Below are 42,860 nucleotides of genomic sequence, written 5' to 3'. Positions count from 1 at the left end.
ACCGGCTATTGCCGGCAACAGTTGTTCTAAGCCCATAAAAGTATCAATTATATTCTTTGATAATAATCTGTTCGTATGTGCACCACACCGTTTTTACGAAGAAACGAGGCTCCTGCCTCGCCTCTTCAATTAAACGAATGATCCGTTTTTAATACAAGAATCCTAATAGGATACCGGCAGCCACTGCAGAGCCGATCACGCCAGCCACATTGGGCCCCATGGCATGCATCAGCAAATAGTTGCTGGGTTCATATTCCAGTCCGATTACTTGCGAAATTCGGGCCGAATCAGGTACGGCAGAAACACCGGCGTTTCCGATCAGCGGATTGATCTTCTTCTCTTTCGGTAATATAAGATTGAACATCTTCACGAAGAGGATTCCTGCGCAAGTGGCAATAATAAATGAAAGCGCCCCAATAGCGAATACTTTCAGTGATTCTATCCGCAGGAAAGTAGTCGCCTGTGTGGAAGCACCTACAGTGAGCCCCAGCAGAATAGTGATGGTATCGATCAGCGGTCCGCGCGCCGTTTCGGCAAGACGGCGGGTTACCCCTGATTCTTTCAATAGGTTGCCGAAGAAGAGCATCCCCAGCAGGGGAAGTCCGGAGGGTACCAGAAAAGCTGTCAGCAATAGCCCCATGATGGGGAACAGCACTTTTTCTGTCTGTGAAACCACCCGTGGTGTCTTCATCTTGATGACCCGCTCTTTTTTTGTCGTCAGCATCCGCATAAATGGAGGCTGTATCACAGGTACCAGTGCCATATAGGAGTAGGCCGAGATGGCTACCGCCCCCAACAGGTGCGGGGCGAGTTTCGATGTGGTAAAGATGGCGGTCGGACCGTCCGCACCTCCAATAATACCGATTGCTCCTGCTTCGTTGGGAGCAAATCCCAATTGCAAAGCGATTATATAGGCTCCGAAAATCCCGAATTGGGCAGCTGCCCCGATCAGGATCAGCTTGGGATTGGCTATCAAAGATGAGAAGTCGGTCATGGCTCCGATACCGAGGAAGATCAACGGTGGATACCAACCTTGTACCACACCCTGATACAGGATATTGAAAACGGATCCCTCTTCATAAATCCCGACTTGCAGGTTGGCCGCCTCATTGAAAGGAATATTTCCGATGAGGATACCAAAGCCGATGGGGATCAACAGGAGGGGTTCATATTCCTTCTTTACGGCAAGATAAATAAAGAATAACCCCACGAGGATCATCACAATATGTCCCGTTTCGGCATTGGCAAATCCGGTGTAGCCCCAGAACGTTCGTAGATTGTCTGTTAATGATAATAATGTATTCATATTCAATCCCGGGTTTTATTCAATAACTACAAGATCGGCTCCTTCGAGAACCGAATCCCCTTTCTGGACAAGAATTTCCGTTACTTTCCCGTTTCCGTTGGCAAGGATGTTGTTTTCCATCTTCATTGCTTCAAGGATCATAAGGGTTTGCCCTTTCTTTACCATATCACCTACCTTGCAGCGAATATCTAATATAATACCTGGAAGGGGGGATTGAATGGTGTTCTTACCGGTAGGCTCGGATGGCCTTGTCACGAGAGGTGTGGTTGTACCCTGGGGCGTAGGTCCCTGGGGTATGACGCTTTGGCGTTGTACTACGGCCTTCGGTTTTTTTGTTTTCGGTGTCATTTCAACCGTATAGGGCGTACCGTTCACTTCCAGTTCCACAAGTTCGCTGTCCGATTTGGTAACCACTACCCTGTAGGGGGCCCCGTTGATTTTATAATTGAACTCTTTCATATGATTAAAATTAGTGAAAAGTGAAAAACTAAAAATGAAAAGTTTTGGATTTTCACCTGATCAATTAATTTATTTATTGGTCTTAAATCTTGAATCTTAAATCTTGAATCTATTTAGGTAATTCTCTTAACGACTGTCGCTTGGCATTCCATGGAGAGTAGTTTCTCTTTACATGCTGAATAGTGAGAATAGTAGATTCTATATCGTGCTGATCCTCCCTCATCTCGTGAATGGCAGCGGAGATCGCGGCCAGCACTTCACCGGATAAATGGGTATGGCTTCTCACGGCCGAAAGCGTACCGCTTTTGGCCACTTTTCTTTCCGACATCCTTCCGGCAATATTCCCGGATAATTTAAAAAAGAGATACAAAGCAATCAGTGCGAAAAATACCACCAGCATGGAGGTGATGGTAAGCATTCCACCCCACACGTCGGTTTCCTGAAGGCTTACCACTTTGGGGTTTTCTTCCAGAATGGCGTTATTGCTGCTGGGAGTTACCCTCTCAAGGTGGGTAGCAAGGCTTCTGCCTTCTTCATCATATTTTATACCATCCTGCGGATAGCCGTAGGTCTGATCAGTCAGCATTCCGGCCGGGACCACGATCTCGTCCAGCAATGTTTTCCCGTCGTTATCATACAGTGCGATATAGTTCTCTTTCGTGGGGTCGAGTTTGAAGCTCACATGAAACGTTCCGTTGAAAGGTTCGTCATCCGCCCAGAAAAGAGCATGCTGATGGGGAGGTATCTTAGTGAGGACATCCCCCCGGGGGATCGGGTATTTTTTCGGATTATTACGATCGTTGGTGAGGTATCGCCCTCCCAGATCCTGGGTCTTTGCCGTATTGTTGTATATCTCGATCCAGCCGTTCCGTTGTCCGAAATCATCCATATAGCTGCCTTGGTTGACAACCATGACCTCGTTGATAACCCAGGCCGGATTCCTTTGTTTGGAACTACATCCGGTGGACAACAGTACTGCGGTGAAAAGAAATAATGCTATTGTATAATTTCTCATATTCAACTGCTTTTAAAGAGGTAGATTGTCGTGCTTCTTGGGAGGGTTCTGCAATTTTTTGGTCTGCAGTTGCTGCAATGCACGAATTACACGGAAACGGGTGTTCCGCGGCTCAATCACGTCGTCGATATACCCGTAGCGTGCGGCTACATAGGGGTTGGTGAAAAGGTCGTTGTACTCTTTTTTCTTCTCTTCCTTCACAGCGGCCATTTTTTCCGGATCTTTTTCGGCGGCGATCTCCTTACTGTAAAGCACCTCAACCGCTCCGTCGGCTCCCATAACGGCAATCTCTGCCGTGGGCCATGCGTAGTTGATATCTCCCCGGAGTTGTTTGCAACTCATCACGATATGCGCTCCTCCGTATGATTTGCGTAATGTGACGGTTATCTTCGGTACGGTAGCTTCACCGTAAGCGTAGAGTAGTTTAGCACCGTGGGTGATTACCCCGCCGTATTCCTGTCCTGTGCCGGGAAGGAATCCGGGAACATCCACCAGCGAGACGATCGGTATATTGAAAGCATCGCAGAAACGGACAAAACGTGCCGCTTTGCGTGAAGCATTGATATCGAGCACACCGGCAAGGTATTTAGGCTGGTTAGCGACAATACCGACCGAGACTCCATTGAAACGGGCAAAGCCCACAATTATATTTTTCGCGTAATCGGCATGGACTTCCAGAAACTCTCCCTTGTCAATGATGGCTCCAATCACTTCATACATATCGTATGGTTTGTTGGGGCTGTCGGGGATGATATCATTGAGTCCGTCATCCAGCCTGTCGATCGGGTCATCATTGGGCTGCAGAGGTGCTTCTTCCAGGTTGTTCTGCGGAATATAGCTGAACAGTTGGCGAATCAGTTTCATTCCGTCTTCTTCGGTCTGTACCTGGAATTGGGAAACACCCGATTTGGAAGAATGTACTGAAGCGCCTCCCAATTGCTCCTGGGTAACGTCTTCACCTGTTACTGTCTTTACCACTTTGGGGCCGGTGAGGAACATATAGGAAGTTCCCTGGGTCATGATGATGAAGTCGGTGAGGGCAGGGGAGTAAACCGCTCCTCCGGCACAGGGGCCGAAAATACCCGATATCTGGGGGATCACACCCGATGCCAGGATGTTGCGCTGAAATATTTCGGCATAACCTCCCAATGCGTTGATACCCTCCTGGATACGGGCGCCACCGGAGTCGTTAATCCCAATAACAGGGGCTCCCATTTTTAATGCCTGATCCATCACCTTACAGATCTTCTGTGCATGCATTTCGGACAAGGAACCGCCGGAAACGGTGAAATCCTGTGCGAAGACATAGACAAGCCGTCCGTCAATGGTTCCGAAACCTGTTACCACTCCATCTCCCAGGAATGTGGTTTTTTCCATTCCGAAGTTGTGGCAACGATGTTCCACGAACATGTCGAATTCTTCAAAACTTCCTTCGTCCAAAAGCATGGCGAGTCTTTCGCGTGCCGTATATTTCCCTTTGAGGTGTTGCGACTCGATTCTCTTTTCGCCACCCCCTAAACGAGCTTTCTCACGCAGTTGGATAAGCTCTTTTACTTTTTCGAGTTGGTTGCTCATATAAAAATGTTGATTTAAAACGAAATAGGTTTTCGCAACGGTCTTTTTTCTTTGTACCTTACCAAAACTCAAACAAGTTTGTTTTTGGACTCGGTTTGTCGTCAGTTGAACTTTTTGCCATAGCGAGCAACTATTTCGTTAAGTGAGAGCAGAGCAAATTTATTTGCTTTACCGAGCGTTGAAATAGTAGAACAAAATTCAAATGACTAATGTAATTGAACCGTATTGCTTAACTATATTGTTTGATGTGAAAATTTTCCTAAATAATTGAACCGCTGAAAGGTTCTCGCCGGCCTATTCGGGATGTTCGCAAAGTTCGGTGAGGACACTGCCGGTAGATTTGGGATGCAGGAAAGCGATGCGCAATCCTTCGGCGCCCCCGCGCGCCTCCCGGTCTATCAATCGTACGCCTTTGTCTTCCAGTTCCTTCAAAGCTCCGTTTACATTTTTGGTTGCATAGGCGATATGATGTATTCCCTCACCTCTTTTCTCAATGAATTTGGCGATGGTACTCTCTTCATCGGTCGGCTCCAAAAGTTCGATCTTGGTCTGTCCCACCATAAAAAATGCCGTTTTTACTTTTTGATCTTCCACTGTCTCGATATTATAGCATTTCAGCCCCAGAATTCCCTCATAATAGGGTAATTGTTCTTCGATGCTCTTTACAGCTATCCCGATGTGCTCAATGTGTGTAATTTCCATATATTTATCTTCTTGTGATATTTCAGTCTGACTGCAAAAGTACGCCTTTCAGTCCTAAAAAAGAATAAAAAACGAATATTTCATGCGATTATTTTATTTCTTTCATTTCGGGGTATGGAACTTTTGATATTTAAAATAATCATTTCCTTCGGGTGTTTAAAGATTATTTTAAACATGTCGGTTTCATATGATTAATTTACTCTATGGCGTATGGAACTTTTCAGGAAAGGACGGGATAGTGATCATCAGATAGAGGAGATACGTAATACATTCAGCATTTCTTCGCTGATCTCCCTGTCTTTTTTTATAGCCCTTTTAAAGGGAACATACACTATCTCGTTCTCCCGGATACCCATCACCACGTTCCGTTGATTTTCCATTAATGCCTGTATGGCTGCAATACCCATACGGCTTGCAAGGATACGGTCCTGCGCCGTGGGTGAACCGCCGCGCTGCAGGTGTCCGAGTATGGAGACACGTACATCGTATTGGGGATACTCCGTTTTTACCCGTTCTGCTAATTTTATGGCTCCGCCGGTAACTTCGCTTTCGGTGACAAGCACCATACTGCTGTTTTTTGATTTGCGAAACCCCTGCTCAATAAGTTCTCCCAACTGGTCCTTCTCTATGCTTATCTCGGGGATGATAGCTGCTTCCGCTCCCGAAGCAACGGCACTGTTAAGCGCCAGGTAACCGCAATTACGCCCCATCACCTCTATAAAGAACAGACGCTCGTGTGAAGTGGCCGTATCACGTATTTTGTCCATTGATTGCATAATGGTGTTCAGCGCCGTATCATACCCGATAGTCGTGTCGGTACCGCTCAGGTCATTGTCTATAGTTCCGGGAAGCCCTACAATGGGAATGTTATATTCATTGGCGAAAATACCGGCACCCGTGAGAGAGCCGTCGCCGCCGATCACAACCAACGCCTCGATATCATGCTTCCGCATGTTCTCGTAAGCGAGCCTGCGTCCCTCTTCGGTCAGGAACTCCGATGAGCGGGCTGTTTTCAGCATGGTTCCTCCCTGTTGAATAATATTACTTACACTGTTGGTCTTGAATTCAATGATCTCGTCCGAGATCAAGCCCCTGTACCCTCTGTAAATTCCGTACACCTTCATGCCATTGAAGATGCCGGCACGCGTTACGGCGCGAATGGCGGCATTCATACCGGGCGCATCTCCCCCTGAAGTGAGGACACCCACGCTTTTTATGTTAGAGTCCATAATTGAAATGTTTACCTTTGAAACTTTGCCGGTTATTCATTCAGATCCCCTTTAAAGTAACAAAGCGCAAAGATAGATTTTTTTAACGATGCAACAAAAAAAAGCAGCTTAAAAAGCTGCTTTTTCAACCTGCATCTGAGGTTGTAGTTTTGCGATATTTTCGGCTACGGCCTCCATTTGCCACATAGGTGTAGAGGTGGCACCACAAATGCCGATACTGATGTCCTTTTTCAGAAGCGCCGGATCGATCTCGTCCGGATGGTGAATGAGATATGAATTGGGATTCTTTTTTTTACACTCGGCAAAGAGCACTTTACCATTGGAACTTTTCTCGCCGGCAATGAAAAAGATGAGATCATGATTTTCTGCAAACTCCTGTATATTGGGAACCCGGTTCGATACCTGCCTGCAGATGGTGTCGTAGAATTCAAATTTGGCCCCGTTCTGCATACGGGATTTGATGAGTTCTCCCACTTCGCGGAAACCTTCAAGGGACTTGGTGGTTTGGGAAAAGAGACTGATATCTCTGGTAAAGTCCAGCTTTTCTATTTCTTCTTTGTTTTCTATTACAATAGCAGACTCATCTGTCTGCCCGAGCAAACCGTTCACTTCTGCATGCCCTTTTTTACCGAAGAGGACAATTTGGGCATCGTCGCTTTCGGCGTGGGTGAATTTTTTCTTGATCCGTTTCTGCAATCCCAATACCACCGGACAAGAGGCATCAATAAGCTCTATATTGTTCTGTTTGGCAATTTCGTAAGTACTGGGCGGCTCCCCATGGGCGCGGAGTAATACCCGTACGTTTTTCAATTGCTTGAATTGCTCATGATCGATGGTGATCAATCCCATCTTTTCCAGGCGTTCCACCTCTATATTGTTATGGACGATGTCACCCAGGCAATAGAGTGTGCCTCCTTTCTGCAGTTCCTCCTCCGCTTTGGAGATAGCTTTTGCTACTCCAAAACAGCATCCGGACTGCCTGTCTATTTCAATTCTGTTCATTTTCTGTTGTGATTCTGTTAAACATATCCAATGCCCATTGGAGTTGTCCCTCAATACCGACGTGTGTATTGTTGAGTTCAATGGCATCATCGGCTTTGCGTAGGGGACTCTCGGCCCGGGTAGTGTCGCGCAGGTCGCGTTCCTTCACATTCGCCAGGATATCTTCATAAGCCGGCGGGTTGAACCCTTTGGCCTTCATCTCGTCGAAACGGCGTTGTGCACGTATTTCGGGCGGTGCAGTAATAAACAGTTTCAATTCAGCATCCGGAAAAACCACTGTACCTATATCGCGGCCGTCCATCACTACTCCCTTCTCTTTTCCCATCTCCTGTTGCTGGCGGACCAGCTCTTTCCGTACAAACCCGAGGGTACTCACCCGGCTGGCACCGTTGGCGGCCTCCAGAGAGCGAATCTCATCTTCCACATTTTCTCCGTTCAGATAAGTATCCTGCCCGCCCTGTGCATTAGGGCTGAATGTTATCTTTATCTCTGAAATATGTTTATGCAGGGCTTCTTCGTCCATCGCTGTTTCTGTGATCCAGCCTTTTCTGATGGCGTACAAAGCAACGGCCCGGTACATAGCGCCACTGTCGATATAGGTATAACCCAACTCCCTGGCCAGGTCTTTGGCCATTGTACTTTTGCCGCACGAGGAAAAACCGTCGATGGCAATATTGATCTTTTTTGCGTGCATATTCAATGAGCAATCATCTTCGTTATTCCCCGCGATAACCTGCAACGGGCAAACTTTCCGAATAGAGTAAACAATGTACAAAGATAGAATGTTTTTGTAAGAATATCTTTTAACAGAAATGGATATTTATTCTTTTGAATATGTAAGTGAAGAGATAGTGAATTTTATCGGTTAACAATGTTAAAAATCATACAGGTTTTGCATTGAAATTTTATTTTTGTATCATTACGGGCTCAATAAAGTATAGATCTTGTTGAAATAGCATAATTAAAAGAATAAGTTATGAAACCGATGTTCCAGGAGTTGCCATTTCCCGTAGATAGTCATATACATTATTATATAGAAGATCTGCCTCACTTCATTGTACCCTGGCATTATCATCCGGCTATTGAGATTATGTATATTATCAGTGGTACGGGAACGAGGTTTGTAGGTGATCATTTAGAAGGCTATGCAGAGGGAGATGTATGTATGATCGGTCCGAAACTGCCTCATGAATGGAGGAACGACGAAATTTATTTCAATAAAGAATCAGGCCTTCGCGCTACTTGTATCTGTTTGTTTTTTAAAAAAGAGATTTTCGAATCTAATTTGATCCGATTGCCGGAAATGACCAATATTCGTGATTTGATTGAGCGGTCACGCCGGGGACTTAAGTTTGTGGGTGAATCGAAAAGGAGAATCGCTTACTTTATTGAACGGTCGGCGAGAAATATGGGAGCCCGAAAGGTAGCCGAACTGATCACATTGCTGGAAATGATGGCAACTACGGAGGAATATGAAGTGCTGGCCAGTGTGGGTTTTACAGAGTCGGTCAATTCCGATGATTTTGAGCGATTCAACAAAGTATACAAATATATGGTTGCCAATTTTACGACAACCATTAAACTGGGAGACGTCGCAGCGCTTGTGGGGTTAACTCCGACGGCTTTTTGCCGTTATTTTAAAGAACGTACAAAAAAAACGTTTGTCGAATATCTGAACGATATGCGGATCGGCCATGCCAAAAAGTTATTGATCGAAGGAAAAAAGAAAATCTCTATAATTAGTATGGAATCGGGTTTCAACAATTTATCCAATTTTATCAGCCAGTTCAAGAAATCAACCAATATGCTTCCTTCTGATTTCCAGAAAGAATTCGGTACCAGGAAAAAGCAAGTATTATAATAAAATACTATAGTTATTCGGAAAAATACCAAAACATCTGCATCCTTGGATCTGCTATTTTTGCAATATGGATAATGTATTATTTATATTGTAAAAATAACGTGTATGGAAACACCAAAAATAATTGTTCCTCCTCTGTTATTTGTCCGTGACCTCCTATTAGGGGACGAAGTAACAAAAAGCAACCGGAATTTATCGGATCTGAAAGATCTTTTCCAGGATGTAAAATCCTATGAAACAATGGATCCTGAGACGTTACTCTACGAGGTATATAGCTATACCCCGGTGCAGAATGACGGAAAGACCGGCGCGCTTAACTTTGGAATCACACATATTTATCCCGGCAAAGTAGGGCAGGAATATTTCATGACCAAAGGTCATTTTCACGCACAGGACAACCGGGCGGAATATTATTGGGGAATCGAAGGAGAAGGCGTACTGATCCTGATGGACCGGAAGCGTAATGTCTGGGGTGAAAAGATGTTTTCCGGCAGTTTGCATTATATTCCGGGCGGAGTGGCCCATCGGGTGGCAAATACCGGTAACAAGGTTTTGTCTTTTGCTGCCTGCTGGCCATCGGATGCCGGACATGATTATGAAGAAATTGCCGAAAAAGGTTTTTCGGCACGGTTAATGGAAGTTGACGGAATTCCTCAATTGATATAGGCGAATGGAAAATATAATAGCAATAGATCTGGGAGGAACAGTAGTTAAGGTCGGATTGCTCCGTAACGGAGAGATTATCGAATGCATACATTTAAATTCCCGGTTGTCGATAGGGTTTGTTTCCAATCTGCCCCGGATAAAAGAAGCAATCGATAGTATTCTTGCTCGTCAGCACATTGAACCGGCGCAATTAGACGGGATTGGTCTGGCATTTCCTGGATTGGTAGATCCGAATAAAGGGAAAGTGATCTCCACGAATGAAAAATATGACGATGCCTGTGAATATGATCTCAATGCATGGATAGAACAGAATTGGAATGTACCTTTTTGTATAGATAATGATGCCCGGTTGGCTGTGCTCGGTGAATGGCAACAAGGTGCGGCAAGAGGAAAGAGAAACGTGGTTATGATGACGATAGGAACAGGCATCGGTACGGGCGTTATTATCGATGGAAATGTATTGTACGGTCAACATTATCAGGCCGGTTCATTAGGCGGACATTTTGTGATAGATTACAAAGGGCGCTCCTGTACATGTGGAAATAAGGGCTGTGTGGAAGCAATGGCCTCTTCTTTCTTTTTACCGGTTATCATACGGGAACACCCTCAATTGTCAGATTCGTTTAAACAGTTGGCTGATAAGATGAATTTCAAAGAAATATTCGGTTTAGCGGCAACGGGCGATAAGGATGCTTTGTTGCTTAGAAATGAATGTATGGATATCTGGAGTGCGGCTATCGTGACGTATATCCATGCTTATGACCCGGAAATAGTCGTGTTGGGCGGAGGTATAATGAATAGTGCAGATGTGATTATTCCTTATATTAAGGAAAGAGTGGCTCGTTATGCCTGGTGTCCTTCATCCGAAGTCCAGATCATAACAGCGCAATTATCTGAAAATGCTGCGTTGCATGGGCTCTGTTATTGCCTTAACCAAAAGAAAAAACTGTTATAATGGCTAAACACATGATTAATTACGATAAGTTCCCGGTTGTACAAGTATCGGATCATCATACCGGTTGCTGGATAGGATGGGAGGCTATCATCGGAGAAGTGAAAGCTTCTTTGGAGCGGCTTGATAAACCGGTTAAAAAAGTAGTCATCGAATGTTACCAGGGGGTGATTGATCCGGAAATAATTCCCGTCTTTCGAAGCGCATTTGGTAAAAGCAATTTTGTTATTTCTTCTGATGCCATGTTGACAGAAGAAGAAATTAACATGTTTTTCCATGAAGACATAACCGACGATGAACTATTCGGTTATATGACCCGCTATGATATTGACCGTTTTTTTGATAAAGAAAAAGTGAAGGTGGTTCAACAGTATATTGATTCCTTGGAAGGGACGGTCATTGTGTATGGTACGGGAGCTGCCTATCTGTGCCAGGATCCTGATATCCTGATTTATGCCGACATGGCTCGTTGGGAAATACAACAACGGTTTCGTCGCAATGAAGTAAGCAATATCGGAGTGGATAACCGTAACGAACATCCCTCTTTACAATATAAACGTGCCTTTTTCGTAGACTGGCGTATATGTGATCGTTTCAAAAAAAGGTTGATGCACCACTGGGATTATGTATTGGATACAAACATTCCCGATTTGCCGAAAATGGTCGTTGCCGGTAAAGTATGGGAAGGGTTGAGAAAAACAGCTTCGCAGCCTTTCCGGGTCGTTCCTTTCTTTGATCCGGGGCCCTGGGGCGGGCAGTGGATGAAAGAGGTCTGTGATCTGGATCGTTCGACCGTCAATTTTGCATGGTGCTTTGATTGCGTACCGGAAGAGAACAGTTTATTACTCGGCTTTGGAGATATCACCATCGAGATCCCTTCTATCAATCTTGTATTTGCATTCCCCGAACAATTGTTGGGAGTTCCGGTTTACGGACGTTTTGGGGATGAATTCCCGATCCGTTTCGATTTTCTGGATACGATGGAAGGGGGGAACCTCAGTTTGCAGGTACACCCGCTGACCGGATACATACAGGAAAAGTTCGGCATGCATTATACCCAGGATGAAAGCTATTATCTGCTTGATGCCGGAGAAGATGCCATCGTTTATCTCGGACTGAAAAAAGGTGTTTGCCCGGAAGATATGATCGCCGAATTAAAGGAAGCCCAGGAAACGGGCGTTTTTGACGCGGAAAAACATGTGGGGGTATACCCTGTGAAGAAACATGATCATATACTTATCCCGAGCGGGACGGTACATTGTTCGGGAAAGAATAGTATGGTGCTGGAAATCAGTGCGACTCCTTTTATCTTTACCTTTAAGCTTTGGGATTGGGGACGTTTGGGATTGGACGGAAAACCCCGCCCGATCAATATTGAACATGGAGAAAAGGTGATACAATGGAACCGTACCGAATCATGGGTGAAGCGGGAATTAGTCAATAAATTCACCGTGATCCGGAAAGAAGAAGGTTTGCTGGAAGAAAAAACCGGTCTGCATGCACAGGAATTTATAGAAACGCGCCGGCACTGGTTCTCACGTCCGGTACTTCACCATACCAACGGAAGTGTGAATGTGCTCAATCTGGTTGAAGGAAGAGAGATTATTGTAGAAAGTCCGACCGGAGTTTTCGAGCCGTTCGTTGTCCACTATGCGGAAACATTTATCGTCCCTGCCGCAGTAGGGTCATATACCATTCGTCCCTATGGCGAATCGGAAGGAAAAACATGTGCCACCATTAAAGCGTATGTCCGTCATGAAGCCTCAGAAAGTATTTGATTACGGAATTAACATTATACCCCATTCCTCCGGAATCGGTTTTATCTATGGTGAGGAGGTATTTGGCCCCGAACCGGAGAACCGCCGGCTCGACGATATCCGTTCAAGCCTGTTGGATCCTTTGTGTGAAGGGCCCGAAGTGGTCTATTCAATCGCCATGGATGTGGGTAAGAAAAAAGATAGGGAGTTGCTGGAATCTTTACACCTGCTGTTTGGAGTCGTTACGTATGCACCCGGAATGCTGGGAAAAGAACCTGTGAGAAGCCAGGGACACATGCATAAAGTTTCGTCCTACAGCGGTTGGTCAACTCCGGAAATCTATGAGATATGGGCCGGTAAAGCTATTATCTATATGCAGGAGAGGGCTGAAGACAATCCGGGAAGATGTTTCGCTGTCTTTGCCGAAGCGGGTGATGTGGTTGTTGTTCCTCCCTATTGGGTGCATGCGACAATCAGTGCCGATCTGGAAATACCGTTGACTTTCGGTGCCTTGTGCGACAGGGATTACGGTTTTGTGTACGATGGCGTTCGCCGGCACAACGGTATTGCCTGGTTCCCTGTTTACAATGAAAAGAATGAGCTTACCTGGAAAGCGAATCCGGCTTACGAACCTTCGGAGTTAATTTGTAAGCGTCCTGCCGATTATTCGGCCTTGGGAATTGAAAAAAGTAAGCCTATTTACCGGACTTTTGAAGAGAATCCTGAAACATTCCTCTATGTAGCCCTACCGCAATTAAAGGAAGATATGTGGAAAAATTTTATCCCTTGAAAAATTATTTACACCCATGGATAATACTTATAATAAGAATCTGATCTATGTCATTGCAGTGATCGCTGCAACGGGCGGTTTACTCTTCGGTTTTGATACCGGAGTTATTTCGGGAGCCATTCCCTTTTTTCAACAAGACTTCGGGATTGATGATCATATGGTGGAAGTGGTTACCTCTTCCGGTTTGGTAGGTGCCATATTAGGCGCCTTATTCTGCGGGAAGGTGACCGACCGGTTGGGACGTAAACCCGTTATATTGGCTTCGGCAGTCATATTTGCCATCGGCGCTTTATGGTCGGGATTTGCCCCTGATATTTACCATCTTATCCTTTCCCGCCTGTTTCTGGGGGTAGCCATTGGTGTCTCCTCGTTTGCCGTTCCCCTTTATATTGCTGAAATATCTCCGGCACGTTTGCGTGGCAGGTTGGTATCCATGTTCCAATTAATGATCACTATCGGTGTATTGACTTCCTATCTTTCCGATCTTTTCTTTGCGGATGAACAGGATATTACCTGCTGGCGCCCGATGTTTTATATAGGTGTTATTCCGGCATTGATATTGCTTATCGGGATGTATTTCATGCCCGAAACACCTCGTTGGCTGATGAGTAAGGGAAGAATTGATGAGAGCCGGAAGATTTTATCGCGTATCGAACCAGAGGAATCGGTTGGGATTATGATCGGACAAATACAGGCGGAACTGAAAGAAAACGAGAAGAACACCTCCAGTTGGAAGGAATTCTTAAGGCCGTGGTTGCGGACTCCGCTGCTCATTGCTGTCGGCATTATGTTTTTCCAGCAATTTGTCGGGATCAATACAGTAATTTATTACAGTCCGAAGATATTCCTGATGGCCGGATTCGACGGTGCTGTTTCGGCAATATGGGCTTCGGTTGGCGTAGGTGTGGTAAATGTTTTGGCAACCATCGTTTCGGTTTATTTTGTAGATCGTCTCGGAAGAAGGAAACTTTACTTTATCGGTCTGTCGGGTATTGCGATATCCCTGATAGCCTTAAGCACTTCTTTTATCTTTGTCAATCAATTAGGCGAAACGGGTAAATGGCTGGCAATCGGATTGGTGTTCCTGTATGTGACATTTTACGCTATCAGTATCGGTCCGTTAGGTTGGTTAATCATTTCAGAGGTTTTTCCACAATATGTAAGAGGATTAGGCGCGTCGTTAGGTTCCCTGTCCGTCTGGTTTTTTAATACGATTGTTTCTTTCACTTTCTTCAAACTTGTAAGAGCCCTTGCTATACCGGGAACTGAATTGGTCGTAGCCGGAGAAACGACGGGAAATCCTGCGGGTGCCTTCTTTTTCTACAGTCTGATCGCTTTAGCCGGATTGGTTTGGGGATACTTCTTTGTGCCTGAGACGAAAGGTGTTTCACTGGAAAAAATAGAGAAACACTGGAAAAATGACGGGAAACCGAGGGATCTGAAGTGAAAAATAATAAAATAGCATAATTATTGGTTGAAATCCTGAAAAGAATGCCTTATATGTTAGTGTAGTTTTGTAAAAGGTAAAATCGAATCATTGAAAAGTTTCTATATTATGAAACGAGTATGTTAATCAAGAGTAAAGAGTAAAGAGCAAAGAGTCAAGACATTTTAACTTCCGGGTTTTGATTTTAATCTCTTCACTGACAGATTCATCTTGGTTCTTGATTTTAATAGTCTCTTAAGAAACAAAATCAAAACTCAAGTGTTTCAGTTCATTTTTTGAACGGAAAAAACGTTCTGGAATGCTTGGTTCTAAAATATTCCATATACCAACAAGAAAAATAAAATAATCGTATGAAAAAGATAATTGTACTGTTTTTATGTGTTCTCCCACTCATTGCCTTTGCAGAGGGACGTGCCACTGTTTCACTGAATGGGGAATGGGAATTTGAACAGACAAAAACAGCTTTTCCTCCGACGAAATTTACGCGGAAAATTCCCGTACCGGGATTAGTCCATCTGGCTGAGCCGCGTATAGAGCAGTATGACAAGTTCTTTCAACGCCCGGAAGATACCCGGTTGGTTGAACAGTTTAACTTCCTGAACCGTGACTATACGCCGATGTATAGCTGGTATAAAAAGAATGTGCGTCTGGATAAAAACTTCGAAGGGCAGCAGATATACCTGACCATCAAAAAAAGCCAATACGTTACAGTGGTGTATGTAAATGGGATGATGATGGGACGTTATATAGAGAGCTATACGCCGATCGATATCAATATAACCGAAGCACTTCGTCCTGACGAAGACAATGAAATACTTATACAAGTGGGCGACCGTGCGTGGCTTCCCAGTGAAGCAGCCGGAAGTACGGATAAGGAAAAAATCCACTACCTGCCGGGGATATGGGATGATGTATTTATCACTGTAACAGGACAACTGAAAGTAGACAAGGTGTTGTTCCTGCCGTCACTGGCTGAAGAGAAAGTAACGGTCAAGACACGTTTGCTGAGCGCATACCCTCCGCAAATGTTATATGGAGATGTAATGTATGACTCCTGCCGGATAGAATATGCCATTAAAGAACGATCAAGCGGCAGGGTGGTGGCGAAAAAGGAGATAAAAGGTGAAGCCAAAAGAGATAACCGGACCTATTTTGAGACGGAGATTGAATTGGATTCGTCCGTTCCCTGGACGCCCGAATCCCCTTTCCTTTATGAAGGCGAGGTAAAGGTATATGATAAAGATCAGTTAGCAGATACCTATACCGTTAGGTTCGGGATGAGGGATTTTTCCCGGCAAGGGAAATTTTTCACGCTAAATGGTGATAAATACTATCTGCGTGGATCTAACATTACTTTGCAGCGCTTTTTTGAAGATCCGGACTGTCGTGATCTGGTATGGAACAGGGAATGGGTCAGGAAACTGATGATCGACCTGCCTAAGTCTATTGACTGGAATGCCATGCGTATTTGTGTGGGTATTGTTCCCGACTTCTGGTACGACCTTTGTGATGAGTATGGTATTGTACTGCAGAACGAGTGGTTTTACTGGCAAAACCACGGATGGGATGATCAGGTAAGGAAAGAATACACCGAATGGGTATGGAGCGATGGCAATCACCCCAGTATTGTGATATGGGACGCTATTAATGAGAACTGGGACGACTTTATAGGAAACACGCTGATTCCGGAATTGAAACAGCTTGATCCCACCCGTATCTGGGATGCCGGTTATATGACCGCTGATGATATGGGTAACGATGAAATGGACGAACCGCATCCGTACAGGGCATTGACACTGATGCATTCTGACGAACTGAATGAGTACTTCAGGAAAAATCCCTATAATCTGGGTGATCTGCATGGATGGGAAGGGGGATTCCGCAGTATTCAGGATGCCGGTGTACCCCAGTTGGTGAATGAATATGGATGGATATGGCTGTGGAGAAACGGAAAGCCTTCCAAATTGACAGTGAATAATTATAATTATTATCTTGGAGACAAAGCCTCTTCGCCTGAGGCTTGTCGTGAACTGCAAGCCTATTGGTTACAACTGGAAACGGAGTGGTTGCGGGCAGAAAGAGGCATTGCCGGAGTACTGGCCTTTTGCCATCTGACCAATAATTACGGATTTACGGGTGACTGGTTTATCAATGACATCAAAGACCTGGAAGTCGCTCCCGTATTTAATTGGTTCAAACATTGCTTTGCCCCGGAAGCTGTGTTTATTGATGTGGTGGATCAGCGATATACGAAACATCTTGCACCGTATCTTCCCGGCAGTAATCTGTTGTTCAACCTGGTGGGTGTCAATGATTATAAAAGAGAATCGACAGGTAAAGTGGTTGTTAAATTACTGGACAAAGACGGTCAGGTGGCCGTTCAATCGGATATGCCCTTTATCATCGACTCTTACGGTAAAAAATTGCAACCTTGCCAGATCGAACTTCCTCAACAGGAAGGGGGGTATCTGTTGATCGCTGAATATTTCCCTGAAGGAAGAGACACGCCGGTTGTTAGCCGGAGATATATCAATGTGGCTCAGGAGGATATGGATTTTGAATATTATACAATAACGCCATAAAAAAACTCTATTCGTACATACCAAAAATAATCTGATTGTAATGTGATGTAGGATATTTTATCCTGATTATCTGTGCTATAGCACCTTTGTGCGTGCTATGGGTAGCTATGCTAACCCTTTTTCTGCGAGTATTTTATTTAATTACTAAAAATCTAGAGAATGAAAATGAAAAAATGTTCTATAAGAAAAATTCCTGCATATAGTTGTTTGGGAGTATTGTTGTCGTTTTTCACAACAATAAACCTGTTTGCTTCAGACAATATAACAACACTTGTGGCACATACGGCCGAAACAAGCGTAACACAGCAGGCAGACATGAAAAATATCAGTGGCAAGGTCACTGATGAAGAAGGTGAAGCCGTTATAGGCGCAACTATTTCCATCAGAGGTATGTCCGCCGGTACGGTAACGGATGCAGATGGACAGTTTACTCTTGAGGTACCGGCGGATGCTACACTTGTGATCTCTTACGTAGGATACCTTACTCAAACTATCAGGGTAGGTGACCAGTCTTTTCTGGAAATAACACTGGTAGAAGATTTACAGAATCTGGAAGAGGTGATTGTTATCGGTTACGGCACAGCCAGGAAACATGATGTCACTACGGCTATTTCTACCATATCGTTGGAAGATATCAGCGAACGACCGCTCACCTCCGTGGCCGAGGCATTGCAGGGAAAGGCCGCCGGTGTGCAGGTGATCCAGCCCAACGGTAGTCCGGGTAGCGGAATGACAGTCCGTATTCGTGGTAACAGCTCGATCAATGCCAGCAACGATCCGTTGTATATTGTCGACGGAACACCGCTCACGGATATCAATCATTTATCACCCAACGATATTGCCTCGATGCAGATTCTGAAAGATGCTTCTTCGGCTGCTATTTACGGATCACGTGCTGCGAACGGTGTTGTATTGATCACAACAAAAAGAGGTAATACCGAAGAGCCCAGAATTGCTTTTAACTCGTATGTCGGTGTATCTAAAATCGCTAAAAGAATAGAGGCGCTGAATACGGAACAGTATAAAGAATATTTAAAAGAGATCGGGATGAGCTCAGTGCCTGATAGTGTCACAAACTATACCAATTGGTTTGACGAAACTTTCCGTACAGGACTGAATCAGAATTACCAGCTTTCGTTCAGCAGCGGTCAGAAAGATATGACCTATTATCTGTCCGGTGCATACACAAGTGACGAAGGCATTGTGCCGAACTCCTCTTTTAATCGCTTCACATTGCGTTCGAATGTAGAAAACCAGATCCGGAGTTGGTTGAAAATCGGAGCGAACCTGAGTTATTCGCAAACAAAAGAAAAAACGATCCCGAACAATATCGGTTCGAACCGTGCCGGTGTTATCCTGGCTGTGATCAACTCGGCACCATACCTGAATATCTGGGATCCGGAAAATCCGGGTCAATACGACAATAATGCCTACGGGACACGTATCGAACCGCCTCTGGCTTTCACATCCCGCTATACCACAAATCGTAACGGCAGATTACTGGGTGATGTAAATGGAGAGATATCTTTTTCGAAAAATCTGAAATTCAGGACCAGTGCTTCTATGGAAGGTAATATATATCATAGTACTTCTTTTTTGGATCCGAAGTTAACCGAATGGGGACGTACGCAACATGGTGAAGGATATGACAATCGTACGATCAGTCAGAATTTGCAGTTTGAAAGTATCCTGACGTATGACAATATGTTCGGTAAGCATAGCCTGAACGTAATGGCAGGAACCACTACCAATGATTCCAAATGGACTACTGCCAATATTAGCGGTCAGGATTATATTAACTCGGATATTAAAACATTGAATGCGGCCAATATCATTAGTCAGTATTCGGGGACAGCCAACTATCAATGGCGTATCCTTTCCTATCTGACACGTGCTGCTTATAATTACGACAGCCGTTATTTGCTGACAGTAAACTTCCGTGCGGATGGTTCTTCCAAACTGGCTCCGGATCATCGTTGGGGCTATTTCCCGTCGGCATCGGCCGCCTGGCGTATTTCCAGCGAAAGTTTTATGGAAAATGTTGATTTTATCGACGACCTGAAAATTCGTGCCGGATGGGGACAGACCGGTAATCAAAGCGGGATCAGCGAGTATGCTTATCTGCAACAGTATAGCATTAGCAAGCAAACACCTACTCCCGAAAATCCTTTTCCGGGTATTACCATACAGAGGTCAAATATCAAGAACAGTGAACTGACATGGGAAACAACCACACAAACGAACATTGGAGTGGATCTGACCCTGTTCAACGGACGTCTGGTATTCAATGCCGATTATTATTATAAGTATACCCGGGATATGCTGATGAATGTGCCGCTACCTTCCACTGCCGCAGTAAGCAGTATACTGCGTAACGAAGGAGAAATGTCAAACAGAGGTTTTGAATTGAATGTTTCATCTGTTAACCTGAACAGTGAGTTGTTCTGGAGTACAGATTTCAATATTTCTTTCAATAGGAATAAACTGGAAAAACTGGCATTGAATAAAGTGTATTATTTCGGTTACGTAGAAACACTCCGGGACAATATCCTCCGGCTGGAAGAAGGTCAACCGCTCGGTCGCTTCTATGGTTTGAAATACTCACATGTAGATCCGCAAACCGGTGATCCGGTATATGAAGACGTGGATGGAAACGGACAGATCACATTAGATGATCGTACTTATATCGGCGATGCCAATCCGAAATTTATCTATGGCATGACCAATACATTCAGTTATAAAGGATTTAATCTGAATCTGTTTCTGCAAGGTTCCTATGGAAATGATATATTCAATGCTTCGCGTGCCGATACGGAAGGTATGTATGATGATAAAAATCAATCCATACGTGTACTCGACAGATGGAAAACGCCGGGGCAAATTACAGATGTTCCCCGTGCTACGGGTGACCAATCAACACTCAAAGTTTCTTCGTATTATGTTGAAGACGGATCGTATCTGCGCCTGAAGTCGCTTACTTTCTCGTATGATGTGGCTACTGCCGGCCTGAAACGAATTGGAATTGAGAGGATACAACCTTATTTTACAGCGCAGAATCTGTTTACGCTCACGAAGTATAAAGGTTTTGATCCGGAACTCAACTTTGCCGGTAATAGTTCAACAGTCCAAGGTGTAGACTGGGGTACTTATCCGAATGTGAAAACATTTGTATTTGGTTTGAATATTGATTTTTAAAAGAATATAAGAGATAAATCAAGAGTAAAGAGTAAAGAACAAAGAATAAAGACTAATTGACGAATGAACCAATGTGGAAAAATGATAATGTGCTTCGCACGATAGAATGATAATGCGCTTCGTGCAATAAACATCATAACTGATTTCACTTTTAGTTTTTAGTTTTCTAAAAGTCTTGGTTCTGAAATATTCCATACACAAAAAAAATAAATAATCGTATGAAGACATATAATTTAAAATGGATCTTACCATGCGTATTATTCGCATGCTTCTTTTCCTGTAGTGATTATCTGGATGTAAAACCCGAATCGGTTTTTACGGAAGAAACGGTGGAAAACCCGGATGAAAACGGATCAAGGTACAACACAAAGCAAGATATGGATTTGCTTATGGGTGGCATATATTCCGGTTTTAAAGGAACCCTGAGCAATATCTATAATCTCGACATGTTGATGCTTATCGATGCCCGTTCAGATAACGCCTATTCCGGATCGATAGAAGGCTGGGCCCTGGAATTGGACAATTTTAACGTCAATCCGAACAATGCTGTTACAGCACGCGGATGGGGACAATATTTCGGTATGATCGGCCATGCCAATCTGATCATCGATAATGTGGATGCGATTCCGGATCCTGCGATGACTGCCGATCTGAAAACTTTGTATAAAGCGGAAGCAATGATCCTGCGCGGTATGATGTATTTCGACCTGGTTCGTCTTTACGGCGATGTTCCGTTGGTTGTGCAGGAAACACCTGATATTACAGCCGAAAATATTGAAGAAGTATATCCGCTTCTTTATCCGGAACGCGTAGACAAGGAACTGGTTTATGAACAGATCATCGAAGACCTTGAATTCGGGGCCCAGAACGGACCGATACCGACTGCTCAGGATAAATTCAAACTGACACGTGGTTTTGCGAACGGATTACTGGCAAAGGTGTATGCAACCATGGATAATAAAGACTGGGATAGGGTCATTACTTATTGTGACAATGCGCTGGATTACGGATATGACCTGATCGATAACTATGAAAATCTGTGGATCCCGGGTAACAGAAATACGGCGGAGTCTATTTTTGAGATCACGCATACCTCCGATTCTCCTAACTGGGGATGGAGCATGTTTACGGGTACGGATTGGCGGAAGTTCTGTACCCCTTCACACGATCTGGAAAATGCTTTTGATTCCCAGGGTGATATGATCAGGAAGAATGCCGCAATCGTCGTAGACGCCTGCACATGGGACAACTTCTGGCCGGCAAGTCAATATCGTTTTGCCTATAAAATCAGGAATAATACCAGCAGTATTATTTTAATGAGAGCAGCTGATATCTTGTTACTTAAAGCAGAAGCTTTGATTGAAACGAATCAATTGGAACAAGCCGTTGCTATTATTAACCAGGTTCGGGACAGGGTTGAGCTTGCTCCCCTCTCTGCCCAGAGTGCAGGTAGCCAGGCATCACTAAGGCAAGCTGTCGAATTGGAGAGAAGGCTTGAACTTGCCATGGAAGGACATCGCTGGTTTGACCTGATTCGTACGGGACAAGCCATTGAAACAATGAGGAATTGTCCGGATTCAAAAGGAGAGTTCAGCTATGCGCATATTGAAGAATGGATGCTACTCTATCCTGTTCCACAAACAGAAAGAGATCAGAATCCGAATCTAACACAGAACGAAGGGTATTAATGGTATGAAGAATTACGTAATATTATTTTTTAGTCTATCGGTCCTGTTGATTTTGACTCAATGTCACACACCTCCCTCTTCAAAGGGGGAGATGTGGCTGACAACAGGCGATGAAACAGTCAGGTTACAGCAAGTGAAGAAAATGTATGATGAAGAACAGGTTGCCGGAATGAATAATCCCGATCCTGTAATTATCCGGATCAACGATTCTGTCCGGTATCAGAAAATGATCGGGTTTGGAGGAGCAGTTTGTGATAACTCTGCGTATGTTTTTGACAATTACCTGAAAGCGGAAGACAAGATGCCGTTGTTTAATCAATTATTCGGTGAAGAAGGAATCCGGTTGAATTATATGAGGATGATCATGGGTTCCACAGATAATTCCTTTGAATGGTATACTTACAATGATATGCCGGAAGGAATGACCGACGAAAAGATGGAACATTTCACGATGGAAAAGGATGAATGGGATGTGATTCCCTATTACCAACTGGCGAAGCAGGTCAATCCTGACTTGATGATCCTGGGTAGCCCTTGCAGTCCTCCGGCATGGATGAAAGATTCCAGGCATCTCTTTAGAGGAAGTGTTGAACCGCGTTATTATCCGGCGCTGGCCGAATATTTCGTAAAGTATGTCCAAACAATGGAAACCGAATATGACTTGCCGGTGGAAGCCATCACTATACAGAATGAACCGCTTTACGAACAGTTTGTACCCGATCCGCGTTATCCGAATATGTTAATGACAGCCGAAGAACAGGGGGAATTTATCAAAACGGCATTGGGCCCTGCCTTTGAACGGGAAGGGATAGACACCAAGATCATTACTTTTGACCATAACTGGGATTTGTATGAGTATGCTTTATCGTTGCTCAACGACCCGGATGTGAAAAAGTATATCGCCGGTTCGGGTTTTCATTGTTACGGAGGATTACCGTCACTCATGGAAAATATCTGGCGGGCACATCCGGATAAAGAGATCTATCATACGGAATGTTCAGGAGGAGGATGGGGGCCACCCGATTTCCCGAGTATCATGGAATGGCTTGTGGGGCATATATTCATAGGAAATATAGAGAATTTCACCAGTGCGGTCCTTTTGTGGTATATGTCCACGGATGAGAATGCAGGGCCTATTACCAGCGGATGTCCGTCTTGCCGGCCATTTGTCACCATACATTCGGAAACCGGTGAGATTTCTTTTAATCCGGAATATTATCTGACCGGCCATTTTTCAAAATTTATAGACCGGGGAGCCTGGCGGATTTATTCATCGAATGTGGAAAGTACGGATAATATAAGAAACGTGGCTTTCCTCAATCCGGACGGATCAAAAGTAATGGTAATACTTAATAATTCGGATACGGAACGGGTAATTGAAATACAGGATCAAACGGAAATCATCCGTTCTGTGCTGCCCGCCCGTTCTACGGCCACATATATATGGAATAACAATTAAATTGGACTGATGAACGGATATTGGGTATTCAGGCTAATTAGTGGACGCATATCGACAGATGGGAATCACGGATTGACTACCAATTGTTTCCGTGTGTGCCGGCTTTGTCTGAGAAAGCATGGTCGGAAGAAACGGTGGTTGATGCCGATTTCAGGAAACGGGGGAAACAGCACAAGCTATGGTTCCATTATTTCGGAATCGAATATAATGGGAATGATATGTAAAAACATCTATTCTTTTGACTGAACAATTTAATTTACTTAGGATAACTTGTGCTTGCAAATCTTTTTTGCATCAATTCTTTTATCTTGAGTGTAAGCGACCGGTGAAGCACGTCTTTTCGATTCGTCACAAATTGATATAACTAGCCCCGAGTAGGATCAAGTAGTACCCTATTCGGGGCTACTAGGTGCAAGTTGGATCAATTAGCTGCAAGTAGATGCCGAGTTGGCCCAAGTTCGAGGAAGTAGTCCTGTCATATCCCGGCCATCACGCAGATAGTACGGTATCTTCTTAAGCACGTCCTCGAGCCACTCCCGGGGTTCAACACCGGCAGCCTTGCATGTGCCAATCAGGGAATACACGATGGCAGCCCTGTATGCGGAAGCATCATTGCCACAGAATAAATAATTTTTTCGGCCTAGCGCTAAGGGGCGAATGTTGTTTTCAATGAGGTTATTGTCTATATTTATCCTGCCGTCATTTACATATCGGGATAATCTGGGCAGCAAGGTGTACGTGTAGGCTATGGCCTTTCCGATCCTACTTTGGGGAAGTACTTCCCGATAATGCTCCATCATCCATTTTTCAAAAGTCAGGATGACCGGATAAGATTCTTTCTGTCTTTTCTCACATCGCTGTTCAGGCGTGAGACCGGCCCTGTCGGCTTCCTCCTCCACCTTGTAGAGCTTGCGGATGTGACAGATGGCTTCCGTGGCCAACGATTTGTTTTCCTCCAGGGCATCACAATACCTCCGTCTTGCATGCGCCCAACATCCATGGAGTGTGATTCCTTCCATCTTCTCGAACTGCTCGTAGGCTTCATAGCCGTCACTCTGCATGCATCCGCGGAAACCGCCGAGCAATTCCCGGGCTACATGGGACCCACGGCTTCCACGGTCATAATGGAACATGACATCTCCCGTGATAGCGTCACGCACGCACCACTCATAACCTTTGCGGGCACGGTGCTTTTCGTTGTCTATGACCGGTATCACACTTTCGTCTATTTGTATATATTCACTCGAGAGAATCTGTTTTCGAAGCAGGTCATATAATAATTTGAGTTTCTCGACCGCCGCCTCATACCAACCGCCCATCGTGGAGTCGCTGACCGTTATCCCCGCTTCCTTGTATTGTTGTATCTGCCGGTAGAAAGGGAGATGGTACATGAACTTGCCTGTTATGATATCGGCCAATACCGAGGCTCCCGCGATACATTTGCTTATCGGCGCAGGGGGAAGCGCGGGGATGAGAATCATCCTTTCCTCCGGATGCTTGTCTTTAATGTCTGATTTGCGGATTACTTTATGGCGTACCGTACTCACGATATAGACTTTAGCCGGTATCCTTTCCAGTCTGGAGGTCTCTTCGGTGCCTATCTCCACGTATTCAGCCTTGAGACTTCCATTTTCTTCAGTCGTTCCTTCCGGATAGATATTCTCCACCTCCACAGGCAGTTTTGTGATGTCAAGTGGTTTACGTGAGGGCTTTGCTTTTACGGTAATCATTCTGGTAATTTCCTCATCGGATTCCTCCACCGACTTTCTTAACCCGGCCTTTTCCTCTTCACTCATCAATTGGTTCTGGTCAAACAGGCTCAATTGGGCGGGATCAAGGGGGAGTTGCTTTTCACTCATCTTCCCGAAGACTTTCTTTCGAAGCCAGGCCAGCTGGTTTTCAAGCTCCCTGACAGCGGTATCCAATTTGGCGATAACGGCATCCCGGGAAGTGATCTTTTCATCCTTCACGGCAACCATTTCACGAAGGTGCGTTATCTCCCTCATTGCTGCTTCCAATTGCTCTTGCACTGTCATCCCCTTATTGGTTTTGAATGCTTAAAGATAGCAAAAAGCCATGATACAGACAAGCTCCCACCCGTTTTTCAGTGTTTATTTCCGTAACTTTTTCAAGCTCTCGAGACGTTGTCTGCGACTGTCCGGTCTTTCAATGATACCTTCAACGATAAGGACCAGGTCACGCCATTCGATGCTGCCGCTTATGGCCTCTTTCTCCATATTGGATGGTTGACCGAAAGTCCCGGCTTCAAGCAGTTTGGAGTAGAGGACCATTCCTCCGGGTTCCCAATGTAACAGTTTGATCCTGTTGCGGGACTTGTTCATAAAAATATAGACATCCCCGTTGCAAGGGTCGGCTCCCATCGTACCGGTCACAATTCCACCCAGGGTATGAAAACTTTTGCGCATGTCGGTGGGACGATTGTACAACAGGTACCGCAGGCTGTCGTTCAGGCTAAACATGCCCGCTTGATGACTGGATGATTGCCGCAAGGAAAGATTCATTCATCTCTCCCCGGATATGGATCAGCGTTCCGGTGGGAGTACGTAACTCCACACTCATCTCCCTGGAGGGATGCCCCTGTTTCTTCTCTTTGGGCTGGCGACCATTTCCGGCGGCAAAGCTGGGCATGGGAACCAGGGGGCCTCCGGATGTCAGCTGAATGAATTCCCCGGCACCCTCTCCCGATTGAGCTTTCGCATAACGGGATTTGCTACTATAAAAGCGCCATTCAGAAATACCCAACTCCGCAAGACGGGTTTTATAAGTGACTCCGTTCTCTTTGCAGTAGTGAATCACCGACGCTACTTCTTCTTGTGTCATAACATTCTTCTTTTTCTGTTTTGACGACAAAGGTACAGATCGCTGAAGTGTTAGAAAATACGGGGTTTACCGGAGGCTTACTCTTGAGTTACTTCGTGTATTTTAAAACTACACCTCCTGTCAAAAGCTGTTGTGTTGAAACGAGAGTTAAATCTTTGGAAGAAATTCCCTGTCTGAAAAGAGGCCTTCCGCTACCTAAAATTACAGGTGCAATTCCAATACGGTATTCGTCAAACAGATCATCGTTTATAAAAGTCTCTGAAAGATTTGCACTACCGAATACGTACATGTCTCTACCCCCTTGCTCTTTAAGTTTGATAATTTCGGCAGAAGCGTTTTCCTTAATTAGAGTAGAGTTATTCCATTCGGCCGATTTCAATGTTCTGGAAAAAACAAGTTTGGGTATTTTGTTCATCAGGTCGGCAATTTCTCCTTCCGCTTTAGTCCAATGAGACGCCATACCTTCATAAGTCACACGCCCAAAAACAAGGTAGTCTGCTGAATATAATTGTTCAATACTTAATCTCTCAAGTTCTTGTCCCCAAACAACATTATGAAAGGGTAACTCCCACTTTTGATTACCTTCAAAATACCCATCGAGGGTAATAATGTTCCACATTATAAATTTTCTCATATTCTTACTCCTATTTTTACGGGTTACTATTTTTTATATTTCATAACTTCTTATATCTTCTTCATTAGCTTCCTCTACCCCCCATATTTCATTAGTTTCAGGTAATACATATGTTCGTTCTGGCTATCCTGCCGGATGATGGAATCCCAGCCTTCGTAATAGGCGGCATCCTCGTTCATCGGTGTAAATTCTTTCAGATAAATCGTATGACAAGTCGTAAACTATCTTTTGAGCGCTTCTAAATATTTGTCGATGTACAACTGTTTCTCTCTCGACCTGTATTGCTGGATATAACGCGGATGCTCCAATACTGTCATCCGGTCGAACAGCTTCTCTTCTTTGCTCAACTTGCGGATAAAATCGGCGTTCTTTTTTCCGAGGATATATACTTCAGACGTATCGAGTCCTATGTCGATATGTTTTTTGAGCGATGCGATCATAAACCCTTTTACTGTTTTGAACAAACCTTTATCATCATAGTAGTTGGCGTTGAGCCAGTTGCCGTCTTTCGTTTCGCGAATGATTGCCAGCGGAAAGGGCGAATTGATGTAGAAGTGGCTGTAAAATTCATCCGGACCACCGTAAGCCGCGATCATATCGTACATGAACAGGGAAGAGATTTCATGCGTATGAGCTGAATGCATGGTGATCCCGCAGATACTTTCCAGTCGTTTGGTATCGGTGAAGGGTACGCCCGTCACTCCCGCTCCGTGGCGGCTCGGATTAATACCGACGATGAATTTTCTCCGGTTCGTATCGTTATAATACTTGCGGTAGAATGCCTCCATGACCGGTATTGTTTCTGGGTTTTCCAGAAAAGGATTCAGTACCTGAAACCCTTCGGGCAACTCGCCGGTATAATGTAATTCGCGATTGAAAGTAATAACTTTATCTGCCAGATTTTTTATTTCCATATTATGTTATCAAAATAATGAAGGCGCTGTTACATTATTTTTCGTATACTTCGCAGGTCTGCCGGAGATCGTTTTTACGTTCGGATTTTTTTTCAGAAAACCGGATAGTTTTCTACTATCCCAATCCAATTTCAGGGCAAGCAGGATTTCCTTCGATGTATATGTTCCTTTGCTTAATAAATCGAGTATATCTTTTTCTATGTCGCGTTTATCATTTTCATAGTCGGCCGTTGGCTCGTTCACTTCATTCATTACTGCCGTTTCAAATAGTTCTCCGGCAGTTTTCATTTTTGTGTCAATGACTTCCCCCTTCATATTTACCGGCAATGCCCCCAGCTCGACAAGTTTGACGTTGGCATTTTTCTCTCCTGATTCCGGATAACGTACATAAATCCTACGTTCTCTTTTGAGGCCATCCATTACTCCTTCCCAGGTTCCGCCTTTGCTGTCCGATTCCGCCACATATATTTCTTTTGCCAAGCCATATATGTAAGCATTTCTCGTCATGGCTAAACCGACATCCCAGCCGGCCTTTGGAAAGAAAGCACTTAAAACGAGCACATCGCCGTTTACTATCGGTTCATAATATTTTTTAAAGCCGGATTGAAACGTCAGAATGCCTTGCGGTAAAACAATAATACTCTTACCTTTCACCTTAATAGCACTGTCTAATGCCTGCTTGTCAACACCCTTTGCAAATCCGCTGACAACCACTTTCCTTTCTTTTACACTTTTCTTTGCCACAAGGTTGGTAAATTCAAGTGCTTTTGCTCCAGCTTTTCTTGACCCTACGATGGCCACTGCATCCTCTTGCAGCAATCCTTTTCTTCCTTTGATGTATAGGACAGGCGGTGAACTCTTAATTTTAAGGTTTTCTTTCAGTACTACCGGGTAATCAGGTGAATTGATGGCAATGATTTGAAACCCCTCGTTTTGCAACTGTTCTGCAATGAAAGCAAGGCGTGGCATATCACTCTTTACAAGTTCCAGATCGGACAGTTCCTTTTCTGTAAAGGCAAACAGTTCTTTCCACCCTTTTTTATCCAGCTCAAAGAAATCCGCCCATGACATTTTCTTTTCGTGGATGATTTGAATGATAAACCGGTTGGTCCTCTCGGTTGTCCACTTTGGTAAATGCGCTACTGCTATCCAGTATGTATTGTCAATAAATCCATTCATTTCGCTTGCTTTTAAATGTCGCCTCCTACTGTTTTTGCAATTACCAGCGGAGCAATGGTTGTAGCGCCAATACTTGTTAAATACCGACCTATTTCTTTAATGGTATAACCACTGTCAAAGATGTCATCAATAAGTAAAACACTCTTACCTGTTATTTCGTCCGGGGTTTGATAGGTAAATTTACCGTATACATTTTCTTTCTTAGAGATACCACTTTGGAAAACCTTTTGAGGTAGAGTGACAACTGTTTTTACCAATTTGTGAGAAATTGGAATTTTCAAAACAGATGCAATTTTTTCTGCAAAGTTTTTAACTAAATCGCCCGATTCTGTGGGAGGTACATACAGGACTAAATCAAACTTTGTATTGCCGTAATATTTTCTGAATGCTTTCAAAGTTAATTTAAGTAGCCAATCGGGAAAATCACCCCCTTCCTCATATTTGGAATGATGTAATGCTCTTCCTATATTGGAAACGCCATAATATGAGGCTGCTACACCGTTTATGATATTATTTCGTTGGGTTTCCACTTCCAGTACAGGAAAGAAAGTTTCCCTGAATTCCTGAAGTTTTTGTGTTAGTGCTTCTGTAGCAACCACCCGCATTTTTTTATTGGTATCATTGTCACACACACCGCAGGCTCCCTGCATTTCGTCTCCTAAATAGTTACATACATACTGCATCCGGCAGGATATGATGCCTGTGTATTCCAACATCCTTTTCAATTCCTGGTTTTGTGCATCTCTTAACGTTTCAAAAGTAGAAGGGTTCAATACCGGTGCGTCGGGATTATAGAAGTATTTTTTGCTTCTTCCTTGTTGTTCATTGATGATACCCTGGTCAATAAGGTCGGCAAGGATAACGCTTACCTGTGTTTGTCTGAGGTTAGTTGCCTTGATGATTTCATTTCTGCCCAAAAGCTCTTTTTTCGTTACAGCTATTACTTGCTCGTATTTGTCTGCCGAAGGTTTGCTGCCGTCGATAAATGCTTGGGGTAATTCGAAATCTTGATGAGGATTGTATAAAAGAATGGCAAAAGCTTCCTGTCCGTCGCGGCCGGCCCGTCCAATCTCCTGATAATAATGAATGGGCGATTGAGGAATCTGAGTGTGGATAATAAAACGAATATCCGGCTTGTCAATCCCCATACCCAGTGCATTAGTGGATACCACGCAATCAAACTTATTATTGATAAAATCTGTTTCCACCCGCATTCTTGTTTCAGCATCTAACCGTCCGCTATATGCCGCAGAATAAAAACCTAAGAACTGTAGCCAGTTGGAAAATATATCCGTATTGGCTTGTGTACCGGTGTAAACAATACCTGTTTTTTTCAGTTTCGGCAAATACTCTGCTAACCAGAAAAATTTCTCATCTTCGCTTTGCACGGGAACCACAAACAAGCGAATATTGGAACGCATCAATTGCCCCCTGATGGGGATTAAGTCTGTCCCTACTTGTTCAATAATATCGGCCTGAACCCTTGGAGTAGCGGTTGCCGTGGTGGCTAATACCGGAAAGCTTTTGGGAAGAAGTTTTACAAGGTTTACTATCCTTCTGTAATTGGGCCGGAAACTTTGTCCCCACATAGAAATACAATGCGCCTCGTCAATCACCACCATCGCTATTTTCATTTCCCGTGCGGAGTTTATCCATGTGGCATTTTCCATGCGTTCAGGGGCGATGTAAAGGATGTCTAACTGATTATTTTGAGCGTCGGTGATGATGGCTGTATTTTCCTCATCTTTCTGATTGGAGTTGATTGCGGCCGCCCGTATGCCTTTTTTCTGCATACTCCTCACCTGGTCACGCATCAAGGCAATCAATGGAGTAAAAACAATGGTAACGCCTTCCAATTGTGTAGCCGGAAACTGATAACACAAAGACTTGCCGAAGCCGGTTTTTTCAATAAACAACACACGCTTTCCTGCCAGCAGGTTTTCAATCACCTGCCATTGCAGGTCGTGAAACTGCCGGAAGCCAAACAGGCGTTGGAGTTGTATTTCGGCTTGTTGTCTGGTCATTGTTGGTCTAATTCTTCGTTTATCAGTTTAGGGAGCTGCCTCCGCGTAAAAATAGGTTTAACCTTTTTGGAGAAATCTTTTCTTTCAGCCGCATAAAAAGTTACTTTTGCTTATGTCGCGTCCTATTCATCGTCTTCTGACAATAATTTACTTTCCAATTCGCTGCTAAATTGTTCTTTCAATAATCTTCCATCTCTTAAATATTGGAAGAATTCTGTAAAACTGTTTGGGCTAAGAAAGTGGAAAATGTACTTCTGTTTAATTTTTTCTTTTGTCAGTTCTTTATTCAAAGCCTGAAAGTGTTGACGCGCATATTTAAACTTTGCTTTGTTGTCGTCTGAAGCATCATTATCTGATTTTACTTCAACAACAACATAATATATAACACCATTTTCTTCAATTCTAATAAAAAAATCAGGATTAAAAGAAAGCTGTTTTGAATGTTTACCTCCTGTTGTTGTTATTGAATATTCGATTGAATAAAACCCAACGTCCCGTGATTTGATCCAAGCATCAATCTTCTCGGTATTTTCTTTTTTGCAAAGAGCCTCAATAAATCTCCTTTCCGGCTCAGCCTTTGTAAAAACAATATCAAGAGGAGTTTTAAATAAATAGGGATTGCTTCTTTTTATTGCACTTCTGGGTAGACTTTCATCTTCAATTACTGCTTCCAGAATTTCCTTTACATCAACATTTACTTCAAATTTATAATCATCAGTGTAGAATACTGTGGCCTGATGCCTGAGATTACCTGCTGCAATAGTTTCTTTTGCCATATTTGAGGTAAATATGGATATCGGCTTAGTTACTTTTCGTTCATGAATAATGGTTTTACCTTTCTTCCTTAACAATGTATTGAAGGCACTGAATATTCGTTGTGCATTTTTATCTACTAATCTGTCTCCTTTAATTCCTCTGCGAATCATTGAGTTAAAAATGATTTTCCTCAATTCTGATTTTGGTGGAAGCTCATTCTTTGTGTATTGGCCTTCAGGTAATTTTAGTATTTTACCTTCCCATTCCCTTGTTTTGAACTCGTCATAGATTTTATTGACGATTTCTTCGACCGTATAAGTGTTATACTCTATTAAAGTCTTTTTTGAGGAAATTATCCCTTTTAAATCAGTGTAGTCCGTATCTTTTTCGGCCTCTTCAGCTTGTGATATTAATTCAATGTAACCTTTGGTATAATCAAAAACATTATGTTGTCTATTGGATTCTTTCTCAATCTGTTGTTTATCATAATTAATATTGAATAGTTCAAAATTGAATTTGCTTCTTTCACCTTCAAGTAAAATCTGACTGGTTAGTTTCATTTCAATTTCAAGAATCTCTTCTACTAAACCTCTGATATTTCTACTCCAAGAGTCGTGATTAAAGACTCTAACTTTTGGTTGTGGTGTTTGGTATTCCGGTGGAATTCTTAATCCTCTTCCCAAAACCTGTGCAATGAGTAGTTTTGAGTTAAACGCCCGATCTTCCCAAGGAACAATCTGAAATACATTTTTTACATCCCATCCTTCGGTCAGCATCGAAACAGATGTGATCCATTCTACAGGATTATCTTTTTGGTCAACATAATCAAGTTGCACAAGGTTAACTTTGTGAGCTTGATGAGAGGTTACAATCAAAACCTTTTTTTCTGCTTCTTCTCGTGGAATGTGTTTTTTCTCTACAAGGAAATCAATAAGGTTTGAAGTTAGGCGATTACAATTTTTTATATCCTTTGTGATCAGAATAGTCAGAGGTTTTATTTGCCGGTAAGTTTCTTTGTTGCGTTCGTGGTTATCAAAAATTTTCTGAAATTTTTCATCATCGCTTATGCTGTCATCTTTACTTACATAGTCCACCATTTTTACCATTCGGTCATCTACAGCTTGTCGCAAAGAATAGCGATAAATTACATCATTAAAATAATCATCATCAATGTAGGCCGTTCCGGTAAATCCAAGTATATATCTGAATTGATAATCTACATTTAGAAGAAATTCTTTCCATCTTTTGATATTTTGACTTTCTTTATCACGGCCTCCGGTTGTATTAAAAACATGATGCGTTTCATCATTAAGAACCAGAGTTTTTTCACCGTCATTTTTTAAACTGTCCTGAATTGAAGAACCGGTTCGTTCATAAACGGCATGAATATTTTCAATACAAATATCTCCGGATTTTATTGTTTGATTGGCATTAATGATTCGTGGATTTTTGATTACAGAGTTCTCAGGAAGAGTTTCTTTAAGCCTACTATCTCCACTAAGTTGAGTGAATTTCTCCATCAACCCTTTTTCAATGGTAAGTGATGGGCAAAGCACCAACACTTTATCAACCAACCCCAGATTCAGCATTATTTGAGCAATACCATACATAACATAACTTTTTCCGGTTCCTGTAGCCAGATCAATACTGGCGTAGAGTTTTTCTTTAAGTTCTAAATGTCTGATATATTCATCTGTATCCTTGTAACGTTGTCTTATTTCAACATTGTGCACGTTATCATAGTTTTCATGAACTAAATCCTCTATACTATTGTATCTTCCTGATGCCAAATAAATAATAGAAAGTTGAATGGCTTCTTTCTGATAAAACCTGTCACTACATAATACGTCTAAAAAACGATCCCAAAGTGTCAAATCCAGCTTGGTAGGATTAACAGATTTGTTGACAGATAATACCATATCTGCAGTTTTGTATGTTTTGATCTCTTGCATTATTTTAGACTTAGCACTTCTTTAAACTCGTTTCCGTAAATATCAATATAAATCGCCATAAGATTATTACCACAACCCTTTTTGTTTAGTTCGATATTAATGATTTTCTGTTTCTTTAATTCTTCCTTTAAGTTATTTTCATCCTCCTCTTTTTTCTTCTTTGTTTTAGGCAACAAATCCTCGGCAAAGTAGTATTCATCCATTTCAAAGGCTTCACCATTATAGTTTTTATCGATCAATACCATCGCTAAAGATTCAAAGTTATCCATATCCTTCCCTGTTTCTTCTTCAGTAAAATCGGAGTAAAATTCTTTGATTTGAATGGATAACTTGTTTTTATTGTTTTTTATTTCTGAAATAACTATAGGTTGGCGCATAAAATGAAAACCAACTGCATCTTCCAAATCATTTACATTGCTTTTGCTTTGTGGCTGCCTGAATTTTTTAAACTCAACTTTATGAAGTTCTTTGATAATTTGGTAGGGCACTTTTAAGAAATAATACCTGACATTTTCAATGATATGATAATCGCTAATGAAGTCAACAGAATTTGCAGGGGCTATAATGTACAAACGACCACCAACATTTTTTCCGATGTGTGAATGCAGATCCTCAAGATAATCTTCATCTACGGTTGCATCTTTGAACTCCCAGTATGGATAGATGATAACGTAAAAACCGTCTTTCTTTTGCCCATCTATGGGGATACCGTTGATTTTTTTGTTTTTTACAATATCTATCTCAAATAGTTCCATCACAAATTTTTTGTACTCTTCTTGTTTTAATCCGAATACCTTTTCAAGATTATATTGACCTGTATTGAGGGTGACAAAGGTTTTAGCTGGTTTACTATAGTTTTTATTTGAGCTATTTAAGTCTTTGCTATTCTGTATGTTAATTAATCGTTTTTGGGTGGTGTAGAATGAAAGTTTCCCAATATCACATGCGATCCATTTTCGATTTAATTTTTCTGCAACAGCAACTGTAGTTCCCGAACCACTAAAGAAATCTAAAATAATATCTCCTTCATTTGTTGAGGCTTTAACTATTCTTTCAATTAAGTCTTCTGGTTTTTGTGTAGGATAATTTACATTTTTACGTTCCAAGGCAACGGGGTTTATCATTGATATATCCCAGACATCAGGCATTGGAACACCCTTTGATTTTTCATCTAGTAATATTGATCTTCTTACACCTGTTTCTTCATCTATAACACTTTGCCAAGCTCTTCCTTGACCACTTGATTTTTCTGATTTTGGAATATATAAATTATTGAATATATGATCACCTCTTTTTTTTGCATACATCAATAAAGTATCATGATTCCTTGCAAATAAATTTGTTGTAATGTTCCATCTTCTGTAGTACCAAATTATTTCATTTAAGAAATTCTCCTTACCAAAGATTTCATCCATTATTATTTTTACGTAATGTGTCATCTTCCAATCCAGATGAACATAAATACTTCCTTCTGGTGCTAGTATTTCTCTCGAAATTGTTAATCTTCTTCTAAGAAACTCGACAAACTCAGCTCCTTTAACTTTATCAGTATATGCTATTTTATCTCCGCTTTTAAAATCGCTCTCGGTAGCAAAAGGTGGATCAATATAAATTAACTTGACCTTACCCTTGATTTTATCTTTTATTAAAGGATCTTTGTTCTCATAAATTGTTTTCAGGAATTGGAGGTTGTCTCCAAATACGATCATATTTCGCCAGCCATCTTCCCAAGTTTTCCTATCATCATTAAAGATTTTTTCAATTTGTAAAGGGATTGGAAATACACCGTCTTCATTGGCAAGAATGTCTTCTTTACGCATTTTACCACCGTATACCAACTCATATTCCTTTTGCTTCGTTGGAAATAGCTTATATTCCAAGTCTTCGGGCAATTGCTGTCCGTTTTGTAACTGTTCAATAATGAATTCAATTTCTTTTTCTGTCAAAGGCAATTTTGCCATAATCAATTTTCTTTTTTGTTTAATAATCCCTCACTTTGAAAACTAAAAAAATCATCTTTTGAGATAATGATATGGTCAATAACTTCAATACCTAACAATTTAGCAACTTCGCAAAGCCTTTTCGTTATTGTTATATCAACATTACTTGGCTGTGGATTATCCATCGGATGATTGTGTACAAAGATAATCCCTGAAGCACGATCTGTAATCGCATCTGCAAAAATTTCCCTTGGATGAATAATGCTCTCGGTCACGGTTCCAATAAAAACCGTTCTTCGTTCAATTAGGTTTGAAGCACCGTTCAGTGTAAAAGTAATAAAATATTCTTGTTTTTTATTTCGTATATCTTCAACCAATTTTAATACATCTTCTGCTCGTTGTATTCTAATTCCTTCCTTAATAAGATATCGTTTGGCAAACTCAAACGATGCCAAAATTTGGGATGCTTTGGCGAGTCCAATGCCTTTGATAGATTCAAGTCTTTCTATATTGACATTTTCAGGATCCTTTTCAACTTCTTTCAAGATCGTATTTGCCAATGAACGTACATCGATACCGGATATTCCTCTTCCTAAAATAATCATAAGTAGCTCTTGATTGCTCAAAGCATGAACCCCTTTCCTTTTCAATTTTTCTCGGGGTCTGTCAGACTTTGGTATTTCTTTTAGTTTCTTTGCCAAATTGAAAGTTTTTATTTGTAAAAATAGTCCATTTATTTTTGTATTGACTTCATTTTGCATAGAATTTATTGGCAAAATCAATAATTCGTTCAGCAAATTTTTTTTAATAATAGAGATTCTTTATTGTCTCTTGCTAGTTTTTAGTATTTTGTCAATGGCTAATGGATTTTTATTTAATCCGCCGGGATTTTCATAAAACTTTTCTGCTTCTGTTTTAAATTTCTCCCAATTCACTAGACACTTCGTTTTCAATGTTGGTTTTCTCACAGATGTAGTTGTTTTTTAGTATATGTTCTGTAGACCATTCATTTTCTGATCCATGTCCAAGTAAGCTAAAATTGCCTTATTGTTTTTTTGTGCTTAGCAATTTCTGATCTTCTTTTCTCCTCATCTTGAATCACATTTTTATCTGCATCTGCCAGATTTTCTGTCATTTTTTATTAGACGAGTTTAACAAAATTGTTTTCAAGTTTTACGTTGAAGTTTATCTCTGCTTTTAATGCTTTAAAAACTTTAACTATCGTGTCAATCGTCGCACTATTGGCACTGTTTTCAAGTTTTGAGATTTGAGCTTTCCGAACACCTACAAGTTTTCCGAGTTCTTCTTGTGTCAAGTTTTGTTCTTGCCTGGCGGCTTTGATCATTTTGCCCAAAACATCCATACGAAGTTCGTATTCGTAGTCATCACGTTCTTTTGTGCCAACTTTGCCGATATATTTATCCTTCATCTCGGCAAGCGTATATATTTTTAATTCTTTTGTTGCCATGTGATTATTTTTTTAGTTTGTTCTTAAAGTACTCATCTTTCAATTTTATTGCCCGGTCTATCTCGTTTGCCGGCATTTTATCAACTTTCTTTACAAATCCATGCGTTGCTATCACCAGAGTTTCCTTATTGTCACTTTTGTCCCAAAACGCAAGAAGCCTTATGTGAAGTCCCGCGTATCTTGTTCGAAACTCCCAAATACCGCTTTGCAGCTTCTTGAAAAGTTTTGGATTGTTGGTTTGTTCCGCAAGATCATATTGTAGAATATCTTTCTAACCGTTTTAGAGTCAAGTTTTGCAATAAACTTGTTCGCTTCTTCCAGAAATATAGTTTCAAAATATTTCATTATAATAGACCTTGTTTAACAGCACAAAGATAATCAATGTTTCTATATTTAGAGACTTGTATTTGATGTTTTTTATCCGTGCGCATCCGATCTTTTCCGAAAAAAGGTACGCACTGCGTACACATTATTTAAGTTTTTCGTAGCCCCAGCCTTTTCCGTACTTTTATGTGAGTAGGGAGCGTTATCACCGTAAAATATGGTAATGTCGTCAAACTCTATTTGTCGAAGTTTTAACGCAAACAGTCCGAGAGGATAATGTTCGTCCTGCGTATCTTGCCGGACGATGGAATCCCATCCCTCGTAATAATTGGATAACATTTTCCAAAATTTAGTCTGATTTTTTCATTGTGGGAATGCTATTGCATTACTTGTGCAAATCAGTGGCTGTGATTATTACATTCCCATTTTATAGCAAGTAAAATATGCTATATATCATTCCCAGGTTAAATCCTGCGTGACAAAAAACAGCTCCCAATAATGAGCCTGAAAACTTTTTCATTTTAAAAAAAATGATGCTCACAATAAACATACCTCCTACCCATATAAGTGCCGGAATAAGATAAAAATTCCATTTGCTGTTGAGGTACACTAATCCAAAATGTGAAATGTGAGTTATGGAAAAAGCCAAACTGTCTATGATAGATGCTTTTTTTTCGCTGATAGATTTTGTAAAGCTGCTGTGGACAATCCCTCTAAAGAATAATTCTTCCCCGATCGGACTAAATATCATCCCTGTTGTTGCCGTTATCATAAACATAATACGTTTGTCTTTTAGCGATATAACTTCGGGGATATTGTACGAATTTCCAATATACTCATACCAATTTTTCAAAGAGTTTCCATATAATTCTTTTCCGATGAAGTAGAGCAAAAGGCTAAAGACAATTCCTATGGTAAATGCGAGGATTAATGCTCCCCATTCTTTTGAAGCTTTGATCCCTATCTGGTTTCTTCCGTATTTATTTAAAAATAGGAAGGGCACCAATGCGGATATAAACATTATTGCACCTATGGGAGCATAATTTCCTGTTTGGTTTGCTTTTAATACCAGGAGAAATCGGGGAATACAAACGATTACAAGCAGGAACAATCCAAATTTCCAATCGAATTTGAAGTGTTTACTCCATAAAGGTCTAAGCTCATTTTTCATTCAATTTTGATAAAGTTCAAATTTCGCCGAATGATCTTGTAAAGTTATACCACTTGTTGTGCACCGTAGTTATTTAAGTTCCTTTCTCACTACATAATAGTCATCATACTCTTTTTTTATCTTAAAATCGTATTTCCCATATAATTCTAATGGCCCTCTATAATGCCCTTCGCATGATAAGTCTCCTTTCCCTGGATACGCTTCAATATAATCATAGTCCTGCATTGAATAGTCCTTGCAGATTCTTTCAAGGATTTTTTTTGCTATCCCCTCTCTTCGATAATCTGGGTGTATTAAGAAACATACTATTGAACATACCTTATCATGAGGATTATCAATTAAGTCATAGTACTTTAATAATCTCTGATAATTCAATCGGTTATTTGCATTACACCATCCAACAGGTTTATCTTCGTAATAGGTCAAATAACCTGTCATTTTGTTTTCGTTAACAAATTTGATGACTGAAGAACGTTTTCCTCACGGTTCCATTGTTCTTTAGTCCCAATAAAATGGTATGAAAAACAATAACAACTTGACCAATCCGGATTCTCCTTGAAAATCATGTTATCAAAGAAAAACAAATAGTCTTTTAATAAATCGGCAGTTAAGGGTCTTACAATATCCATTTCAAATCTGTTTTTTATCTCATGAGCCCTTTCATCCTATGGTGCACAACGGTCCGCGTGTAAGTGAAGGCGAGAGGAACGCAGTCGCTCGTGTGAGAACCGAACGATGCAAATTTAGTAAAAAAGTTTGGACGGGTATACCCGCACTTTTTCCTACACAATATTGGCGGTAGTGTACAGTTTATTTTTGCGTAAATTTGAAATCTTTAAAATACCCCTCTGTTCCAATATCTACCCAAAGTCCGATACTGCCCGATGGAGTACTGCCGAGCATTTCGCTTACAATAAAAGATGGATATTCACCCAACCGAGTGACATCAAAGGCTAATTTTTCCAAATCTCTTTCGACTTTCAACACTTAAAATATTTAAGCAAGGGCTCTATGGAAGTTTCTGATAAATTTATCTTCATTTATACTATATAATTGTCTGCCTACGAGTTTGACAACGTTTTCTGCACCACATTACCGCCAACGTCTAATTTACGTAATCAAGTATATAAAACAATTCGTAAATTCTACAATAAGACTTAATTAGGCAGATTTAAAAATCCTGATTTCATTTTTTATTAGACGGGAAACGGAATCCTACATCGAAATTCAGCAGAACTCCGCCCAATGATACATAGGGCTTTTTATTTAACTCTATGCTCCCATAAGAATGCAGAGGAAAATAAGGGCCTATTTTCAGGTAAAACATCCGGTAATCAATTCCTATTTTTGGGTTTACAGACCATATTTTTATCGTTTCCTTTTCAGGGGATTCCACAATTAGATGGTTTATTTTTGTTTCCAGTGTAAAGCCTTTATGTTTCAACCCTGCATAAAGTCCGGATTGTACCCAGAAAGCGATCAGTCCATTTAAGCTCATATCAAAACCGATGTAAGCAATATTTAGATTTGGCAAGTGATATTCAACGCCAAATTTTGCTGGAGGAAAGAGTATAAACAGGTATTCAGGCCCATATGCGTAGCCAATCCGAAAAACAAAGTTATCAGATGAAATCCCGATTGGCGAACTCTGGCGATGCTTGTCTTGGAATACGACGCTTCCTATGTCTTGTCCGTAGGCCGGACAACAGAAGCCAGTCAGGAGCGAGATGAGCAGGATGGTTGATTTAAGCCGTTTATTCATGAATCCCGGCGTTATGGATTTATAAATATGGAAATAAAGCTATCCCGCCTGCCTCCGGCCGGATAGCTTTTCATAATTACTCCTCTAAAAAGTTCGGATACATATAGTCGGTTGCAGGAACAAATGTTTCCTTGATACATTGCGGCGATACCCAGCGCAGAAGGTTGAATACCGAGCCGGCTTTGTCGTTGGTACCCGAACCGCGTCCGCCGCCGAACGGTTGCTGGTCGACCACGGCACCTGTGGGCTTGTCATTGATATAGAAATTCCCGGCTGTGTGTGTCAACCGGGCGGTCATCTTTTCGATACTGGCCCTGTCGGCAGAGAAGATGGCGCCTGTAAGGGCGTAATCCGTAGTAGTATCGAGGATATCCAGCGTCTTGTCGAGGTCTGCCGGATCGTACAGATATACGGTGAGTATCGGGCCGAAGAGTTCCTCTTTCATCGTGATATAATCGGGCTTTTTAGCCAGAATAACAGTGGGATGGATGAAATAACCTTCCGATTTGTCGTAAGTGCCGCCACAAACGATTTCTGCATCGGGCGACGCTTTGGCATCGTCAATTGCTTTCGCCAGCTTATCGAACGAGTCTTCGTCGATCACCGCATTCACGAAATTGCTGAAATCTTCCACCACACCGGTTTTTATTTTGGAGAGATCTTCGCTCACAAACTTCTTCACCTCCTCCCAGATAGTTGTGGGTATATAGGCGCGGGAAGCGGCTGAGCATTTCTGTCCCTGGTACTCGAACGCACCACGGATGAGTGCCGTAGCCACCTGTTTTGCGTCGGCGGTGGCATCGGCAAAGACATAGTCTTTTCCTCCCGTTTCGCCCACAATGCGGGGATAGGATCTGTATTTCGACATATTTCCGGCAATGGTACCCCACATGCCGTTGAATACTCCTGTGGAGCCGGTAAAGTGCAAACCGGCAAAATCGCGGTGGTTGAAGATCACCTCGGCGGTATCTCTTCCATCGGCATAGACGAGATTGATCACCCCATCGGGTAGTCCGGCTTCCTGTAACACCTTCATAATAAGGTGGGCGGAGTAAATTGCTGTTTTTGAGGGTTTCCATACAACGGTGTTGCCCATCAACGCGGGAGCGCCGGGCAGGTTTCCGGCAATGGAGGTGAAATTGAACGGAGTAAGCGCGAAGATAAACCCTTCGAGCGGGCGCCATACCATACGGTTCCAGATACCGGGAGAGGAGTTGGGCTGCATCCGGTAAATTTTATCCATATTTTTCACGTTGTAGCGATAGAAATCTATTAATTCGCACACCGCATCTATTTCAGACTGATAGGCATTCTTGGATTGGCCTATCATGGTGACGGCATTGAACTCGTAACGGTAAGGGCCGGCAATCAGTTCGGCAGCTTTCAGGAAGATAGCTGCGCGGCTTTCCCAGTACATCTCTTCCCAGGCAGGTTTAGCCTTTAGTGCAGCGTCGATAGCCATCTGTACATGTGTTTTATCACCCTGGTGGTAATGTCCCAGAAGATGCCGGTGATTGTGCGGAGGACGGATATCTTTCAGGTTGCCGGTACGCACCTCTTTTCCGCCTATGATCATCGGAAGATCTATCCCTCCCTGGTTGAGTTCGGCCAGTTTCTGTTTCAACGCCGCTCTTTCGGGCGTCCCCGGAGCGTAGCTCCTGACGGGTTCATTCTTTACTTCGGGTAATTGAAAGACTCCTTTAGACATAAGTTAATCTGTTTAATGAGGTTTTTATTATTTGAATGAGACAAATTTACCAAAAAAGTTTGATAAGATTGTCTCGTCGGAAAGTTTTCGTCAAAAAAGTCCTCATTGACGATGATGAGATTTTTTTTGTTGACGAAAGAATAGAATTTTTTTTGCTATTTTTGTAGGCCTTTATAATACTTTTATATAACACTGTTACAGAAAACGCATGCAATCAAAGGAAACACTCCCTGTCAATTTTAAAAACACGGAAATCGCTTTTCGCGACCTATCTAGCGCGAGTTTGAGACAAGCTTATCAACTTTTTAAGGTGATGAATAGCCGTACGCTGGTAAATACAGGCAAGCATCTGGTCAATTTTGCTTTTGCCGTTCATTTTCCTGTGGAGGGAATTATACGAAATACTATTTACAAGCATTTCGTGGGTGGAGTATCTATTGAGGATTGTAGTAAAACTGTAGCCCGCCTCGCCCGGAGTAACGTTGATTCCATTCTTGATTAT

37 protein-coding genes and 1 pseudogene are annotated in these 42,860 nt (G+C 42.2%); 12 read left to right on the top strand and 26 right to left on the bottom strand.

All coding sequences use genetic code 11. From position 1 onward, the window contains the following. Positions 1–148 precede the first annotated feature (148 nt). The 8 genes from Q0502_RS02120 to cmk all read right to left on the bottom strand — a co-directional run bounded on the left by Q0502_RS02120 (position 149) and on the right by cmk (position 7,982). Positions 149–1,306 carry a sodium ion-translocating decarboxylase subunit beta gene (locus Q0502_RS02120; RefSeq protein WP_298646547.1) on the bottom strand — a complete coding sequence of 386 codons (1,158 nt, stop codon included), beginning with the start codon at positions 1,304–1,306 and terminating at the stop codon, positions 149–151. Between the two features lie 15 nt (positions 1,307–1,321). Beyond that, positions 1,322–1,765 (bottom strand): biotin/lipoyl-containing protein, encoded by a 444-nt coding sequence (locus Q0502_RS02115; protein WP_298646546.1) that lies wholly within the window; start codon positions 1,763–1,765, stop codon positions 1,322–1,324. A gap of 109 nt (positions 1,766–1,874) precedes the next feature. Then, positions 1,875–2,780: an OadG family transporter subunit gene (locus tag Q0502_RS02110; RefSeq protein WP_298646545.1), complete on the bottom strand. Its 906-nt coding sequence runs from the start codon at positions 2,778–2,780 to the stop codon at positions 1,875–1,877. Positions 2,781–2,792: 12 nt separating this feature from the next. Then, positions 2,793–4,355 carry an acyl-CoA carboxylase subunit beta gene (locus Q0502_RS02105; RefSeq protein ID WP_298646544.1) on the bottom strand — a complete coding sequence of 521 codons (1,563 nt, stop codon included), beginning with the start codon at positions 4,353–4,355 and terminating at the stop codon, positions 2,793–2,795. A 294-nt stretch (positions 4,356–4,649) separates the two neighbouring features. Then, on the bottom strand, positions 4,650–5,057 hold the full coding sequence (gene mce / locus Q0502_RS02100) for a methylmalonyl-CoA epimerase (protein ID WP_298646542.1): 408 nt from the start codon (positions 5,055–5,057) through the stop codon (positions 4,650–4,652). A 245-nt stretch (positions 5,058–5,302) separates the two neighbouring features. Next, on the bottom strand, positions 5,303–6,286 hold the full coding sequence (pfkA, locus tag Q0502_RS02095) for a 6-phosphofructokinase (protein WP_298646540.1): 984 nt from the start codon (positions 6,284–6,286) through the stop codon (positions 5,303–5,305). Positions 6,287–6,394: 108 nt separating this feature from the next. Further along, positions 6,395–7,288 (bottom strand): 4-hydroxy-3-methylbut-2-enyl diphosphate reductase, encoded by an 894-nt coding sequence (locus Q0502_RS02090; protein WP_298646538.1) that lies wholly within the window; start codon positions 7,286–7,288, stop codon positions 6,395–6,397. After that, entirely contained in the window at positions 7,275–7,982 is a 708-nt protein-coding gene (cmk, locus tag Q0502_RS02085; protein WP_298646553.1) for a (d)CMP kinase, read from the bottom strand. Before cmk ends, Q0502_RS02090 begins: the two co-directional genes overlap by 14 nt. A gap of 282 nt (positions 7,983–8,264) precedes the next feature. Here cmk and Q0502_RS02080 point away from each other — a divergent pair, with 282 nt between their 5' ends. From Q0502_RS02080 to Q0502_RS02030, 11 genes are all read left to right on the top strand, one after another. Then, on the top strand, positions 8,265–9,149 hold the full coding sequence (locus tag Q0502_RS02080) for an AraC family transcriptional regulator (protein ID WP_298646536.1): 885 nt from the start codon (positions 8,265–8,267) through the stop codon (positions 9,147–9,149). 105 nt (positions 9,150–9,254) lie between these two features. Further along, positions 9,255–9,815: a glucose-6-phosphate isomerase family protein gene (locus tag Q0502_RS02075; protein WP_298646535.1), complete on the top strand. Its 561-nt coding sequence runs from the start codon at positions 9,255–9,257 to the stop codon at positions 9,813–9,815. 4 nt (positions 9,816–9,819) lie between these two features. Continuing rightward, positions 9,820–10,770: an ROK family protein gene (locus tag Q0502_RS02070; RefSeq protein ID WP_298646533.1), complete on the top strand. Its 951-nt coding sequence runs from the start codon at positions 9,820–9,822 to the stop codon at positions 10,768–10,770. After that, positions 10,770–12,545 carry a class I mannose-6-phosphate isomerase gene (locus tag Q0502_RS02065; RefSeq protein ID WP_298646531.1) on the top strand — a complete coding sequence of 592 codons (1,776 nt, stop codon included), beginning with the start codon at positions 10,770–10,772 and terminating at the stop codon, positions 12,543–12,545. The genes Q0502_RS02070 and Q0502_RS02065 overlap by 1 nt, the downstream gene beginning before the upstream one ends. After that, positions 12,523–13,314 (top strand): glucose-6-phosphate isomerase family protein, encoded by a 792-nt coding sequence (locus tag Q0502_RS02060; RefSeq protein ID WP_298646528.1) that lies wholly within the window; start codon positions 12,523–12,525, stop codon positions 13,312–13,314. The genes Q0502_RS02065 and Q0502_RS02060 overlap by 23 nt, the downstream gene beginning before the upstream one ends. Before the next feature lie 16 nt (positions 13,315–13,330). After that, entirely contained in the window at positions 13,331–14,761 is a 1,431-nt protein-coding gene (locus Q0502_RS02055) for a sugar porter family MFS transporter (RefSeq protein WP_298646525.1), read from the top strand. 350 nt (positions 14,762–15,111) lie between these two features. After that, positions 15,112–17,343, top strand: a complete 2,232-nt coding sequence (locus Q0502_RS02050) for a glycoside hydrolase family 2 TIM barrel-domain containing protein (protein ID WP_298646522.1) — start codon at positions 15,112–15,114, stop codon at positions 17,341–17,343. A 159-nt stretch (positions 17,344–17,502) separates the two neighbouring features. Further along, positions 17,503–20,538 (top strand): TonB-dependent receptor, encoded by a 3,036-nt coding sequence (locus Q0502_RS02045; protein WP_298646518.1) that lies wholly within the window; start codon positions 17,503–17,505, stop codon positions 20,536–20,538. A 218-nt stretch (positions 20,539–20,756) separates the two neighbouring features. Further along, the gene (locus Q0502_RS02040) at positions 20,757–22,226 is read left to right on the top strand and encodes a RagB/SusD family nutrient uptake outer membrane protein (protein WP_298646516.1); all 1,470 of its coding nucleotides are present in this window, start codon (positions 20,757–20,759) and stop codon (positions 22,224–22,226) included. A 4-nt stretch (positions 22,227–22,230) separates the two neighbouring features. Beyond that, on the top strand, positions 22,231–23,685 hold the full coding sequence (locus tag Q0502_RS02035; RefSeq protein WP_298646513.1) for a glycoside hydrolase family 30 beta sandwich domain-containing protein: 1,455 nt from the start codon (positions 22,231–22,233) through the stop codon (positions 23,683–23,685). Positions 23,686–23,780: 95 nt separating this feature from the next. Then, positions 23,781–23,909, top strand: coding sequence for a hypothetical protein (locus tag Q0502_RS02030; protein ID WP_298646510.1), 129 nt, complete (start codon positions 23,781–23,783; stop codon positions 23,907–23,909). Between the two features lie 201 nt (positions 23,910–24,110). Here Q0502_RS02030 and Q0502_RS02025 read toward each other — a convergent pair whose 3' ends face one another. The 18 genes from Q0502_RS02025 to pruA form a co-directional block, all read right to left on the bottom strand. Beyond that, positions 24,111–25,721, bottom strand: a complete 1,611-nt coding sequence (locus Q0502_RS02025; protein WP_298646505.1) for an IS66 family transposase — start codon at positions 25,719–25,721, stop codon at positions 24,111–24,113. A gap of 75 nt (positions 25,722–25,796) precedes the next feature. Then, positions 25,797–26,207, bottom strand: coding sequence for an IS66 family insertion sequence element accessory protein TnpB (tnpB, locus tag Q0502_RS02020; protein WP_298646502.1), 411 nt, complete (start codon positions 26,205–26,207; stop codon positions 25,797–25,799). Continuing rightward, positions 26,158–26,526 carry a hypothetical protein gene (locus Q0502_RS02015; protein WP_298646499.1) on the bottom strand — a complete coding sequence of 123 codons (369 nt, stop codon included), beginning with the start codon at positions 26,524–26,526 and terminating at the stop codon, positions 26,158–26,160. Before Q0502_RS02015 ends, tnpB begins: the two co-directional genes overlap by 50 nt. An 88-nt stretch (positions 26,527–26,614) precedes the next feature. Beyond that, the gene (locus Q0502_RS02010; protein WP_298646497.1) at positions 26,615–27,160 is read right to left on the bottom strand and encodes a dihydrofolate reductase family protein; all 546 of its coding nucleotides are present in this window, start codon (positions 27,158–27,160) and stop codon (positions 26,615–26,617) included. Positions 27,161–27,381: 221 nt separating this feature from the next. Further along, complete coding sequence (locus Q0502_RS02005) at positions 27,382–28,074, bottom strand: SMUG2 DNA glycosylase family protein (RefSeq protein WP_298646494.1); 693 nt, start codon at positions 28,072–28,074, stop codon at positions 27,382–27,384. Positions 28,075–28,083: 9 nt separating this feature from the next. Beyond that, positions 28,084–29,253 (bottom strand): DNA-processing protein DprA, encoded by a 1,170-nt coding sequence (locus tag Q0502_RS02000; RefSeq protein WP_298646490.1) that lies wholly within the window; start codon positions 29,251–29,253, stop codon positions 28,084–28,086. Positions 29,254–29,264: 11 nt separating this feature from the next. Next, a complete protein-coding gene (locus Q0502_RS01995) occupies positions 29,265–31,277 on the bottom strand; it encodes a RecQ family ATP-dependent DNA helicase (protein WP_298646486.1) in 2,013 nt (670 codons plus the stop codon). A 122-nt stretch (positions 31,278–31,399) separates the two neighbouring features. Further along, positions 31,400–33,985, bottom strand: a complete 2,586-nt coding sequence (locus Q0502_RS01990; RefSeq protein ID WP_298646485.1) for a DEAD/DEAH box helicase family protein — start codon at positions 33,983–33,985, stop codon at positions 31,400–31,402. Beyond that, complete coding sequence (locus Q0502_RS01985; protein WP_298646482.1) at positions 33,985–35,946, bottom strand: site-specific DNA-methyltransferase; 1,962 nt, start codon at positions 35,944–35,946, stop codon at positions 33,985–33,987. Before Q0502_RS01985 ends, Q0502_RS01990 begins: the two co-directional genes overlap by 1 nt. 2 nt (positions 35,947–35,948) lie before the next feature. Further along, complete coding sequence (gene radC / locus Q0502_RS01980; protein WP_298646479.1) at positions 35,949–36,722, bottom strand: DNA repair protein RadC; 774 nt, start codon at positions 36,720–36,722, stop codon at positions 35,949–35,951. A gap of 344 nt (positions 36,723–37,066) precedes the next feature. Further along, positions 37,067–37,393 (bottom strand): helix-turn-helix transcriptional regulator, encoded by a 327-nt coding sequence (locus Q0502_RS01975; RefSeq protein WP_298646477.1) that lies wholly within the window; start codon positions 37,391–37,393, stop codon positions 37,067–37,069. A gap of 4 nt (positions 37,394–37,397) precedes the next feature. After that, the gene (locus tag Q0502_RS01970; protein WP_298646551.1) at positions 37,398–37,592 is read right to left on the bottom strand and encodes a type II toxin-antitoxin system RelE/ParE family toxin; all 195 of its coding nucleotides are present in this window, start codon (positions 37,590–37,592) and stop codon (positions 37,398–37,400) included. A 218-nt stretch (positions 37,593–37,810) separates the two neighbouring features. After that, complete coding sequence (locus Q0502_RS01965; protein ID WP_298646475.1) at positions 37,811–38,056, bottom strand: hypothetical protein; 246 nt, start codon at positions 38,054–38,056, stop codon at positions 37,811–37,813. 88 nt (positions 38,057–38,144) lie between these two features. Further along, the gene (locus Q0502_RS01960) at positions 38,145–38,888 is read right to left on the bottom strand and encodes a CPBP family intramembrane glutamic endopeptidase (RefSeq protein ID WP_298646473.1); all 744 of its coding nucleotides are present in this window, start codon (positions 38,886–38,888) and stop codon (positions 38,145–38,147) included. A 69-nt stretch (positions 38,889–38,957) separates the two neighbouring features. Beyond that, a complete protein-coding gene (locus Q0502_RS01955; RefSeq protein WP_366521734.1) occupies positions 38,958–39,326 on the bottom strand; it encodes a GNAT family N-acetyltransferase in 369 nt (122 codons plus the stop codon). Positions 39,327–39,698: 372 nt separating this feature from the next. Beyond that, on the bottom strand, positions 39,699–39,872 hold the full coding sequence (locus Q0502_RS01950) for a hypothetical protein (protein ID WP_298646471.1): 174 nt from the start codon (positions 39,870–39,872) through the stop codon (positions 39,699–39,701). 202 nt (positions 39,873–40,074) lie between these two features. Further along, on the bottom strand, positions 40,075–40,650 hold the full coding sequence (locus Q0502_RS01945; protein WP_298646469.1) for a hypothetical protein: 576 nt from the start codon (positions 40,648–40,650) through the stop codon (positions 40,075–40,077). A gap of 76 nt (positions 40,651–40,726) precedes the next feature. Continuing rightward, a complete protein-coding gene (gene pruA, locus Q0502_RS01940; protein ID WP_298646467.1) occupies positions 40,727–42,358 on the bottom strand; it encodes an L-glutamate gamma-semialdehyde dehydrogenase in 1,632 nt (543 codons plus the stop codon). 208 nt (positions 42,359–42,566) lie between these two features. Here pruA and Q0502_RS01935 point away from each other — a divergent pair. Continuing rightward, positions 42,567–42,860: pseudogene (locus tag Q0502_RS01935) on the top strand (proline dehydrogenase); the annotation flags it as partial.

The sequence above is a fragment of the uncultured Proteiniphilum sp. genome, from assembly GCF_937873925.1.
GTDB lineage: Bacteria > Bacteroidota > Bacteroidia > Bacteroidales > Dysgonomonadaceae > Proteiniphilum.
The sequence above is the reverse complement of the archived record's forward strand: the minus strand, read 5'-3'. Positions and strand labels throughout refer to the sequence as shown.

Bases quoted from the DNA above. Each gene is read 5' to 3' on its own strand.
- Q0502_RS02120 (WP_298646547.1), bottom strand. From the start codon at position 1,306: ATGAATACATTATTATCATTAACAGACAATCTACGAACGTTCTGGGGC.
- Q0502_RS02115 (WP_298646546.1), bottom strand. From the start codon at position 1,765: ATGAAAGAGTTCAATTATAAAATCAACGGGGCCCCCTACAGGGTAGTG.
- Q0502_RS02110 (WP_298646545.1), bottom strand. From the start codon at position 2,780: ATGAGAAATTATACAATAGCATTATTTCTTTTCACCGCAGTACTGTTG.
- Q0502_RS02105 (WP_298646544.1), bottom strand. From the start codon at position 4,355: ATGAGCAACCAACTCGAAAAAGTAAAAGAGCTTATCCAACTGCGTGAG.
- mce (WP_298646542.1), bottom strand. From the start codon at position 5,057: ATGGAAATTACACACATTGAGCACATCGGGATAGCTGTAAAGAGCATC.
- pfkA (WP_298646540.1), bottom strand. From the start codon at position 6,286: ATGGACTCTAACATAAAAAGCGTGGGTGTCCTCACTTCAGGGGGAGAT.
- Q0502_RS02090 (WP_298646538.1), bottom strand. From the start codon at position 7,288: ATGAACAGAATTGAAATAGACAGGCAGTCCGGATGCTGTTTTGGAGTA.
- cmk (WP_298646553.1), bottom strand. From the start codon at position 7,982: ATGCACGCAAAAAAGATCAATATTGCCATCGACGGTTTTTCCTCGTGC.
- Q0502_RS02080 (WP_298646536.1), top strand. From the start codon at position 8,265: ATGAAACCGATGTTCCAGGAGTTGCCATTTCCCGTAGATAGTCATATA.
- Q0502_RS02075 (WP_298646535.1), top strand. From the start codon at position 9,255: ATGGAAACACCAAAAATAATTGTTCCTCCTCTGTTATTTGTCCGTGAC.
- Q0502_RS02070 (WP_298646533.1), top strand. From the start codon at position 9,820: ATGGAAAATATAATAGCAATAGATCTGGGAGGAACAGTAGTTAAGGTC.
- Q0502_RS02065 (WP_298646531.1), top strand. From the start codon at position 10,770: ATGGCTAAACACATGATTAATTACGATAAGTTCCCGGTTGTACAAGTA.
- Q0502_RS02060 (WP_298646528.1), top strand. From the start codon at position 12,523: ATGAAGCCTCAGAAAGTATTTGATTACGGAATTAACATTATACCCCAT.
- Q0502_RS02055 (WP_298646525.1), top strand. From the start codon at position 13,331: ATGGATAATACTTATAATAAGAATCTGATCTATGTCATTGCAGTGATC.
- Q0502_RS02050 (WP_298646522.1), top strand. From the start codon at position 15,112: ATGAAAAAGATAATTGTACTGTTTTTATGTGTTCTCCCACTCATTGCC.
- Q0502_RS02045 (WP_298646518.1), top strand. From the start codon at position 17,503: ATGAAAATGAAAAAATGTTCTATAAGAAAAATTCCTGCATATAGTTGT.
- Q0502_RS02040 (WP_298646516.1), top strand. From the start codon at position 20,757: ATGAAGACATATAATTTAAAATGGATCTTACCATGCGTATTATTCGCA.
- Q0502_RS02035 (WP_298646513.1), top strand. From the start codon at position 22,231: ATGAAGAATTACGTAATATTATTTTTTAGTCTATCGGTCCTGTTGATT.
- Q0502_RS02025 (WP_298646505.1), bottom strand. From the start codon at position 25,721: ATGACAGTGCAAGAGCAATTGGAAGCAGCAATGAGGGAGATAACGCAC.
- tnpB (WP_298646502.1), bottom strand. From the start codon at position 26,207: ATGAATCTTTCCTTGCGGCAATCATCCAGTCATCAAGCGGGCATGTTT.
- Q0502_RS02015 (WP_298646499.1), bottom strand. From the start codon at position 26,526: ATGACACAAGAAGAAGTAGCGTCGGTGATTCACTACTGCAAAGAGAAC.
- Q0502_RS02010 (WP_298646497.1), bottom strand. From the start codon at position 27,160: ATGAGAAAATTTATAATGTGGAACATTATTACCCTCGATGGGTATTTT.
- Q0502_RS02005 (WP_298646494.1), bottom strand. From the start codon at position 28,074: ATGGAAATAAAAAATCTGGCAGATAAAGTTATTACTTTCAATCGCGAA.
- Q0502_RS02000 (WP_298646490.1), bottom strand. From the start codon at position 29,253: ATGAATGGATTTATTGACAATACATACTGGATAGCAGTAGCGCATTTA.
- Q0502_RS01995 (WP_298646486.1), bottom strand. From the start codon at position 31,277: ATGACCAGACAACAAGCCGAAATACAACTCCAACGCCTGTTTGGCTTC.
- Q0502_RS01990 (WP_298646485.1), bottom strand. From the start codon at position 33,985: ATGCAAGAGATCAAAACATACAAAACTGCAGATATGGTATTATCTGTC.
- Q0502_RS01985 (WP_298646482.1), bottom strand. From the start codon at position 35,946: ATGGCAAAATTGCCTTTGACAGAAAAAGAAATTGAATTCATTATTGAA.
- Q0502_RS01975 (WP_298646477.1), bottom strand. From the start codon at position 37,393: ATGGCAACAAAAGAATTAAAAATATATACGCTTGCCGAGATGAAGGAT.
- Q0502_RS01965 (WP_298646475.1), bottom strand. From the start codon at position 38,056: ATGTTATCCAATTATTACGAGGGATGGGATTCCATCGTCCGGCAAGAT.
- Q0502_RS01960 (WP_298646473.1), bottom strand. From the start codon at position 38,888: ATGAAAAATGAGCTTAGACCTTTATGGAGTAAACACTTCAAATTCGAT.
- Q0502_RS01955 (WP_366521734.1), bottom strand. From the start codon at position 39,326: ATGACAGGTTATTTGACCTATTACGAAGATAAACCTGTTGGATGGTGT.
- Q0502_RS01945 (WP_298646469.1), bottom strand. From the start codon at position 40,650: ATGAATAAACGGCTTAAATCAACCATCCTGCTCATCTCGCTCCTGACT.
- pruA (WP_298646467.1), bottom strand. From the start codon at position 42,358: ATGTCTAAAGGAGTCTTTCAATTACCCGAAGTAAAGAATGAACCCGTC.